The 57,049-nt window shown below is 71.6% G+C and carries 49 protein-coding genes, 1 tRNA gene, 1 other RNA gene and 2 pseudogenes (1 of these 53 cut by a window edge); 29 read left to right on the forward strand and 24 right to left on the reverse strand.

Annotated elements, in window-relative coordinates; genetic code table 11:
* The 3 genes from J0P97_RS14265 to J0P97_RS14275 form a co-directional block, all read left to right on the forward strand.
* Window positions 1-1,733 (forward strand): helicase HerA-like domain-containing protein (locus J0P97_RS14265; protein WP_215488460.1); only part of this gene is annotated, 1,733 nt, incomplete at its 5' end.
* Between the two features lie 159 nt (window positions 1,734-1,892).
* On the forward strand, window positions 1,893-3,584 hold the full coding sequence (locus J0P97_RS14270; protein WP_215488461.1) for an SDR family oxidoreductase: 1,692 nt from the start codon (window positions 1,893-1,895) through the stop codon (window positions 3,582-3,584).
* A 9-nt stretch (window positions 3,585-3,593) separates the two neighbouring features.
* Window positions 3,594-4,199 (forward strand): GNAT family N-acetyltransferase, encoded by a 606-nt coding sequence (locus J0P97_RS14275; protein WP_215488462.1) that lies wholly within the window; start codon window positions 3,594-3,596, stop codon window positions 4,197-4,199.
* Window positions 4,200-4,580: 381 nt separating this feature from the next.
* On the opposite strand, the gene cydC is transcribed toward J0P97_RS14275, so the two are convergent.
* From cydC to J0P97_RS14300, 5 genes are all read right to left on the reverse strand, one after another.
* Entirely contained in the window at window positions 4,581-6,269 is a 1,689-nt protein-coding gene (gene cydC / locus J0P97_RS14280) for a thiol reductant ABC exporter subunit CydC (protein ID WP_215488463.1), read from the reverse strand.
* On the reverse strand, window positions 6,266-8,041 hold the full coding sequence (gene cydD, locus J0P97_RS14285; RefSeq protein WP_215488464.1) for a thiol reductant ABC exporter subunit CydD: 1,776 nt from the start codon (window positions 8,039-8,041) through the stop codon (window positions 6,266-6,268). The genes cydC and cydD overlap by 4 nt, the downstream gene beginning before the upstream one ends.
* Before the next feature lie 99 nt (window positions 8,042-8,140).
* Window positions 8,141-9,172, reverse strand: a complete 1,032-nt coding sequence (cydB, locus tag J0P97_RS14290; RefSeq protein WP_215488465.1) for a cytochrome d ubiquinol oxidase subunit II — start codon at window positions 9,170-9,172, stop codon at window positions 8,141-8,143.
* An 8-nt stretch (window positions 9,173-9,180) separates the two neighbouring features.
* Window positions 9,181-10,626, reverse strand: coding sequence for a cytochrome ubiquinol oxidase subunit I (locus tag J0P97_RS14295; protein WP_215488466.1), 1,446 nt, complete (start codon window positions 10,624-10,626; stop codon window positions 9,181-9,183).
* Between the two features lie 148 nt (window positions 10,627-10,774).
* Window positions 10,775-11,398 (reverse strand): ArsR family transcriptional regulator, encoded by a 624-nt coding sequence (locus J0P97_RS14300; RefSeq protein WP_215488467.1) that lies wholly within the window; start codon window positions 11,396-11,398, stop codon window positions 10,775-10,777.
* Between the two features lie 126 nt (window positions 11,399-11,524).
* Between J0P97_RS14300 and J0P97_RS14305 the strand changes: the two genes are divergently transcribed.
* Entirely contained in the window at window positions 11,525-12,820 is a 1,296-nt protein-coding gene (locus J0P97_RS14305) for an alpha/beta hydrolase (RefSeq protein ID WP_215488468.1), read from the forward strand.
* Here the strand turns inward: J0P97_RS14305 and J0P97_RS14310 are convergent.
* From J0P97_RS14310 to J0P97_RS14325, 5 genes and pseudogenes are all read right to left on the reverse strand, one after another.
* Window positions 12,774-13,379, reverse strand: coding sequence for a P-loop NTPase family protein (locus tag J0P97_RS14310; RefSeq protein ID WP_215488469.1), 606 nt, complete (start codon window positions 13,377-13,379; stop codon window positions 12,774-12,776). The two genes, J0P97_RS14305 and J0P97_RS14310, sit on opposite strands and share 47 nt — an antisense overlap.
* A gap of 19 nt (window positions 13,380-13,398) precedes the next feature.
* A pseudogene (locus J0P97_RS16030) lies at window positions 13,399-13,506 on the reverse strand (LLM class flavin-dependent oxidoreductase); the annotation flags it as partial.
* Entirely contained in the window at window positions 13,503-14,042 is a 540-nt protein-coding gene (locus J0P97_RS16035) for a GNAT family N-acetyltransferase (protein ID WP_372449724.1), read from the reverse strand. The pseudogene J0P97_RS16030 and the gene J0P97_RS16035, both read right to left, overlap by 4 nt.
* Complete coding sequence (locus tag J0P97_RS14320; protein WP_215488471.1) at window positions 13,976-15,061, reverse strand: LLM class flavin-dependent oxidoreductase; 1,086 nt, start codon at window positions 15,059-15,061, stop codon at window positions 13,976-13,978. The genes J0P97_RS16035 and J0P97_RS14320 overlap by 67 nt, the downstream gene beginning before the upstream one ends.
* Before the next feature lie 56 nt (window positions 15,062-15,117).
* Complete coding sequence (locus J0P97_RS14325; RefSeq protein WP_215488472.1) at window positions 15,118-15,609, reverse strand: FBP domain-containing protein; 492 nt, start codon at window positions 15,607-15,609, stop codon at window positions 15,118-15,120.
* A gap of 271 nt (window positions 15,610-15,880) precedes the next feature.
* Between J0P97_RS14325 and J0P97_RS14330 the strand changes: the two genes are divergently transcribed.
* The 5 genes from J0P97_RS14330 (at window position 15,881) to J0P97_RS14350 (ending at window position 20,664) form a co-directional block, all read left to right on the forward strand.
* Complete coding sequence (locus J0P97_RS14330) at window positions 15,881-16,831, forward strand: aldo/keto reductase (protein ID WP_215488473.1); 951 nt, start codon at window positions 15,881-15,883, stop codon at window positions 16,829-16,831.
* Between the two features lie 59 nt (window positions 16,832-16,890).
* Window positions 16,891-17,691: a methyltransferase domain-containing protein gene (locus J0P97_RS14335; RefSeq protein ID WP_215488474.1), complete on the forward strand. Its 801-nt coding sequence runs from the start codon at window positions 16,891-16,893 to the stop codon at window positions 17,689-17,691.
* Window positions 17,692-17,787: 96 nt separating this feature from the next.
* Window positions 17,788-18,522, forward strand: a complete 735-nt coding sequence (locus tag J0P97_RS14340) for a sulfurtransferase (protein WP_215488475.1) — start codon at window positions 17,788-17,790, stop codon at window positions 18,520-18,522.
* 79 nt (window positions 18,523-18,601) lie between these two features.
* A complete protein-coding gene (locus tag J0P97_RS14345; protein WP_215488476.1) occupies window positions 18,602-19,561 on the forward strand; it encodes a squalene cyclase in 960 nt (319 codons plus the stop codon).
* Window positions 19,558-20,664, forward strand: a complete 1,107-nt coding sequence (locus J0P97_RS14350; protein WP_215488477.1) for a DNA glycosylase AlkZ-like family protein — start codon at window positions 19,558-19,560, stop codon at window positions 20,662-20,664. Before J0P97_RS14345 ends, J0P97_RS14350 begins: the two co-directional genes overlap by 4 nt.
* Window position 20,665: 1 nt before the next feature.
* On the opposite strand, the gene J0P97_RS14355 is transcribed toward J0P97_RS14350, so the two are convergent.
* Window positions 20,666-21,754, reverse strand: coding sequence for a zinc-binding metallopeptidase family protein (locus J0P97_RS14355; RefSeq protein WP_308163581.1), 1,089 nt, complete (start codon window positions 21,752-21,754; stop codon window positions 20,666-20,668).
* 124 nt (window positions 21,755-21,878) lie between these two features.
* Between J0P97_RS14355 and J0P97_RS14360 the strand changes: the two genes are divergently transcribed.
* The gene (locus J0P97_RS14360) at window positions 21,879-23,207 is read left to right on the forward strand and encodes an O-acetylhomoserine aminocarboxypropyltransferase/cysteine synthase family protein (RefSeq protein WP_215488478.1); all 1,329 of its coding nucleotides are present in this window, start codon (window positions 21,879-21,881) and stop codon (window positions 23,205-23,207) included.
* Window positions 23,204-24,520 carry an LLM class flavin-dependent oxidoreductase gene (locus tag J0P97_RS14365; RefSeq protein ID WP_215488479.1) on the forward strand — a complete coding sequence of 439 codons (1,317 nt, stop codon included), beginning with the start codon at window positions 23,204-23,206 and terminating at the stop codon, window positions 24,518-24,520. The genes J0P97_RS14360 and J0P97_RS14365 overlap by 4 nt, the downstream gene beginning before the upstream one ends.
* Before the next feature lie 253 nt (window positions 24,521-24,773).
* Here the strand turns inward: J0P97_RS14365 and J0P97_RS14370 are convergent, their stop codons facing one another.
* Genes J0P97_RS14370 through J0P97_RS14385 form a run of 4 tightly spaced genes read right to left on the reverse strand, consistent with a single transcriptional unit; the run spans window position 24,774 to window position 27,978 of the window.
* On the reverse strand, window positions 24,774-25,691 hold the full coding sequence (locus J0P97_RS14370) for an ABC transporter substrate-binding protein (protein ID WP_215488480.1): 918 nt from the start codon (window positions 25,689-25,691) through the stop codon (window positions 24,774-24,776).
* A 36-nt stretch (window positions 25,692-25,727) separates the two neighbouring features.
* Complete coding sequence (locus tag J0P97_RS14375; protein WP_215488481.1) at window positions 25,728-26,447, reverse strand: ABC transporter permease; 720 nt, start codon at window positions 26,445-26,447, stop codon at window positions 25,728-25,730.
* A complete protein-coding gene (locus tag J0P97_RS14380; protein ID WP_215488482.1) occupies window positions 26,444-27,136 on the reverse strand; it encodes an ABC transporter permease in 693 nt (230 codons plus the stop codon). Before J0P97_RS14380 ends, J0P97_RS14375 begins: the two co-directional genes overlap by 4 nt.
* Window positions 27,133-27,978 (reverse strand): ABC transporter ATP-binding protein, encoded by an 846-nt coding sequence (locus J0P97_RS14385; RefSeq protein ID WP_215488483.1) that lies wholly within the window; start codon window positions 27,976-27,978, stop codon window positions 27,133-27,135. The genes J0P97_RS14380 and J0P97_RS14385 overlap by 4 nt, the downstream gene beginning before the upstream one ends.
* A 96-nt stretch (window positions 27,979-28,074) precedes the next feature.
* Between J0P97_RS14385 and J0P97_RS14390 the strand changes: the two genes are divergently transcribed.
* The 3 genes from J0P97_RS14390 (at window position 28,075) to J0P97_RS14400 (ending at window position 32,072) form a co-directional block, all read left to right on the forward strand.
* The gene (locus J0P97_RS14390) at window positions 28,075-29,511 is read left to right on the forward strand and encodes a dihydrolipoyl dehydrogenase family protein (protein ID WP_215488484.1); all 1,437 of its coding nucleotides are present in this window, start codon (window positions 28,075-28,077) and stop codon (window positions 29,509-29,511) included.
* A 109-nt stretch (window positions 29,512-29,620) separates the two neighbouring features.
* Window positions 29,621-30,322, forward strand: a complete 702-nt coding sequence (locus tag J0P97_RS14395; RefSeq protein WP_215488485.1) for a PadR family transcriptional regulator — start codon at window positions 29,621-29,623, stop codon at window positions 30,320-30,322.
* Between the two features lie 4 nt (window positions 30,323-30,326).
* The gene (locus J0P97_RS14400) at window positions 30,327-32,072 is read left to right on the forward strand and encodes an ABC1 kinase family protein (RefSeq protein WP_215488486.1); all 1,746 of its coding nucleotides are present in this window, start codon (window positions 30,327-30,329) and stop codon (window positions 32,070-32,072) included.
* 66 nt (window positions 32,073-32,138) lie between these two features.
* Here the strand turns inward: J0P97_RS14400 and J0P97_RS14405 are convergent, their stop codons facing one another.
* Window positions 32,139-32,774, reverse strand: a complete 636-nt coding sequence (locus tag J0P97_RS14405; protein WP_215488487.1) for an NADPH-dependent F420 reductase — start codon at window positions 32,772-32,774, stop codon at window positions 32,139-32,141.
* Between the two features lie 103 nt (window positions 32,775-32,877).
* On the opposite strand from J0P97_RS14405, the gene J0P97_RS14410 reads away from it, so the two are divergent.
* Window positions 32,878-34,179 (forward strand): M18 family aminopeptidase, encoded by a 1,302-nt coding sequence (locus J0P97_RS14410; RefSeq protein ID WP_215488488.1) that lies wholly within the window; start codon window positions 32,878-32,880, stop codon window positions 34,177-34,179.
* A 34-nt stretch (window positions 34,180-34,213) separates the two neighbouring features.
* Here the strand turns inward: J0P97_RS14410 and msrA are convergent, their stop codons facing one another.
* Complete coding sequence (gene msrA, locus J0P97_RS14415) at window positions 34,214-34,750, reverse strand: peptide-methionine (S)-S-oxide reductase MsrA (protein WP_215488489.1); 537 nt, start codon at window positions 34,748-34,750, stop codon at window positions 34,214-34,216.
* Between the two features lie 257 nt (window positions 34,751-35,007).
* On the opposite strand from msrA, the gene J0P97_RS14420 reads away from it, so the two are divergent.
* Window positions 35,008-36,348 (forward strand): MFS transporter, encoded by a 1,341-nt coding sequence (locus tag J0P97_RS14420; protein WP_308163582.1) that lies wholly within the window; start codon window positions 35,008-35,010, stop codon window positions 36,346-36,348.
* 51 nt (window positions 36,349-36,399) lie between these two features.
* Here J0P97_RS14420 and J0P97_RS14425 read toward each other — a convergent pair whose 3' ends face one another.
* A complete protein-coding gene (locus J0P97_RS14425; RefSeq protein ID WP_215488490.1) occupies window positions 36,400-37,425 on the reverse strand; it encodes a lactonase family protein in 1,026 nt (341 codons plus the stop codon).
* A gap of 40 nt (window positions 37,426-37,465) precedes the next feature.
* Between J0P97_RS14425 and J0P97_RS14430 the strand changes: the two genes are divergently transcribed.
* The 4 genes from J0P97_RS14430 to J0P97_RS14445 are packed head-to-tail and all read left to right on the forward strand — an operon-like array spanning window position 37,466 to window position 40,392.
* Window positions 37,466-38,116, forward strand: a complete 651-nt coding sequence (locus J0P97_RS14430) for an NAD(P)H-binding protein (protein WP_215488491.1) — start codon at window positions 37,466-37,468, stop codon at window positions 38,114-38,116.
* A gap of 2 nt (window positions 38,117-38,118) precedes the next feature.
* A complete protein-coding gene (locus J0P97_RS14435; protein ID WP_215488492.1) occupies window positions 38,119-38,676 on the forward strand; it encodes an NYN domain-containing protein in 558 nt (185 codons plus the stop codon).
* Between the two features lie 10 nt (window positions 38,677-38,686).
* Window positions 38,687-39,565 carry a hypothetical protein gene (locus J0P97_RS14440; RefSeq protein ID WP_215488493.1) on the forward strand — a complete coding sequence of 293 codons (879 nt, stop codon included), beginning with the start codon at window positions 38,687-38,689 and terminating at the stop codon, window positions 39,563-39,565.
* Complete coding sequence (locus J0P97_RS14445; protein WP_215488494.1) at window positions 39,562-40,392, forward strand: SDR family NAD(P)-dependent oxidoreductase; 831 nt, start codon at window positions 39,562-39,564, stop codon at window positions 40,390-40,392. The genes J0P97_RS14440 and J0P97_RS14445 overlap by 4 nt, the downstream gene beginning before the upstream one ends.
* On the opposite strand, the gene J0P97_RS14450 is transcribed toward J0P97_RS14445, so the two are convergent.
* From J0P97_RS14450 to J0P97_RS14460, 3 genes are all read right to left on the reverse strand, one after another.
* Window positions 40,382-40,753 carry a nuclear transport factor 2 family protein gene (locus J0P97_RS14450; protein ID WP_215488495.1) on the reverse strand — a complete coding sequence of 124 codons (372 nt, stop codon included), beginning with the start codon at window positions 40,751-40,753 and terminating at the stop codon, window positions 40,382-40,384. The genes J0P97_RS14445 and J0P97_RS14450 overlap by 11 nt on opposite strands.
* Window positions 40,750-41,733: an ATP-grasp domain-containing protein gene (locus tag J0P97_RS14455; protein ID WP_215488496.1), complete on the reverse strand. Its 984-nt coding sequence runs from the start codon at window positions 41,731-41,733 to the stop codon at window positions 40,750-40,752. The genes J0P97_RS14450 and J0P97_RS14455 overlap by 4 nt, the downstream gene beginning before the upstream one ends.
* Window positions 41,734-41,817: 84 nt before the next feature.
* Complete coding sequence (locus J0P97_RS14460; RefSeq protein ID WP_308163583.1) at window positions 41,818-42,597, reverse strand: siderophore-interacting protein; 780 nt, start codon at window positions 42,595-42,597, stop codon at window positions 41,818-41,820.
* Window positions 42,598-42,657: 60 nt separating this feature from the next.
* Between J0P97_RS14460 and J0P97_RS14465 the strand changes: the two genes are divergently transcribed.
* From J0P97_RS14465 to J0P97_RS14480, 4 genes and pseudogenes are all read left to right on the forward strand, one after another.
* Window positions 42,658-43,344 carry an NUDIX hydrolase gene (locus tag J0P97_RS14465; RefSeq protein ID WP_215488497.1) on the forward strand — a complete coding sequence of 229 codons (687 nt, stop codon included), beginning with the start codon at window positions 42,658-42,660 and terminating at the stop codon, window positions 43,342-43,344.
* Between the two features lie 91 nt (window positions 43,345-43,435).
* A tRNA-Ser gene (locus J0P97_RS14470) sits at window positions 43,436-43,527 on the forward strand.
* A gap of 92 nt (window positions 43,528-43,619) precedes the next feature.
* A pseudogene (locus J0P97_RS14475) lies at window positions 43,620-44,129 on the forward strand (HNH endonuclease signature motif containing protein); the annotation flags it as partial.
* A gap of 226 nt (window positions 44,130-44,355) precedes the next feature.
* Entirely contained in the window at window positions 44,356-45,837 is a 1,482-nt protein-coding gene (locus J0P97_RS14480) for a dicarboxylate/amino acid:cation symporter (protein ID WP_215488498.1), read from the forward strand.
* Window positions 45,838-45,889: 52 nt separating this feature from the next.
* On the opposite strand, the gene J0P97_RS14485 is transcribed toward J0P97_RS14480, so the two are convergent.
* Genes J0P97_RS14485 through J0P97_RS14495 form a run of 3 tightly spaced genes read right to left on the reverse strand, consistent with a single transcriptional unit; the run spans window position 45,890 to window position 50,406 of the window.
* Window positions 45,890-48,187 (reverse strand): transglutaminaseTgpA domain-containing protein, encoded by a 2,298-nt coding sequence (locus tag J0P97_RS14485; RefSeq protein ID WP_282837276.1) that lies wholly within the window; start codon window positions 48,185-48,187, stop codon window positions 45,890-45,892.
* The gene (locus J0P97_RS14490; RefSeq protein ID WP_215488499.1) at window positions 48,174-49,418 is read right to left on the reverse strand and encodes a DUF58 domain-containing protein; all 1,245 of its coding nucleotides are present in this window, start codon (window positions 49,416-49,418) and stop codon (window positions 48,174-48,176) included. The genes J0P97_RS14485 and J0P97_RS14490 overlap by 14 nt, the downstream gene beginning before the upstream one ends.
* Before the next feature lie 7 nt (window positions 49,419-49,425).
* Window positions 49,426-50,406, reverse strand: coding sequence for an AAA family ATPase (locus J0P97_RS14495; RefSeq protein ID WP_215488500.1), 981 nt, complete (start codon window positions 50,404-50,406; stop codon window positions 49,426-49,428).
* A gap of 106 nt (window positions 50,407-50,512) precedes the next feature.
* Here J0P97_RS14495 and ffs point away from each other — a divergent pair.
* From ffs to J0P97_RS14520, 5 genes are all read left to right on the forward strand, one after another.
* Window positions 50,513-50,609: signal recognition particle sRNA small type (ffs, locus tag J0P97_RS14500), an RNA gene on the forward strand.
* A 404-nt stretch (window positions 50,610-51,013) separates the two neighbouring features.
* Window positions 51,014-53,170 (forward strand): phosphate acetyltransferase, encoded by a 2,157-nt coding sequence (gene pta / locus J0P97_RS14505; protein WP_215488501.1) that lies wholly within the window; start codon window positions 51,014-51,016, stop codon window positions 53,168-53,170.
* Complete coding sequence (locus J0P97_RS14510) at window positions 53,167-54,411, forward strand: acetate/propionate family kinase (RefSeq protein WP_215488502.1); 1,245 nt, start codon at window positions 53,167-53,169, stop codon at window positions 54,409-54,411. The genes pta and J0P97_RS14510 overlap by 4 nt, the downstream gene beginning before the upstream one ends.
* A gap of 45 nt (window positions 54,412-54,456) precedes the next feature.
* Entirely contained in the window at window positions 54,457-55,185 is a 729-nt protein-coding gene (locus J0P97_RS14515; protein ID WP_215488503.1) for an HAD family hydrolase, read from the forward strand.
* A 44-nt stretch (window positions 55,186-55,229) separates the two neighbouring features.
* Window positions 55,230-57,049: the 5' portion of a glycoside hydrolase family 65 protein gene (locus tag J0P97_RS14520; RefSeq protein WP_215488504.1), read on the forward strand. 733 nt of this gene lie beyond the right edge of the window; only the first 1,820 of its 2,553 coding nucleotides appear in the window; the start codon lies at window positions 55,230-55,232; the stop codon falls past the right edge of the window.

Consider the following 57,049-nt stretch of genomic DNA (forward strand, 5'->3'; position numbering starts at 1 on the left):
CTCCCGAGGCATCCGCCGCGCCCGAGGCACCCGAGGTGCCCGCCGCGCCCGAGCCGGCGCCCGCCGCGCCCGCCGCGCCCGAGGCGCCTGAGCCCTCCGCCGGCCCGCTCGACGCCGATCAGATCTCCGCGATCACCCAGGGGTACTCGTTCGAGGGGGGCACCCTGGACCTCGGCGCCCTCATGAACACCGACCCCGTCGTCGGCGCGCAGATCCGGATCCCGCTCGGGATGATGAACCGGCACGGGCTCGTCGCCGGCGCGACCGGCACCGGCAAGACCCGCACCCTGCAGGGGCTCGCGGAGCAGCTCGCGGCCAAGGGCGTCCCGGTCTTCGCGGCCGACATGAAGGGCGACCTGTCCGGAGTCGCCACTCCGGGGGAGCCCAGCGACAAGCTCCTCGCCCGGACGAAGGCGATCGGTCAGGACTGGAAGCCGGAGGCATCCGTCACCGAGTACTTCGCCCTCGGGGGGATCGGCAAGGGCGTGCCTGTGCGGGCGACGGTCTCCGGCTTCGGCCCGCTCCTGCTGAGCAAGGTCCTCGGGCTCAACGCGACGCAGGAATCGAGCCTCGGCCTCGTCTTCCACTACGCGGATGCCAACGGGCTCGCCCTCGTCGACCTGTCCGACCTCCGCGCCGTGCTCAGCTGGCTCACGAGCGACGAGGGCAAGGGCGAGCTCAAGGACCTCGGCGGACTGTCGGCGGCGACCGCCGGCGTCATCCTGCGCGAGCTCATCACCTTCGCCGACGACGGGGCGGACACGTTCTTCGGCGAGCCCGAGCTGGATGTGCGCGACTTCCTGCGGACCGCCCCCGACGGGCGCGGTGTCATCTCTCTGCTCGAGGTGCCGGGCGTCGCCGACAAGCCGGCTCTGTTCTCGACGTTCCTCATGTATCTGCTCGCCGAGCTCTACGAGATCCTCCCCGAGGTGGGCGACCTCGACAAGCCGAAGCTCGTCTTCTTCTTCGACGAGGCCCACCTGCTGTTCAAAGACGCCTCGAAGGACTTCCTGTCCTCGATCACGCAGACGGTCCGCCTCATCCGGTCGAAGGGCGTCGGCGTCTTCTTCGTCACCCAGACGCCGAAGGACGTGCCCGGAGACGTGCTCGCCCAGCTCGGATCGCGCATCCAGCACGCGCTGCGCGCGTTCACCCCCGACGATGCGAAGGCGCTCCGCGCGACCGTGGGCACCTACCCGAAGAGCGGCTACGACCTCGAGCGCGTGCTGCAGGAGCTCGGCACCGGCGAGGCCATCGTCACGGTGATGAGCGAGAAGGGCGCCCCGACGCCCGTCGCGTGGACGCGTTTGCGCGCTCCCCAGGGACTCATGTCGCCGACGCCCGACCCCGACATCGAGCGGGCCGTGCACGCGTCGCCCCTCCTCGCGAAGTACGGCACAGCGATCGACCCGGAATCTGCGCGGGAGATCCTCACGGCCAAGATGAACGCGGCCGCGGAGAAGGATGCCGCGGAACAGGCGGCGAAGGCGCAGGCCGCGGCGCAGAAGGAGCTCGACAAGCAGCAGGCCGCGGCGCAGAAGGCGCAGGCCGCGGCCGAGAAGGAACAGCAGCGGGAGTACGACCGGCTGATGAAGGCATCCGGCGGAGCATCGCGGACGCGCACGACGCGCAAGCCCGATCCCTCCCCGCTCGACCAGGTGCTGAACTCGAAGACGACCCAGACGATCCTGAACTCCGTCATCCGCGGGATGTTCGGCACGGGGAGGCGCTGAGACGCGCAGGCGCGGAAGCGCGGACGCGGCGCGCCGCTGCTGACGCCGAGCGTCGCTGTCGCTGTCGCTGTCACTGTCACCGAGCGTCGTGACCTACCGTCGCGGATGCCGGGGCGCAAGCCCGTCGCGTGGGCGGTGGCCCGGACGTAGCCTCGAGCCATGACCGAGTCGTCGACGCACGAGTTGTCCACGCCCACCGGGCGCGAAGAGGCCTTGCGCGCCGCTCCCCGGCCAGGCGGCGAGCCGCCGCTCGCGCTCGTCCTCGGGTCGACCGGCTATCTGGGCGGGCGGCTCGTCCCGCGCCTAATCGCCGCCGGCTACCGCGTGCGCGTGCTGGTGCGCGACCCCGCGCGGCTGGCCGCCTTCGAGTGGTCCGCGGGTGTCGAGTCGGTGACCGGTTCCGCCACCGACGTCGCAGCCCTCCAGAAGGCGTGCGCAGACGTCGACGTGCTCTACTACCTCATCCACTCCATGGGTCAGGGCGCCGGATTCGAGGACGCCGACCGCGAAGCCGCTCAGGCGGTCGCGCGGGCGGCAGCCGCGGCATCCGTCGGCCGCATCGTCTATCTCGGCGGGCTCCACCCCGAGGGCGTCGAGCTCAGCCCGCACCTGCGGTCGCGCGTCGAGGTCGGCGAGGTGTTCCTGCACAGCGGCGTCCCCACCCTCGAGCTGCAGGCGGGCGTCGTGATCGGGTCGGGTTCGGCATCGTTCGAGATGATCCGCCACCTCACCGAGGTGCTGCCGTACATGCCCGCACCGCGCTGGGTGCGCAACTTCATCCAGCCGATCGCCGTGCGCGACGTGCTCTACTACCTCCTGGCCGCAGCGCGCGTACCCGCGGACATCAATCGCGCCGTCGACATCGGCGGGCCGGACGTGCTGCGCTACGGCCAGATGATGAACGGATACGCCGTCGAGGCGGGGCTCCCGCAGCGCCCGATCGCTCCTCTGCCCGTCCTCACTCCCGGGCTCGCATCGCACTGGGTCAACGTGGTCACCCCCGTGCCACGGTCCATCGCCCGCCCGCTCATCGCCTCGCTGCAGCATGACTGCGTCATGGACGACCACGACATCGACACCCTCATCCCGCAGCCGGAGGGCGGCCTCACGCCGTACCGGCGCGCCGTCGCCCTCGCGCTCGGACGGGTCGAGGCCGATTCGGTCGAGACGAGCTGGCAGGATGCCGAGGTCAGCGGCGTCCCGTCGGACCCCCTGCCGTCGGACCCCGACTGGGCCGGCCGGACCGTCTACACCGACGTCCAGGTGGCGCCCACATCGGCACCCGTGTCGGATCTGTGGGCCGTCATCTCGGGGATCGGCGGGACGAACGGATGGTATTCGGCGCCTCTTCTCTGGGCGATCCGCGGCTGGATGGATCGGATCGTGGGCGGCGTCGGGCTGTCGCGCGGCCGGCGGAGCGCGTCGCGCGTCGCGGTCGGCGACGTCATCGACTTCTGGCGCGTGGAGAAGGTCGACCCCGGGCACCTCCTGCGCCTGCGCGCCGAGATGAAGGTACCCGGTCTCGCCTGGCTCGACCTCGCCTGTGAGCCGGACGGGAAGGGCGGCTCCGTCTATCGGCAGCGCGCGGTGTTCTTCCCCTCCGGGCTCCCGGGCCGGCTGTACTGGCTGGCCGTCCTGCCCTTCCACGGCTTCATCTTCAGCGGGATGGCGCAGCGGATCACGCAGGCCGCCGAAGCGGCCGCGCGCGAGGGAGGCGCGCCCGGTGCGGGGGAGTCCGGTGCTGGGATCGACGCGGCCGACCCTGCCGCGGAGTCGGCGGCGGCGGATTCGGCTGCCGCGGAGTCGGCGGACGCGGCATCGGCGGCCGCGGCACCTGCCGCGGCATCCTAAACTCGGCAGATGCCCGTGATCCGTCCCTTCCGCTCCGGCGACGAGCCCGCGCTGTCGGAGATCTGCCTGCGCACGGCGGATGCCGGGGCCGACGCCACGGGTGTCTTCGACGACGACGACCTGTGGGGCGAGGTGTTCGTGATCCCGTACGTGACGCGGCATCCGGACCTCGCCTTCGTCGTCGAGACCGACGACGGCCGCGTCGCGGGATACGTCGTGGGGACGGATGACACGCGGGCGTTCGAGGACTGGTTCGCGGGCGAGTGGTGGCCGCGGTTCGCGCAGCGGTGGCCCCGGCCGACGGCTCCCGAGGGGGAGCGCACGCGTCAGGACGGGACGGTGGCGTACGCGTACGGGCGTCGCGCCGGGGCGGAGCCTTTCGGCGACACCTACCCGGCGCATCTCCACATCGACCTGCTCCCCGAGCTGCAGGGCCAGGGCTTCGGTCGCCGCCTGATCGAGACCCTCGTCGACGCCCTCCGCGACCGGGGTGTGACGGGCCTGCACCTGGCCGCCGACGCGCGAAACGAGGGCGCCATCGCGTTCTACCCGCGCCTCGGTTTCGAACGGATCCCGTCCCACGAGGACGTCGTCGCCTTCGGGCGTACCATCTGACGCGGCCATGTCGCGGGGCCTCGGCTCCGGTGGGGCCGGCGGCGCCACGTGGGGCGTGGTGATCGGTTCCGCGGTCCGCGGTTCCGCGGTTCCGGGCTCTGTTCCGGCCATCCGGGGTTCCGAAAGCAGGGCGGATGCGCACCCCGGGCTCGCGGGGGCGGGGCTGAGGTCGATCGAGCCTGCCGACGGGACGCGGGACGCGGTCGACCGGGCCGATGCGCGGGCAGGCGGATCGCAACGGCCCGATGGCAGGTTCCGGCCATCCGGGGTTCCGAAAGCAGGGCGGATGCGCACCCGGGGCTCGCGGCGGCGGGGCTGAGGTCGATCGAGCCTGCCGACGGGACGCGGGGCGCGTCGCGCGGGCGCTCGAGGCCGCGCCGGTCAGCCGGAGATGCGGCCGTCGACGAGGTGCACGGTGCGGTCGACGAGGCCGGGTGGGACGGCGACATGGGAGATGAGGATGACGGCGCGGTCGGCGTCGACGGCGGAGAGCAGGTCGCGCAGGAGGGCGTCGGATGCCTCGGGGTCGACACCCGCCGTCGGCTCGTCCAGGACGAGCAGCGGGAAGCCGTGCAGGAGCGCGCGGGCCAGCGCGATGCGCTGCGCCTGCCCGCCGGAGACGAGTGCGCCGCGCTCGCCGACCCGCGCGGACAGCCCGCCCCGCTCGCGGAGCCAAGGGCCGAGACCGACGCGGGCGAGCACGGCTTCGAGCTCGGCATCGCTCGCCGTGTCACGCGCGAACAGAAGGTTCTGGCGGATGTCCTCGTCGAAGAGCATCGGATGCTGCTCGCACAGCCCGACCGTCCGACGCACATCGTCCGGATCGAGCATCACGACGTCCGTGCCTCCGATCGTGTACGTCCCCGCCGAAAGGTCCAGGAAGCGCACCAGGACGTGCGCGAGGGTCGTCTTGCCCGCTCCGCTCGATCCCTCGACGAGGACGCGCTCGCCCGGCGCCACGGTGAGGTCCACGTCGCGGAGAGCCTCCGGGGTGTCGTCGCTGGATGCCGGCCACCGCGCCGCCACCCGGCGCAGCACGATCCCGTCGCCCAACGGCGGGGCAGCGGCGGTGGTCGGCGACGGCGAGGGAGGGGAATCGGCGGGGATGCCGGCCGGGAGCTCGTCCGGGACGGCGGCGGCGATCCGCTCGGCGGCCGCCCGCACCTGGCGCCATGAGGCCGCGGCCGCGGGGACGGTGGCGAACACCTCGAACACCGCCATCGGCACGAGCACCGCGACGGCGAACGCCGGTCCCGTGAGCGATCCGTCCCCGACGGCGGGGGCGCAGGCGAGCACGGCGAGGAGCGACGCCGCGGCCGCGAGGAGCGAGACGAGGGCCGCAGTTCCGGCTTGGGCGCCGGCGCGGCGGGTGACGGCGCGCCGGAGGGCGGCGTCGGCAGCGGAGATCCGGCGGGCGCTGGCATCCTCGGCCCCGTACGCGGCGAGGACGTCGAGGCTCGCGAAATGGTCGAGGACCGCATCGGCGAGCCGTGCGCGCAGCGGGGCGACCTCGCGCTCGGCGCGCGATCCGGACGCCCATCCCCACGCGGTCGCGACGAGGGCGGCGACGGCGAGGCATCCGACGAGCGTCAGCGCCGCGGGCGGGGAGACGAACGCGACGAGGATCACCCCGCCGAGGGCGACGGCAGTCGAGGACGCGAGCGGCAGCACGACCCGCAGCGGCAGGTTCTGCAGCTCGTCGACGTCGTCCACGAGCGCGCCGAGCACCGACCCGCGCCGAGTGCGGGTGAGCCCGTCGGGGGCGAGCGGGATCAGCCGGCGCACGAGGTCGCTCCGGGTCACGGCCAGCTGTCTCAGGGCAGCGTCGTGGCTCGCGAGGCGCTCGGTGTAGCGGAACGCGGCGCGGCTGAGGGCGAAGGCCCGCACCCCGACGACCGCCGCGGAGAGGTACATGACCGCCGGCTGCTCGCTCGCGCGGACGATGAGCCACGCGCTGCAGGCGAGGAGGGCGACGGCGGATGCCTCGGAGAGGAACCCCGACGCGGCGCCCGGCCAGAACCGCCGGAGGGGCGGCATGGCTCGGCGCAGGATGTCCGTGGCGGTGGTCATACGGGCACCTCCGCATGACCGGCGATCGGACGCGCCGCGAGGCTGAGGATCCGGTCCGCGATCGCACGCGCGGAGCGGCGATGCGAGACGAGGAGCACGGTGGCCCCGGCATCCGCGACGCCGCGCAGATTCGTCCACAGCCGCGCCTCGGTCTCGGCGTCGAGGGCGGAGCTGGGCTCGTCGAGAGCGATGACCGGGGCGAGCCCGCGGAGGTGCCGGTAGAGGGCTCGCGCGACGGCGACTCGCTGCGCCTGGCCGCCGGAGAGGCCCGCGCCTTGGACGCCGAGCTCCTGCGCGGGGTCGAGTCCGTGGGCCTCGGCCAGGTCCAGTGCGCGCGCGATGAGGGCGGGGTCGCCCTCGCCCGCGGGGTCGCCGAGGGCGACGCCGGCGGCGATCGTGCCGGCGATGAGGCCGGGCTGCTGGCCGGCCCAGGCGAGCCAGTCCGATGCGCGGAGCCGCACCACCGGAATCCCGTCGAGGCTCGCCTCGCCCTCGAAGGAGGCGGCGCCGCGGAGAGCGGCCAGCAGGCTCGACTTGCCGGAGCCGCTCGGGCCCTCGATGAGGGTGACCGTGCCGGGCGCCGCCGTGAACGTCACCGACGGCAGCAGCAGGTCACCGCGGTGGACGCGGAGATCTCGAACCTCGAGCAGCCCGGTCGTCGGCGGGCCGACGGGAGGGTTTCGGCGTTCGGGAGGACCGATGAGGGCCGAACTGCCCTCCCGAGTGCCGATCTCCTCCCGAGCGCCGGTGGAGGCCGGAACGCCCGCGGCGTCCGCTTCGCCCGCGCGGGCGGATGCCGCGTCGAGCACCGCGAACACGTCGTCGGTCGCGGCGACGCCCTCGGCGGCGGCGTGGAACTGCACCCCGACCTGACGCAGCGGCAGGTAGGCCTCGGGCGCGAGGAGGAGGACGAACAGGCCGACCCCGAGCGTGAGGGAGCCGTCCAGGAGGCGGAAGCCGATCGACACCGCGACGATCGCGACCGAGATGGATGCCAGCAGCTCGAGCGCGAAGCCGGAGAGGAACGACACGCGCAGCACGCGCATGGTCTCGCCCCGGTAGGCATCCGTCACCTTCTCGATCGAGGCGGCGGCCCGGTGCTGGCGGCCGAACACCTTGAGGGTCGACAGGCCCTGGACCGTGTCGGCGAAGCGCGCGGCCAGTCGCCCGAGCGTCTGCCACTGCTTCTGCTGCACGGTGCGCGTCGCGAGCCCGATCAGCACCATGAAGAGGGGGATGAGGGGGAGCGTGAGGAGGACCGTGAGCCCCGATACCCAGTCCTGCCACCACATCACGGCGACGAGGACCGGTGTCGCGATGACGGTGAGGACGAGCTGCGGAAGGTAGCGGCCGAAGTACGCGTCGAGGGCCTCGAGCCCGCGCCCGGCCGTGACGGCGAGCTTCGCGGTGTTGCGTCCGGCGAGCCATCCGGGTCCGAGCCGTCCGACCGCACCCACGAGCCGCTCGCGCAGCTGGAGCTGCACCCGTGCCGACGCCCGCGCGGCGAGCGACTCGCGCGCCCAGAGGAGCACCGCCCGGAGCGCGGCGACGACCGCGAGGGCGACGAGCACGGTGGTGAGTTCCGCCCAGGAGGTTCCCCCGATGGCGCGGGTGATCGCCTGCGTCAGCAGCCATGCGAAGGCGACGACGACAGCGGTCTGCGCGACGCCCACGGCAGCGATCGCGACGAAGAACGCGCGCGAGGCGGATGCGTAGCGCACGAGACGCGGGTCGACCGGTCGTACGCGCGCGGATGCCGCGTCGGATGCCATGGTTCGATCCTGCCTTACGAAACCCGCGCCCCGCCCCCGCCGCCCAGCCCCGGCGAAGCGGTGCCCCGGTGGGGAGGGGAGGCGAGGAGGGGGATGGGGTCAGTGGGCGGAGGCCTCGGCCTTCTCGATCATCGTGCGGGTGATGCGCTTGCGGAACACCCAGTAGGTCCAGCCCTGGTAGGCGAGGACGAGCGGCAGGAAGACGAGGGCCGCCCAGCTCATGATCTCGAGGGTCATCTGCGTGGACGAGGCGTTCGCGATCGTGAGGCTGTTCGCCGGGTCGTTCGAGGCGGGCATGACGTACGGGAAGAGCGCGAGCCAGAGCGTCAGCACCGCGAACACGATCGTGACCGCGCCCGCGGCGAAGGCCTTGCCGTCGCGATCGACCCAGTTGAAGGCGATCGAGGCGAGAAGCGCGACGGCGGCGATCACGCCGCACGCGATCACGGCCGGAAGGAGCGGTGCCTCACGGCCCGCGGCGATGGCGATCGTCCAGACGACGCAGCCCGCAGCGAAGATCACCGTCGGGATCGCGAGCTTCTTGCCCAGCGCCTGCGCGTCGTGGTGGACCTGGCCGTCCGTCTTCAGCCCGACGAAGTACACGCCGTGGAGGAAGAAGAGGAGCAGCGTCGTGACGCCGACCCAGAGCCCGTAGGGGTTCAGCAGGGTGAACAGCGAGCCGGTGAAGTTCTTGTCCGCGTCGATCGGCACGCCCTGCACGATGTTGCCGACGGCGACGCCCCAGAGGAGCGCGGGGACGGCCGACCCGATCGTGATCATCCCGTCGAAGCGACGTTTCCACGCGATGTCGTCGCGCTGATGCCGGTACTCGAAGGAGACGCCGCGGACGATGAGGGCGAGGAGGATGAGCAGGAGCGGCAGGTAGAACCCGCTGAAGAGGGTCGCGTACCACTCGGGGAAGGCGGCGAACAGACACGCGCCGGCAACGATGACCCAGGTCTCGTTGAGGTCCCACACCGGGCCGATCGTATTGATCACCTGACGGCGGGAGACCTCGTCCTTGCCGAGGAACGGGAGCGACATGCCCACGCCGAAGTCGAAGCCGTCGAGGACGAAGTAGCCGACGAAGAGAACTCCGACGATGAAGAACCAGAGGGTTGCGAGGTCCATGTCAGCTCCTAGTACACCGTCGAAGGCGTCTCTTCGACCGAGAGGTCGGACGGGTCGGGGGCGCCGGGGTCGGGCAGGGGGGCAGGCCCTTCGCGCACGGTCTTGAAGATGAGGCCGAACTCCACGATCGCCAGCGAGAGGTACACGAGGGTGAAGGCGACGAGCGAGATGAGGACCGTCCAGCCGGGGACGTTCGGCGAGACGCCGTCCTGCGTGAGCATCAGCCCGAAGACGATCCACGGCTGACGGCCCATCTCGGTGAAGATCCAGCCGACGAGGATGCCGAACAGCGCCAGCGGCGCCTGCCAGATCGCGAGCTTCCACATCCACCCGGCAACGGGGCGCTTCGCGCTCTTTCGCGTGACCCAGAGGCCCGCGGCGGCGATCGCGGTGGCGAGGATGCCGAAGCCCATCATCCAGCGGAACGACCAGTACGTGACCCACAGGATCGGCGCGAAGTTGCCGTCCACCTGATCGGCGAACTGCGGGAACATCTGCGTCGCATACAGGTGGTTGAGGTCGTTGATGCCTTCGACGCAGCCGGTGAAGTCGTGCGTCGAGAGGAACGCGAGGGCGTAGGGGACCCGGAGCGACCAGATCTCACCCGTGCCGTCGGGGGTGCCGATCGAGAAGATCGAGAAGGAGGCATCCGCCCCGCAGGCGGAGTTGAAGAGCGCCTCGGCGGCGGCCATCTTCATCGGCTGGGTCTCGACCATGACGAGGCCGAGCTGGTCGCCGGAGAGGAAGACGGCGACGAAGCCGATGATCATGCCCCACAGTCCGAACTTCAGCGCCGGGCGCATGGTCTCGAGGTTGCGCCCGCGGGAGAGGTGCCATGCGGCCGCCGCGATCACGACGCCGGCGGAGAACATCAGTGCCGCCGAGATGGTGTGCGGGAACTGGGTGAGGGCGACCGGATTGGTGAGGACCGCCCCGAAGTCGGCCATTTCGGCGCGGTGTCCCGAGGCGGACATCTGGTAGCCCTTGGGGTTCTGCATGAACGCGTTCGCGGCGAGGATGAAGTACGCCGAGAGCCACGTGCCGACCACGGTGATCCAGATGGTCGCCAGGTGCACGCCCTTGGGGAGCTTGTTCCACCCGAAGATCCACAGGCCGATGAAGGTCGCCTCGAAGAAGAAGGCCATGAGGCCCTCGAAGGCCAGCGGGGCGCCGAACACGTCGCCGACGAAGCGGCTGTAGCTCGACCAGTTCATGCCGAACTGGAACTCCTGCACGATCCCGGTGACGATGCCCATCGCGAAGTTGATCAGGAAGATCTTCCCGAAGAACCGGGTGAGGTGCAGCCACGTGACGTTCCCCGTGCGGTACCAGATGGTCTGGAAGATCGCCACGAACAGGGACATGCCGAGGGTGAGGGGCACGAAGATGAAGTGGTAGAGCGTCGTCAGGCCGAACTGCCAGCGGGCGAGCAGCAGCGGATCCAGGAAATCCATCTCGGTCCTTCCTCATGGTCGGGAGGTCTGAGCCCCCGTCTTCCTTGTGACTGAAGGTACACAGGGAGTGCTCAGGTCTGTCAGGGGTGGGCCGTGAAAAAGCCCACGACCCGGGTGCGGGACTCGGGTGTGCGACCCGGAGCGCGGGTCAGGGCTTCTGCGCGGCGTGCAGCAACTGGACGATGCACTCGCGCGGGTCGCACGAGGAGCGCATCCCGTCGACCGACAATGGGCCCTCTGCGGAGCTCAGGACGCTCTGCATGATGCTCAGGTGCACGCTGCAGAGGACGTCGCGGTGGGATGCCTGGGACGAGGCGTGCGCGCAGGGGGTCAGTTCGACCGTGAGTTCGTCCTCGTCCACGAGGGGGTCGAAACCGGCATCCACGAGGTCCTCCACGAGAGCATCGATCTGGTGGAGCGCGGCCGTGTCGAGTTCGGGCGCGGAGCCGGGGATGACGCGGCGCATGAGGTCGCCGCGGTCGGCGGCGGCACGGGCCTTGCGCCGCTGCACGGGGCTGCAGGAGGTGACCCCGTCGGTCGCCGAGTAGAGGACGCGGGGGCGCCCGCGGGTCGTCCGATGCTCGGTCTCGGAGACGACGTAGCCGTCCTCCATGAGCCGCTGGAGGTGCTCGCGCACGGTATTGGGGTGCAGCCGTGTCGCGGAGACGAGCTCGGAGACGGTGCGGTGATCGCGATCCTGCACGAGATGGAGGATCTCGACGCGCGAGTAGCTGGAGATAGCGCTGTAGCCCGTGGGGCGACCTGTGGTCATACCACTATTATTCACGGCATCCTCGGAGAACACCAGCGTCGATGCCCGGGGGTTTCTTCCGGCCCGACGGAAAGCGCGTCCGGGGCATTCAGCGGGATCTCGGTGAGCGGGTCATAGAGTCGCCGCATGGATCTGACGCGGCTGCCGATCGCCGACGGCGCCGTGCCCGTGACGGTCTTCGTGCTCGCCGTCGCCCTCATCGTGGTGCTGGCCGTCCGTCGCTGGACGCCGCGCGCCCTGCTGTGGGCGGTGGGGGGTGCGATTCTGGGCGCCGTGCTCGGCTACGGCGCCTACCGCGTCGTGAACGTGACGAATGTCTTCGGCGACGCTGCTCCGACCTTCGTGTGGCACTGGGCCGCCGCGGCCTTCGCCGCCTCCGGGTTCGCGCTCGGCGGTCTGGTCGCTGCCCGCGCCTGGCGGAGGGTCGTCTCGATCGTCGCGGTCGTCGTGTTCCTCCTGGCGGGCGTGCTCGGGGCGAATATGCGATTCGGTCTCAATCCGACCCTCGGAAGCCTCTTCGGCATCACCTCCACGATCGACCTGCCCACGGACAGCGGCGACGCCACGGGGGCTCCGTCGACGCCGCTCTACGAGTCGTGGACGTCGCCGGCGGGGATGCCGGCGGTCGGTCAGCGCGGGAGCCAGACGATCCCCGCGACCGTCTCCGGCTTCGACGCCCGCCCGGCGGGCATCTACCTGCCGCCGGCGGCGCTCGTGAAGGACGCGCCCGCGCTGCCCCTCGTCGTGATGATGATGGGGCATCCGGGGGGACCCGACGGGACGGTCATCAGCGACGTGCTCGACACGTTCGCCGCGCAGCACGCGGGTCTCGCGCCGATCGTCGTCGTCGCCGATCAGCTGGGCGCCGCGGTCAACGACACCGCGTGCGCGGATTCGGACGCCTACGGCAAGGCCCGCACGTACGTCACCGTCGACGTCGTGAACTGGGCCATGAAGAATCTCCACGTCATCGACGACCCGGCCTACTGGACGATCGCGGGATATTCGAACGGAGGCGGCTGCGCGATCACCTTCGGGGCGCAGGATCCGCAGCTGTGGAAGAACATCTTGGACGTCTCGGGCGAGCCGTTCCCCGGCTCGGAGCAGCCGGCGAACATCACGAAGGTGATCTACGGCGGCAACGGGGCGGCGTTCGAGGCATCCAAACCGGTGAACATCCTCGCGGCCGCCGCACCCGGGAGCTACAGCGGGATGACGGCGGTCTTCACGGCGGGGTCGGCCGACCCCGAGTACATGGCATCCGCGGACACCGTGGCCGCCGCGGCGCGCAGCGCGGGGATGACGGTCGTGCGTGCCGACGTGCCGGGCGCCGGCCACACGGGCGATGCGCTCTCGGGAGGGCTCAGCGCGGGCTTCACGGTGCTTTTCCCGGTGCTGGGTCTGTCGGCTCCGGCCGGCTGAGCGCCGTCGCCGCCAGGGATCGGAGCCACTGCTCCGCCTCACGCACGGAGCCGAGGCGGACGATGTGGAGGTCGTCGTACCGGGCGGGGAGCAGCGGGATCCGCTCCGCATACGTCCGTCTCGTCGACCATGCCCAGCGCACGATGTGCTCGGGGTCGGTGAAGAAGGTGCGCAGCGGCGGCTCGACGTTCCCGTTCCAGAGCTCCTCGCGGCGGAGACGTCGCCGCAGGGTGCGGCGGATGACGCGGGGCAGCGTCACGCGGAGGAACGGGAGGTCGAGCCACACGAGAAGCTCCGCCCGCTCGGCGAGGAGCGGCCGCGCGTCGGAGTACTGCCATTCGGTGATCCACGCGTCGCCCGCCACGAGCCCGCGGACGTCGGACAGGAACTCCGCGCGCGGCTCCCACCCGCTGCCGTGATAGAGCGCGTCGATCTCCGTGTGCGGCACGCCGAGAAGGTCACCGAGGCGGCCGGCGAAGGTCGTCTTGCCGACGCCGGAGACGCCCGCGACGAGGATCCGTCGCGGGCGTCCCGGAAGGGGGTCCTGCGCGCCGAGCATGACGCGGAGTCTACGGGGGCTAGCCTTGCGTGTTCGGCTTCCATCCGAGTGCGGGGGCGACGTGCGTCGCGAACTCCTCGACGATGTGCAGGTTGAAGGCGACGCCCAGCTGGTTTGGGAGGATTAGGCGAGCTCAAGACATAGGAGTCCCTCGCGGTCGTCCCATGGCACGGCCGAGACGAATCCGAGCTTCTTATACAGCTGGATCGCCGGTTCTCGCCATTCCCACACTGAAAGCCGAACGGGACGGTCGATGCCCCGGAGAGCCTCGCCGATCAGGGCTGATCCGACACCGCGACCTCGTGCCGCAGGTGTCGTCCAGAACCGCTTGATCTCCGAAGCTCCTGAAGCGGAAGCTCCGACTACGACTAGCCCGCAGTCCTCTCCCTCTGCATTTGCCACGATCACGCGCAGCCCGTTCAACGACTCGGCGGGGTGGGCCACCTCTTGCCGATACCGTTCGGGCAGCGGATCGGTGGGTGGCACAAGACCGTGCTCCGCTTTCTCGGTCTCGGTCTGCCGGAGGTAGTCGTCAAGGAGCGACGAGACAGAAGCGCTGTCTTCCGGGAAGGACGCCTGTCGAAGCACGATCGTGCTCAGAGGGCGCTCCCCGTCTCGTTGAGGGAGTATCCCTCGACGGGGCCTTGCGCGTTCGGCTTCCATCCGAGTGCGGGGGCGACGTGCGTCGCGAACTCCTCGACGATGTGCAGGTTGAAGGCGACGCCCAGCTGGCTGGGGATGGTGAGCATGAGCGTGTCGGCGTTCATGACCGCGGCATCCTGCTGCAGCTGCTCGACGAGCACGTCGGGCGATGCCGCGTACGTCTTGCCGAAGGTCGAGCGGAAGCCGTCGATGTAGCCGATGCCGTCGCCCTCCTGGCTGTGTCCGAAGTAGAGCTCGTCCTCGGCGGTCGTGATCGGGAAGACCGAGCGGCTCACCGAGACGCGCGGGGTGCCGGGGTGTCCGGCCTCGGCCCACGCGGTGCGGAAGCGATCGATCTGCTCGGCCTGCAGGATGTCGAAGGGGCGTCCGTCCGCCTCCGTGACGAGCGTCGAGGACATGAGGTTCAGCCCCATGCGCCCTGCCCACTCCGCGGTGTCGCGAGAGCCTGCCCCCCACCAGATCCGGTCTCGGAGTCCGGGCGACTGCGGTTCGATGCGCTGGAGCCCGCCACCCGAGCCGGCAGGGCCGCCGCCGAACGGCGAGTTCGGGTCGCGCTCCGCGATCCCTTCGCCGCCGATCGCACGCCAGAACTGGTCGAAGTGCTCGCGCGCGAGATCGGCGCCGCGCGGGTCCGCCGCGGTGTAGCCGAACTTCTCGTACCCGCGGACGACCGTCTCGGGTGACCCTCGGCTCACGCCCAGCGCGAGGCGTCCGTCGGAGATGAGGTCGACGGCGGCCGCCTCCTCCGCGAGGTAGAGCGGGTTCTCGTAGCGCATGTCGATGACGCCGGTGCCCATCTCGATGCGCTGCGTCTTCGCCGCGATCGCAGCCAGCAGAGGCATCGGCGACGCCTGCTGCCGCGCGAAATGGTGCACGCGGAAGAAGATGCCGTTCGCGCCGAGCTCATCCATGCCCTGGGCGAGGTCGATCGCCTGGTGCAGCGAGTCTCCGGCGGTGAGCTCGCGACCCCCGCCGAGCGGGCCGTAGTGTCCGAACGAGAGTGTTCCGAAGCGTTGCATGATGGCTCCAACCGTACGCCGGGCGGGTCTATTCCGCTGAATGGATACCGCCCGGCTCAGAGGCCGTCGCGGACGGCGCGCACGAACCCCTCGACGCTCTCGCGCATCGCGATGATGCGGCCCGCGCGCGCGGCCTCCCGGTCGAACCCGGTGTAGGCGAGCGGCGGGAGCTTCCGCGCGTTCTCGTTGCACTGGAATCGATCGCACGCGAGGGTGCCGACCGTGTCGCCGCGCCGGCCGGCATCCCCGACCCGCTTCGCGGTGAACAGGAGCACGTCGTTCGGGAGGTGCACGTCGGCGCACCAGGCGCACTGGGCGCGCGTGCGCGGCTTCGATTCGGCCTGCCGGAGGAGGAGCCCCGTCGGGACCCCGTCGAGCTCGGCGACGACATAGCCGACGAGGGCGAGCTTGCGATCACGGGCCCCGTAGAAGTCGCGCGCGTCCCACGGGGTGTCGGCGAGATCCGACGGGAGAGTGAGGTTCTTGCGCTCGGACTGGGTGACGTTGATGAGGGAGGCGCGGATCTGCGCCTCGGTGAGGGCGTGCATGGCGATGACTTTCATGAGGATCGATGCGGGTGCCGGGCGTGGCCGTCGGCATCCTGAGAAGGGTTCGTCGAAGCGGCGCCGCGCGTGGGAGCACGGGGCGCCGGATCGGGATCATCTCTCGTCGGCGAGGAAACCGCCGACGACCTCCCTCTGGCCGCACGGGCCGCTCATGATCTGCACCCGTCCAGCGTACGCGCGTCTCGACTGCGCGTCTCGGCCCCGCCCGACCTGCGGAGGAATACCGCGCGGTTCGGCGTGCTTGGATCGGAGTATGACCCGCATCGGAACCAGCGACATCGACGTCTTCCCGCTCGCCCTCGGCGGCAACGTGTTCGGGTGGACGGCGGACCGCGACACGTCCTTCGAGATCCTCGATGCCTTCCACGCGGGCGGCGGCGACTTCATCGACACCGCCGACTCCTACAGCGCGTGGGTCCCCGGGCACGAGGGTGGCGAGAGCGAGCGCATCATCGGCGAATGGCTCGCACGACGGCGCCCGGACGGCGTCACCGTCGCCACCAAGGTCAGCCAGCACCCGGCCCACAAGGGACTCTCCGCGGCCAACGTCCGCGGCGCGGCCGAAGCCTCCCTCGAGCGGCTCGGCGTCGAGGCGATCGACCTCTACTACGCGCACTTCGACGACACCGAGACGCCCCTCGAGGAGACGGTCGCCGCCTTCGGTCAGCTCGTCTCCGACGGGCTCGTGCGGTACACGGCCGTGTCGAACTACTCGGCGGAGCGCGTCCGCGAATGGGTGCGGATCGCCCGCGAGCTCGGCGTCGCCGAGCCGGTCGCCGTCCAGCCGCACTACAACCTCGTCCACCGCGAGACCGAGGACGACATCGTCCCGGCGGCCGAGGAGCTCGGGCTCTCGCTCGTCCCGTACTTCGCTCTCGCGAAGGGCTTCCTCACCGGAAAGTACCGGTCGACCGATGCCGCGGGGCACACCTCTCCCCGTGCCGAGGGTGCCGCGACTTACGCGACGCCGCAGGGGCTGCAGATCCTCGACGTGCTTCAGCGCGTCGGTGACGCGCACGGGGTGTCGATGGCATCCGCAGCGCTCGCCTGGCTGCGCGCGAAGCCGACGGTCGCCGCCCCGATCGCCTCGGCCTCGAAGGTCGACCAGGTCGCCGACCTCCTCGCCGGGGCGACGACCGACCTCACCCCGCAGGAGGTGGCCGACCTCGACGAGGTCTCCGAGTGGACCCCGATGGACATGTGACCACCGGCCGATCCCCGAGCGTGTCGCGGGGGCTCTGACGCACGCGCGATGATGGCTTCATGCCCGACGCGTACACCCACGGCCACCACGAGAGCGTCCTGCGCTCGCACCGCTGGCGCACGGCGGAGAACTCCGCCGCGTACCTCCTCCCGGCTCTCGCGCCCGGCGTCTCGATCCTCGACGTGGGTGCCGGACCGGGGACGATCACGCTCGACCTCGCGGCGCGCGTCGCCCCGGGCGTCGTCCGAGGGGTGGATGCCTCCGCAGCGGTCGTCGCGCAGGCCGAGGCCGACCGCGCGGCGGCGGGGATGGCGAACGTCGTCTACGCCGTCGACGACGCCTACGCCCTCGACACCCCCGACGCGTCCTGGGACGTCGTCCACGCGCACCAGGTGCTGCAGCACCTCGCGCGCCCCGTCGACGCGCTGCGGGAGTTCCGCCGTGTCGTCACGCCCGGCGGCGTCGTCGCCGCGCGGGACGTCGACTACGAGGGTGTGATCTGGTGGCCGCGCCTGCCCGGCCTCGACGAGTGGATCCGCGTCTATCTCGCCGCCCACCGGGCCACGAGCGGTGAGCCCGCGGCGGGGCGCGAGCTCAAGGCCTGGGCGCGTGCGGCGGGCTTCCGCGATGTGCGCTCGACGGCATCCGTCTGGCTCTACGAGAGCCCCGCCGAGCGCGCGTGGTGGGGTGGGATGTGGGCGGACCGCGTGCTCCAGTCCGCGTTCGCCGAGACGGTGGAGCGCGAGGGGATCGCCGACCGTGCGGCCCTCGAGCGCATCAGCGCCGCCTGGCGGGAGTGGGCGGCGGACGAGGATGCCTGGATCCTCCTGCCCCACGGCGAGATCCTCGCGCGCGACTGACCGCGACGGACGGCGACGGCGCGCGATGGAGCGCGACCGTGCAGACGCTGCCCGCGCTCGCGGGGGACCGACCCGGGTGCCGCGTAGGCTGGCTCGGTGCGCCCGGTCCTGAACGTCTCCGCCTACCTGTTCACGCGGCTCGCGGATGCCGCGCAGCTGCGCCCCCTCCTCCGGGAGCGCGCCGTCGCGGCGGGGATCGTGGGCACCGTGATCCTCGCCGAGGAGGGGATCAACCTCTTCCTCGCGGGCGCTCCCGACGCCGTTCGAGGCTTTCTCGCGGAGCTCCGTCGCGATGCGCGTCTCGCTGATCTCGCCGCGACGGAGAGCTGGTCCGACGACGTCCCGTTCCGGAAGATGCTCGTGAAGCTCAAGCGCGAGATCATCCGCATGGACCTCCCGACGATCCGACCCGAGGCGGGTCGCGCGCCCGCGGTGGACCCGGCGACCCTCCGGCGCTGGCTCGATGCGGGCCATGACGACGACGGCCGCGAGGTCGTGCTCCTGGACACGCGCAACGCCTTCGAGGTCGACGAGGGCGGCTTCGAGGGTGCGCTGGACTGGCGGATCGACCGGTTCACGCAGTTCCCGGCGGCGGCGGCAGCGCACCGCGACGAGCTCGCCGGGAAGACCGTCGTGAGCTACTGCACCGGAGGCATCCGCTGCGAGAAGGCGGCGCTGCACCTGCGCGCCGAGGGCATCGACGCCCGGCAGCTGGACGGCGGCATCCTGGCCTGGTTCGCGGCGCAGGGGAGCGCCCACTACCGTGGCGCGTGCTTCGTGTTCGACGAGCGCGGCGGCGTCGACAGCACGCTCGCGCCCACGGCGATCTGACGGGGACCTGACGGGCCGATCCGCGCCCTGGCGGGCGGAGTCGGGGTGCCTGTCGGTGGCGGGGCGTAGCCTCGAGCGCATGACCGACGACGCCGTCCTGGAGTGGCTGCTGGATTCCGATCCGATGCTCCGCTGGCAGGTGCAGCGCGACCTGGCCGGCGAGCCGGAGCGGGTCTGGGCCGCCACACGCGCCGAGATCGCGGAGCGCGGCGAGGGCGCCGCGCTGCTGAGCCACCAGGATCCCGACGGGCAGTGGGCGGGTGGGGCGTTCTTCCCCGCCACGATGACAGAGCATCCCACCCCGGATGACCAGCCCTTCACCGCGACGACCTGGACCCTGACCACCCTGCGCGAGGGCGGGCTGGATGCCGGGGCACTCGCGGGCACGGCCGAGAAGCTCCGCGAGAACGCGCGCTGGGAGTACGACGACCTGCCCTATTGGGACGGCGAGGTGGACGTGTGCATCAACGCGATGACGCTCGCCAGCGGCGCGTGGCTCGGGGCGGATGTCTCGGACCTCGCCGCATGGTTCCCCGCGCACCTGCTCGCCGACGGCGGGTGGAACTGCGAGTGGGTGGAGGGGTCGGAGCGCTCGTCGTTCCACTCCACCATCAACGCCGCGCGCGGCATCCTCGCCTACGAGCGTCTGACCGGTGATGCGAGCCTGCGCGCAGCGCGGCACAGCGGCGAGCAGTACCTTCTCGAGCGTCGTCTGCGCTATCGCGCGTCCACCGGCGAACCGGTCGGGCCATGGGCCGATCTCATCGTGTGGCCGTACCGCGCGCCGTTCTCGCTGCTCAAGGCGGTCGACCACGTGACCGACGCCGCCGTCCACGACGGCGTCGCCCCCGACGAGCGCGCCGGCGAGGCCGTCGAGCGTCTCCGCGCGGCGCGGGGCGCCGACGGTCGGTGGCGCCAGGGCGCGCGCCTCGGCGGAGCGACATGGGTGCGCCACGACGTGGACCCCGGCGAGCCGTCGAAGTGGGTGACGTTCTTCGCGCAGCGCGCGCTCGAACGCTGGGACGGGGCGCGCCGATGAGCGCCGTCGCCCTCAGTCGCGGCGACGCGCGCCGCCTCGCCGTCCGGGCTCAGCTGCTCGATGCCGCACGACCGGGCGACATCGTCGAGGTCGCGGAGCAGATCGGCGCGATCAAGATCGATCCGACCGCGACGATCTCGCCCTCCGAGCAGACCATCCCCTGGAGCCGCATCGGGTGGGCGTACGAGGCCGGGCAGCTGCGCAAGGCCGTCGAGGATGACCGCGCGCTGTTCGAGTACGACGGGCACTTCCACGCGGCATCCCGCATGCCCGCCCTCGTCGCCCGCATGCGCGGTCGGGTGTTCCGGGCGCGAGCCGCCGAATGGATGGCGGCGAACGAGCACTTCCGCGCGGACGTGCTCGCCCGGCTCCGCGCCGAAGGGCCGCTCCCGGCCGCCGGGATCCCCGACACGAGCCAGGTCGCGCACACGAACGAGTCCGGCTGGTACGGGTCGAATCAGGTGCCGCGCATGCTGGAGCTGCTCTCCTCTCTCGGCGAGGTGGGCATCGTGCGGCGGGAGGGGCGCCAGCGCGTCTGGGACCTCGGCGAGCGTGTGTACCGCGGCATCCCCGAACGGGAGTACGACGCGGCGGGTGCCGAGCTCGAGGGCCTCCGACTGCAGGCGGCCGGGATCGCCCGGCAGAAGAGCCCCTGGACGCCCGTCGGCATGGCGGGCGAGGCCGCAACCGTCGAGGGGTCGGCCTGGAAGTGGCGGGTCGATCCGGAGGCGCTCGCGAGTCTCGAGGACGACCCGGGCGGGCGAGTGGCGATCCTCAACCCCTACGACGGGTTCCTCTTCGATCGGCCGCGGCTGAAGGAGCTGTTCGGCTTCGACTTCGTCCTCGAGCAGTTCAAGCCGAAGGCGCAGCGCGTCTACGGGTACTTCGCCCATCCGATCCTCGTCGGCGACCGCTTCGTGGGACTCCTCGACGCCCAGCTGGACAAGAAGAAGGAGAATCTCGTCGTCACCGCCGTGCACGAGCTCGGCCCGCTCGAGGCCGTCGACCCACTCGATCCCGAGGAGCGCGAGATGGTGGATGCCGAGATCCGTGATCTCGCGGAGTGGCTCGGCGTCCCGCTCGTGGTCGCCGGCGAGCGGTGAGTCAGGCGCGCTCCGGGTCGCGCGGGGCGAGGGCGAGAGCCACCTGTTCGTCGCTGGTGAGCGGGGCGCGGGTGATGAGCTCGTGGACGAAGCCGAGCTTGCGCTGCACCGGCGTCGTGATCGTGAACGGATAGAGGTCGCCGAGGCCCATCGACCGGTTGACCCGGTTGAAGCCCTGCGACATCGCCGCCCAGTCCGCCAGGACCCGCCCGATCGGCTCATCGTGGTAGGTGCCCCGCGGCACGACGTCCGTATCGCGGAGGGTCGAGGCGCCCGCATCCAACCGCATGCCGATGGCCGCCGCGGTCTGGAGCGTTCCCACGATGTGCAGATAGTGCGCGAAGCTCTCGGCGAAGTCCTCCCACGGGTGCATCGTCGCGTACTCGGAGATGAACGACTTCTGCCAGCCGTCCGGCGCGCCGGTCTTGTAGTGGCGCGCCAGCGCGTCGCGGTAGCTCTCCCGCTCGTCGCCGAAGAGGTCGCGGCACCGCGCCCAGGTGTCGTCGTCGGTGATGAGCACGTTCTGGTAGTAGTGCCCGATCTCGTGGCGCAGGTGACCGAGGATCGTGCGGTAGGGCTCGCCGAGGCGGACTCGGAGCGCCTCCCGGACGTCATCGAGGCTCTCCGCGAGGTCGATCGTGATGATGCCGTTCGCGTGTCCGATGAGGACCTTCCGCCCGTCGGAGCGGCTGGAGAGGAGGTCGAACCCGAGACCGCCGTCTGTCGCGTACCACGGCCGGAGGGGCAGGCCGAGGTCGCCGATCTGGAGCATGAGGCGCCGCTTGGCCTCCTCGACCTTCGCGAGCTTCTCGAGCGCGATCGTGTCGTCCGACGCCGGACGGGTGCGCGTGAGGCGGCACGAGATGCAGCGGCCGGCGGGGGCATCGTCGCGGACGAGCCAGTTGCACCCCCACTCCCGCTCGGAGCACGTGTACCAGGTCGTCCCGTCGTCGCTCGCGCGGTCGCCGCGCAGCGCGATGAACGCGCGAGAGATGACCTGCAGGCCCATCTCGGTGCCGCAGTCGGGGCAGGCGAGCGTGTCGAGGGTGACGAAGCGGCGACACGACGGGCAACGCGGTGTGGTGCTCACGTGATCACCGTAGCCGCCGCCGTCCCGTGTCACACGGCGACATGGGATTGGGTCGGCGGCGCGGTCGGGCGCGACGATGGGGCGCACGCTCGCCCGCTCGGGCGCGAGCGGGAAGGGACCGACGGTGGGCCGGCGAGGATTCACGACACGACAGGTGCACGAGCGCGCACCCGGCGCCACTCCGACGGCGCGCGCGACGCCGATCTACCTCACCGCGGGCTTCGAGTTCGACGACTACGACGACGCGGCCGCGCCCTTCGGGCGCGGCGAAGGGTTCGCCTACACGCGCGTCGGAAACCCCACGATCGAGGCGGCCGAACACACCCTCGCCGCCCTCGAGGGAGGCTCCCAGGCCCTCCTCCTCGCCAGCGGCCAAGCCGCCACGACCGTCGCCCTCCTCGCCCTCGTCGAAGCGGGCGGGCACATCGTCTCGTCCACGCACATCTACGAGGGGACCCGGGGCCTGCTCCGCGACAACATCGCGCGCCTCGGCGTGCAGGCGACGTTCGTCGACGCGATCGACGACGTGGATGCCTGGGAGGAAGCGATCCGTCCCGAGACCCGCGCGCTGTTCGCCGAGTCGATCTCCAATGCGACCAACCGGCTCCTCGACATCCCCGCAGTCGCTGCGGTCGCCCGGCGTCACGGCATCCCGCTCGTCATCGACAACACGTTCGCCACGCCCTACCTGCTCCGCCCCATCGAGCTCGGCGCGGACATCGTCGTGCACTCCGCGAGCAAGTTCCTCGCGGGCCACGGGAGCGTGCTCGGCGGCGCCATCGTGGACAGCGGCCGCTTCGACGCCGCGCGGTCGGGAGCCCTCTTCCCGCACCTCGTCGCGCCCGGGCGCGGGCCGGGCGGGGCTCCCGCGCCGAGCATCGCCGAGCGCGCGGGGGGCGATGCCCGCATCGCCTACGCGCGCGAGAGCGTCGCGCTGCGGTTCGGGCCGACGCCCTCGCCGCTCAACGCCTTCCTCATCGCACAGGGCATCGAGACCCTGAGTCTGCGCGTCGAGCGGCAGAGCGCGAACGCGCTGGCCGTCGCGCAGTGGCTGAAGACCCGGCCCGAGGTCGCGTCGGTCGACTACGTCGGCCTCGACTCGCACCCCGACCACGCGCTCGCCCTGAGGGATCTGCCTGACGGGTTCGGCTCCGTGTTCACCTTCACCCTCCACGGCGGCGCGCAGGCCGCGCGCCGGTTCGTCGAGGCACTCGGGGTGTTCACGCACATGACCCACCTCGGCGACGTGCGCTCGCTGATCCTGCACCCCGCCTCCACGTCGCACGCACTTCTCACGGAGCAGGAGCGCGCCGCGCTCGGCGTCGCGCCGGGAACGCTGCGCGTCTCGATCGGCATCGAGGATGCCGCGGATCTCATCGCCGATCTCGACGGGGCCGCGGCAGCGGTCGGAGCCCGAGTGGGCGCGGGCGACGAGCTGGTGATCGTGGCGTGAGCCGGCCGCAGCACTTCGGCTGGTTCCTCGCGCGCGGGTTCGGCCCGCACGGATGGGGTCATCCGTATCTGGACTGGGACTACGACTGGACCCGGCCCGAGCTCTACCAGCAGTCGGCGCGCGAACTCGAGCAGGCCGGCTTCGATTTCGTGCTCATCGAGGACGCGCCCTCCCTCGGGTCGCCCGAGACGATCGACCTGCGCGTCCGGCACGCGTTCGGCGGCCCGAAGCACGACCCGCTGCTCCTCGCGCCGTACCTCTTCCAGGCGACGCGCCACCTCGGGGTGATCCCGACGGTGAACCCCGCGGCATACCTGCCGTACACGGCGGCGCGCCAGTTCTCGACCCTCCAGCATCTGAGCGCCGGTCGACTCGGGCTCAACGTCGTGACGGACACGGGGAGCGCGCGGCACTTCGGAGATGCGCCGCCCCTCGGCCACGACGCCGCCTACGACCGCGCCGAGGAGTGGCTCGCGGGGGTGCGCGACCTGTGGCGCTCGTGGGGAGAGGGCGCACTCGTCCGCGACGCGGCCTCCGGCGTCTACGCCGACGGCTCGCGCCTCGAGGCCGTCCGCCACAGGGGGGAGCATTTCGCCTTCGACGGGCCGCTCAATGCGATCCCGCTCGACCGCGGCCAGCCCGTCATCGCATCGCCGGGCGGGTCGGGGCGCGGGCTCGCGTTCGCCGGCGCGAACTCCGACATCCAGCTCGCGCTCGCCCCGCTGACCGAGAAGAGCGTGCGCGAGTACCGCGCGCGCATCCACGCCGCTGCCGTCGAGCGCGGCCGCGCGCCGGGCGACATCCGCATCATGTTCGCCATCCAGCCGGTGATCGTGTCCTCGGCTGAGGAGGCGGACCGGCTCGTCGCGGCCTCCGCGCATCCCGCGGACGACGTGCTCCGCCAGATCGCGCAGAAACAGTCCAGCGACCTCGAGACCGACCTCACGACCCTCGACCTCGACGCACCGCTGCCGGCGGCCCTGTTCGCCGAGCACGTCTCGCAGGGATCGCTCCGGCGTCTCACCGGTGATCGCGACGTCGCCACGACTCCGCTCCGCGCCCACCTCACGGCGCTCGCGCGGCTCGGGCGCATCGCGGATCGCAGCGGCTTCGTCGGCACGGCGGAGGAGTTCGCCGACCTCGTCGAGGAACTCGGCGAGTGGGGCAACGACGGGGTGCTCCTCTGGGGCGACCTGCACCCGGTCACCGTTCACCGCACGCTCGACGAACTCGTCCCGATCCTCCGGCGACGCGGCATCCTGCGCCGCGAGTACACCGGGCAGGGCCTGCACGCCGACCTCCGCGCCTTCTGACCTCCCCGCTCCCGCGGTGCCCGCCGCCGCGGTCGTCGCCGTCGCCCGCCGAGTGTCCAGAACACGCGGTGCGCCCTGGGTGTGGCTCCGCGTGTTTTGGACACTCGGCAGGAGAGGCGGGGGAGGCCGTGGAGGCGGGGGAGACGGGGCGGGCGGCGAAGGAGGGGGCGGTCGGGCGCCCCGCGGGGGAACCGCCGCGCAACGCGACAGGCCCCGGCATCCGCGAGGGATGCCGGGGCCTGTGCGTGTCGGATTACTGGATGCCGTTGTCGGCGAGCCAGGACTTCGCGAGGTCCCCGGGCGACTTCTGGTCGACCTTGGACGCGACGTTCAGCGCGATGAGGCCGTCGGGGGTCAGTGCGGCGCTGACCTTGTTGATCACCGCGGCCGCGTCCTCGGGGAACGACGAGGACACCAGCGGCACGACGTGGGATGCCAGGAACAGCCCCTTCGGGTCTTCCAGCGTGACGAGGTCCTTCGTCTTGATGCTCGGGTCGGCGCTGTACACGTCGGCGAGCTGGACGTTGCCCGCGACGAGCTCGTCCACGGTCGTGTCGGCCGTCGCGGAGAACGTGACGTCGACGCCGTACTTGTCCTTCAGGCCGCTGGGGCCGTAGGGGCGCTGTTCGAGCTCGGGGGCCCCGCCGAGGACGAGGGGGGTGATCCCCGCGAGGTCGGCGATGCTCTTCAGATTGTGCTCCTTGGCGAAGGCGGCCGTGACGTTGTAGGAATCCTGGTCGGTCGCCGGCGACTGGTCGAGGACCGACAAGCCCTCGGGCAGTGCCTTCTCGAGCGCCGCGTACACGTCGTCGGTCGTGGTGGCCGTCGTCGTCTTGTCGAAGTACTGCAGCAGGTTGCCCGTGTATTCGGGGGTGATCTGCACGGTGCCGTCCTGCAGCGACGGGATGATCGCGTCGCGCTGGCCGATGTTGAACTTCTTCTCGACGGTGAAGCCGGCGCCCTCGAGCGCCTGGGCGTAGATCTCGGCGATGATCTCGTTCGAGTAGTAGGCCTGCGAACCGACCGTGATCGTGTCGGAGGATCCGCCCGCCGCAGAACCGCTGCTGGCGGGCTCGTCGAGCGAACCGCTCGAACCGCACGCGGTGAGCGCGAGGGCCGTGATCGTGAGTGCGCTCGCCGCCAGGGCGAGGCGCGAGGTGAAGCGTGACATGAGTCGTGCCTTTCTATGGATGCTGTGTGGTGCGGGTCAGGAGGGGGCCGGAGCGGTCTGCGCCGACCGGGGACGCCGGACGGAGGCGGGCGCGCGTACGCCGCGCGGCACGATGACCCGCTGCAGCAGGGCGAACAGCCCGTCGAGGGCGAGGGCGAGGGCCACGACGAGGATCGAGGCGCCGAGGATCTGCGCCGTGTCGCGGACCTGGATGCCCTGGAGGATGTAGAACCCCAGCCCGCCGAGGCCGACGTACGTGGCGATCGTGACCGTGGCGACCACCTGGAGCGTCGCCGCGCGGATGCCGCCGATGAGGAGAGGAAGGCCCAGGGGGACCTCGACCTTCCACAGCACCTGCCAGGGCGTCATCCCGACGGCGCGCGCCGCAGAGATCACCGAGCGGTCGATCGCTTCGAACCCGGCATAGGCCCCGGCCAGGATCGACGGGATCGCGAGGATGACGAACGCGAAGACCGCGGCCTGGCTCTTGAAGGCGACGCCCACGAGGAGGTACAGCAGGACGACGAGACCGAGCGTGGGGATCGCGCGCGCCGCTCCCGACAGTGCCACCGCGAATTCGCGACCTCGTCCGGTGTGTCCGATCGCCCACCCGGCCGGAATGGCGATGATCGCGGCGATGAGGACCGCTCCGAAGGTGAAGGCGAGGTGCTGCCCGATCGCGACGGGGAGGGGCAGGGAGCCGGTGAGGCGGTCGGGGGAGAAGATCCAGGCGATCGCGTCGGCGAAGAGGTTCATGAGGCCCCCTCCGCGGCGAAGCGCTGCAGCGCGCGGCGGTCGGCGCGGGCGTTCTCGCGCCGCGGCAGCCACGGCATCAGGATGCGCCCGGCGATGACGAGCAGGAGGTCGATGATCAGGGCGATCGCGACGACGAGGATGACGCCGGTGAGCACCTCGGGGATGATGCGGCGCTGCAGGCCGTTCGTGAAGAGGTATCCGAGGTTCTCGACCCCGATCAGGATGCCGACGGTGGCCAGGGCGATCGTCGAGGTCGCCGTCACGCGAAGGCCCGCGAGCAGGACCGGGCCTGCCAGCGGGAGGTCGACCGTCCAGAATCGCCGCCACGGCCCGTAGCCGACGGCGACGGCTGCCTCGCGCGTGACGGGGTCGACCGAATCGAGGCCGTCCGTGACCGAACGCGTCATGATCGCGACGCCGTAGATCGTGAGCGCGGTGATGAGGTTCGTCTCCGACAGATAGGGGATGCCGAACACCGACCACAGGAGCGCGAACAGGCCGAGCGAGGGGATCGTGTAGAGCAGACCGATCGTCGTCAGGACCGTGCCGCGCAGCGCCGAGAACCGCCAGGCGAGACGCCCGAGCGGGATGGCGATGACGAAGGAGAGCATGATCGCGATCCCGCTCTGGCGCAGGTGATCGAGCGTGAGCCCCCAGATGAGGTCGAGGTTGTCCAGGACCCAGGTCACGGAGCGCTCCCCGCGGCCGGTCGCGCGTCATCCACCAGCACGCCCTGCGTGCGCCCGGAGGCGTCGACGAGGACGGTGCCCCGGGCGGTGCGCTTGGCGCGCAGGGCGCGCTCGCCGCGGTCGAGGCCGATGAACTCGGCCACGAAATCGCTGGCCGGGTTCTCGATGATCTCGTCGGGGGTGCCGACCTGAGCGATCTGCGCGCCCTTCTGCAGGATGACGACCTGGTCGCCCAGGAGGAAGGCCTCCTCGATGTCGTGCGTCACGAACACGACCGTCTTGTCGAGATCGCGCTGGAGGCGGCGCGTCTCGGTCTGCAGCTCCTTGCGCACGATCGGATCGACCGCGCCGAAGGGCTCGTCCATGAGGAGGATGTTGGGGTCGGCGGCCAGACCTCGGGCGACCCCGACGCGCTGCTGCTGACCGCCCGAGAGCTGACGGGGGTACCGGTCGGCGAGCGCGCGGTCGAGGCCGACGACGTCGAGGAGCTCGAGCGCGCGGGCGCGGGCCTGCTTCTTGGGGACGCCGTTCAGGACGGGCACGGTCGCGACGTTGTCGACGACGCTGAAGTGGGGGAGCAGCCCCGCGTTCTGCAGGACGTAGCCGATGCCGCGGCGGAGCTTCACCGGGTCGCGGCCCCGGATCGGCTCATCGTCGATGAAGATGTCGCCGCTGGTCGGCTCGATGAGCCGGTTGATCATGCGCAGGAGCGTGGTCTTGCCGCAGCCGGACGATCCGACGAAGACCGTCGTCTTGTGCGCGGGCAGCACCAGGCTGAAATCGTCCACCGCGACGGTGCCGTCGGGGAATCTCTTCGTGACGGAACGGAACTCGATGGCCATGCATCCTCCGGATCGGGTTTGGTCCACACAACCACACACTCCCGACATTCCCGAAGGGGGTGGCATGCGGCGTCACAGTCGGGTAGAGGTGGGGGCATGGATGCCGAGGAGTACGACCTCATCGTGATCGGAGCAGGGCCCGTCGGAGAGAACGTCGCCGACCGTGCGGTGCAGGACGGTCTTTCGGCCGTCATCGTCGAGGCGGAGCTCGTCGGGGGCGAGTGCTCCTATTGGGCGTGCATGCCCTCGAAGACTCTGCTGCGTCCGACCTCGGCGCTCCGCGCGGCTCGGGCCGTCCCCGGGGCGGCGCCCGCGGTGCGCGGGGGCGTCGACGTCGGGGCCACGCTGGCCTCGCGCGATCGGATGGTGCATGAGTGGTCGGATGCCTCGCAGGTCGACTGGCTCGCGGGTGCGGGCATCGACCTCGTGCGCGGCCACGGGCGCCTGGAGGGCGAGCGGACGGTGCGTGTCGCGTTGCCGGACGGCGGCGAGAAAGTGCTGCGCGCGCGCGTCGCCGTCGCCGTGTGCACGGGCTCCGCCGCGCTCCTGCCGCCCGTGCCGGGGCTGGCCGAGGCATCCCCCTGGACCAGTCGCGAGGCGACGAGCGTGCAGGACGTGCCGGCGAGCCTCGTGATCCTGGGGGGCGGGGTGGTCGCGTGCGAGATGGCGACGGCGTTCGCCTCTTTCGGCACGGCCGTGACACTGCTCGTCCGCTCCCGCCTCCTGGCAGAGACGGAGCCGTTCGCGCAGGACGCCGTCCTCGCCGGGCTCCGTCGCGCGGGGGTCGAGGTCCGCTTGGGCGTGGAAGCGGCATCCGTCTCGCGTGATGACCTCGGCGTGCACGTCGAACTCGGAGCGGGCGAGCGGGAGGTGCGGGAGGAGATCGTCGCGGATGAGATCCTCGTCGCGACCGGGAGGGTACCGCGGACACAGGACCTCGGCCTCGAGACGATCGGCCTCGAGCCGGGGTCATGGCTCGAGGTCGACGACACGCTGCGCGTCCGCGGGCACGACTGGCTCTACGCCGTCGGCGATGTGAACCACCGCGCGCTGCTGACGCATCAGGGCAAGTATCAGGCGCGGGCCGCGGGCGACGTGATCGCCGTCCGTGCCCGCGGCGGCGAGGTCGACGATGCGCCCTGGGGCGCGCACGTCGCGACGGCCGACCACCGCGCCGTGCCCCAGGTCGTGTTCACGGAGCCGCAGATCGCCGCGGTCGGCCTCACCCAGGCGGGCGCCGAGAAGGCGGGGATCACGGTGCGCGTCCTCGACGTCGATCTCTCCGCGATCGCGGGGGCGGCGACCCACGCCGACGGCTATGCCGGGACCGCGCGGGCGGTCGTCGATGTCGACCGGGGTCTCATCGTCGGGGCCACGCTCGTCGGCGACGACGTCGCGGAGATGCTCCAGGCGGCCACGATCGCCGTGGTGGGGGAGGTGCCCCTCACGCGGCTGTGGCACGCGGTGCCCGCCTACCCGACGATCAGCGAGCTGTGGCTGCGCTGGTTGGAGCAGTACGGCCGCCCTGCCTGAGGTGGCGGGCCCGGCGTTCGGGGAGGGCCTCTTCACGGCGAACTCACGGTATCGTCGAGATCGCCAACGATATATCGTTGAGTATCGTTCACAGGTGATGGAGGTTCCCATGAGCAACTCATACGGCAACGGCTTCCCGGGTTTCGGGGGTCAGGGCTTCGGCTTCGGCGGCGGCGACGGCAAGGGCGGCTTCGGCGGTCAGGGCTTCGGCGGCCAGGGCCTGGGCGACATCGTCGACGCCCTCGGCCAGTTCGGGCAGCGCTTCGAGAAGGCCTTCGGCGAGAAGTTCGAGCAGAAGGCCGGCTCGCGGATGGGCCGTGGCGACGTCCGCGCGGCGATCCTGGCGCTCCTGGCCGAGCGCCCCATGCACGGCTATCAGCTCATCCAGCAGATCGAGGAGCGCTCGGGCGGTGCGTGGAAGCCGAGCCCCGGCTCGGTGTACCCGACGCTGCAGCTCCTCACCGACGAGGGCGCGGTCGAGGTCGAGGAGGACGGTGGTCGCAAGACCTACTCGCTGACCGAGGCGGGTCGCGCCGAGGCAGACGAGAAGCCGGCTCCCTGGAGCCACGGCGGGGGCGACAACGGCGGCGAAGGCGCGGCATCCGGCTCCCCGTCGGGCCCGGCCGGAGCCGCCCGAAGCGGCGCGCACGGCTTCGGTGGGGGCATGGCTCCGCTCGCGAAGGCGGGCTCCACGCTCGCCCAGGCGGCCATGCAGGTCGGCCGGACGGGCACGCCCGAACAGGTCGATCAGGCGGTTGCAATCCTCGACGAGGCGCGTCGCAAGCTCTACGCGATCCTCGCTGAGGGCTGATCGGATGCCGCAGGCCGCGCACGCGACCGACGAAGAAGCGGGCGCGCACGCGCCCGCTTCTTCGCGCAGCTCGCGCGCCCGATACAACCGCATCCTCCGCTTCGCGACGGGGGTGATGATCCAGGCCTGGTGGTTCGAGATCGTGCTGCCCCGCGTGGGGCTGCGCTCCCTCGGGGAGCGGTCGCGCACCCGACGCCTCACGCGGATGGCGGCGCGGTTCCGGGTGCTGGCGGTGGAACTCGGCGGACTCATGATCAAAGTCGGCCAGTTCCTCTCGGCGCGCCTCGACGTCCTGCCCCCCGAGATCACGGTCGAGCTCGAGCAGTTGCAGGACGAGGTGCCGGCGGTCGCGTTCGCGGAGATCCGCGCGCTCGCCGAGGCGGAGCTCGGGACGACCCTCGGGCGGGCGTACGACTGGTTCGATGAGACGCCCGTCGCCGCGGCTTCCCTCGGCCAGGCGCACCGCGCCCGGCTCTCGGACGAGGACGAGCAGATCGCGGGATTCCGCGATGTCGTGGTCAAAGTGCAGCGCCCGGGCATCGACAGGATCGTCGCGACCGACCTCGCCGCGCTCCGCACGATCGGCGCACGGCTGAGTCGCATCGGGTTCGTCGCCGACCGGGTCGACGCGCCCGCCCTCGTCGAGGAGTTCGCCACGACGAGCCTCGAGGAGATCGACTACCTGCACGAGGGCGTGAACGCCGAGCGCTTCGCGGCGACCTTCGCGAGGGGCGACCGCGTGGACGCGCCCACCGTCGTCTGGGAACGGACGACGCGACGCGTGCTCACCCTCTCGGATGTCACCGCGATCAAACTGGGCGACGTCGACGCTCTGCGAGCCGCGGGCATCGATCCGGCCGAGGTCGCTCAGGCGTTCGCCGGCGCGATGTTCGACCAGCTGTTCGGCGCCGGGTTCTTCCATGCGGACCCGCACCCGGGCAACGTCTTCGTCACTCCGCATGCCCCCGACGGGAGCGGCCGCACGTGGTCGCTCACCTTCATCGATTTCGGCATGATGGGGCAGGTGCCCGAGGGGCTCCGCGACGGACTGCGGCGGATCGTCATCGCGGTCGCCGCGCGTGACGGGCGGGGACTCGTCGACGGCATCGAGCGCATCGGCGTGCTCCTTCCCGGCGCCGACACGACTGAGCTCGAGCGTGCGCTCACCGCGCTGTTCGCCCGGTTCGGAGGCATCGCCTTCGGTGATCTGCAGAACGTCGACCCGCGCGAGTTCCGCACGTTCGCGGACGACTTCGGCGAGGCGATGCGGAGCCTGCCCGTCCAGCTGCCGGAGAACTTCCTCCTCATCACCCGCGCCGTCTCCCTCACCTCGGGGGTGTGCAGTGCGCTCGACCCGTCCTTCAACGTGTGGGAGGCGATCGACCCCTACGCGCAGCAGCTCCTGCGGGAGGAGAGCCGCAACGCGGTGACGGATGTCGCGAAGGGCATGTTCGGGTACGCCCGGACGGTGATGGGGCTCCCGCCGAAGCTCGACGGGGTCGCCGATCGGATCGATCGGGGATCCCTCTCGGTCGCCACGCCGGAGATCGACCGCCGGTTCGATGCGATCGAGGCGCTCGTGCGCCGGACGATCTCCGCCGTCGTGTTCGCCGCGCTGCTCGTGGGCGGCGTGCTCCTTCTCCCCGCCGTCCCGGGACTCGCCATCAGCCTGATGATCGTGAGCGTCGTCCCGCTCGCGTTCGTGATCGCGCCGCGCCGCGGGAGCGGACGTCGCCGCCGGCGACCCTGACCACGGCGAGGAGTCCGCGCGCGGGACGGTCAGCGCGTGCTCCGGCAGCGACGCCGGCGGCGGCGCTCAGCGCGTCGCGCGGGCGAGGTTCTGGCGGAGCTCGTCCGCATCCTGGCGGATGACGTACGCGGGCCGGTCCCGCTCGACGCGCCAGCTCTCATCGACGTTGCCGATGTCGACGGTGTCGAAGCCGAAGGCGTCGTAGAGCTCGGTCGCGAACGCCGCGGCCTCCGCGTGGTCGCTCGCGATCGCGAGCGCGCGGCGGCCGGAGGTTCCGGCGGGGGAGCCGGTGGTGAGGATGTCGGCGGCGACGATGTGGTTGAACGCCTTGACGACCCGGGAGTCCGCCAGGTGGTCCTGCACGAGACGCGTCGTCGTCGTGCGGCCCTCGTCGAGGGCGGGGATGCGCCCGTCGCGCTCCCAGTAGTAGTTGTTCGTGTCGAGCACGATCTTGCCGGCGAGGGGCTCGGCGGGAACATCGCCGAGCGCCCGCAGGGGCACCGTCACGACCGCCCAGTCGGCGGCCGCCGCCGCCTCTGCCGCTGTCGCCGCCCGCACCCGCGACCCCAGTCGCGCGACGAGGTCGGCGAGGGTCTCGGGTCCGCGCGAGTTCGCGATCACGACGTCGTAGCCGCGCTCGGCGAGGCCTTCCGCGAGAGCGCTGCCGATGTGTCCTGCTCCGATGATGCCTACGGTTGTCATGCCGTCGGCAACGCGGGCGATTCGGCGATCATTCCCCCGGAGGCGACAGACTCGGCTCGCCGCTGCCGCCCGCCGAGGGCAGCCGGCGAACTACCCTGGACGGATGCCGCAGACCGCCGTCGTCCCTGCCCGTGCCGACGTCCTGGCTCACGCCGAGGACCTCGCCGACTTCGTCGCCGCCTCCCCGTCGAGCTTCCACGCCGCGGCGGAGGTCGCCCGGCGGCTGCAGACGGCGGGCTTCGCCCCATTGGAGGAGACGGCGCCGTGGCGCACCGAGCCGGGCGCCCGCCAGCTCGTCGTCCGGGACGGCGCGGTCATCGCCTGGATCGTGCCGGAGGGCGCGGGGGCGGACACGGCCTTCCACATCTTCGGAGCGCACAGCGACTCTCCCGCCTTCGCCCTCAAGCCCCGACCCACGACCGGGCGCGCCGGCTGGCTGCAGGCGGGCGTCGAGGTCTACGGCGGACCCTTGCTGAACTCCTGGCTCGACCGCGAGCTGCGCCTCGCGGGCCGGCTGGTCCTCGACGACGGCACCCGGGTGCTCGCCGCCACGGGCGCGCTGCTGCGCCTGCCGCAGCTCGCGATCCATCTCGATCGGGAGGCGAACGACCGGCTCACCCTCGACCGGCAGCGGCACACGCAGCCCGTGTGGGGCCTCGGCGACGCGGCATCCGCCGATCTGCTCGCCGAGGTCGCCGGCACCGCCGACGTGGATGCCGCCCGCATCCGCGGCTACGACCTCGTCACCGCCGACGCGGCGCGCGGGGCGGTGTTCGGGAAGGACGACGCGTTCTTCGCCTCGGGGCGGCTCGACGACCTGGCATCCGTCCACGCCGGCGTCACCGCCCTTGCCGCGGCGGGCACGGATGCCGGTCACATCTCGATGCTCGCCGTGTTCGACCACGAGGAGATCGGCTCGGCCACCCGCTCGGGGGCCGCGGGCCCGTTCCTGCAGGACGTCGTGGAGCGCATCCAGCTCGCTCTCGGCGCGGAGCGCGAGGAGCAGCTGCGTGCGCTCGCCGCATCGTGGTGCGTGTCGAGCGACGTGGGCCATTCGGTGCACCCGAACTACGTCGAGAAGCACGACCCCGTCGTCCAGCCGCTGCTCGGATCCGGTCCGATCCTGAAGATCAACGCCAACCAGCGCTACGCGACGGATGCCGCGGGCGCCGCCGCCTGGCACGGCTGGTGCGAGGCCGCCGGGGTCACGAGCCAGGAGTTCGTCTCGAACAACGCGGTGCCGTGCGGGTCGACGATCGGACCGATCACGGCGACGCGACTCGGCATCCGGACGGTCGACGTCGGCATCCCGATCCTGTCGATGCACTCCGCGCGCGAACTCGCCGGAACGGCCGACCTCCACGCCCTGACCCGGGCCGCCGGCGCGTTCTTCGCCGCCGCCTGACCGCGCTCCGGCGACCTCGCCGGCGGAGGACGGGTCACACCTCGGCGCGCTTCGGGAGCACCCAACCGGCGCGGGGGAAGTGGCACGTGTACCCGTTCGGGATCCGCAGCAGGTAGTCCTGGTGCTCGGGCTCGGCCTCCCAGAAGGGAGCGGCGGGCTCGATCGTCGTCACGGCGGCGCCGGGCCAGAGGCCTGAGGTGTCCACATCGGCGATCGTCTCGCGGGCGACGCGCTCCTGCTCGGGGTCCAGGGGGAAGATCGCCGAGCGGTAGCTCGAGCCGATGTCGTTGCCCTGACGGTTCAGGGTCGACGGATCGTGGATCTGGAAGAAGAACGCGAGGATGTCGCGGTAGGTGGTCGCGGCGGGGTCGTAGACGATCTCGACCGCCTCGGCGTGGCCGGGGTGGTTCCGGTAGGTGGCGTGCTCGTTGCGGCCGCCGGTGTACCCGACCCGCGTGTCGAGGACCCCGGGCTGGCGCCGGATGAGATCCTCCATCCCCCAGAAGCATCCGCCGGCGAGGACCGCCGTCTCGGTGCCGGGCGTGCGGGTGATGCTGCCGTCGTCGGTCATGATGTCTCCTTCGGTCGTGCGCGTTCTTCGCGCGCGTCACACGGGACAACGCACGCACATCCGATTCTGGTCCCTCGTCCGCCTCAGAGGTTGCTGGGAGCCGCTCCTCGCGGATGCCCCCGCGGTAGAATGAGGTGTCCGCAGTTCCCGTCGGCTGTATGCCGCAGGGACCGCGAAGTGCATCTACCAGCTCGACCGATGACGGTCGGCCCGAGAAACGGCGGCACGTGAAAACGAGCCGACTCTCGGAGGAACGCGTGGAACGCACGGAAGATCGAACCCTGATCCAGCACATGGGATGGGCCTACTGGCCGATCGCCTTCATCGCCCGACTGCCATTCGCGATGATGACGGTGGGCGTGCTCATGCTCGTCGTCGCCGCGACCGGGTCCGTCGGGCTCGGCGGCCTGACCTCCGCCGCCGTCGGCATCGGCGTCGTGGTCGCCGGCCCCGTCATCGGCGATCTCGTCGACCGGCACGGCCAGCGCCGCATCCTCGTGCCCGTGGGCCTTCTGAACGGCGTGCTGCTCGCGCTGTTCCCCGTGATCGTCACGAGCGGGATGCCGGAGGGGGTGGTCCTGGCCGCCGCGCTCGCGATCGGGCTCACCGCCCCGCAAGCCGCTGCGATGAGTCGCAGCCGGCTGCTCACCGTCATCGGCGCTCGCCTGAAGCCCGAGCGCCGCGCGGCGGCCACGAGCCGCGTGATGTCGTACGAGTCCGCGGCAGACGAGACGGCCTTCGTCATCGGTCCGTTCCTCGTCGGGATCCTGGCTGCGCTCATCGCGCCCTGGGCGCCGATCGCGATCGCCGCCGCGTTGAGCCTCGGCTTCGTGACGGCGTTCGCCCTGCATCCGACCGCGCGCGTGCAGATCACGGGAGACGCCGATGCCGTCCGCGCTCCGATGCGCGCCGTCTTCTCCGGGCGCATCCTCGTGCTGGTGGCCGCGACGTTCGGCGTCGGGATGTTCTTCGGCACGACCCTGACCTCGCTCACGGCCTTCGCGCAGAGCCGCGGCGACGAGGCGCAGGCCGGCCTCCTGTACGGCCTCATGGGGATCGGGTCGGCCGTCCTCGCGCTCGGCGTCGCGCTCCTCCCGACGCGTTTCGCCCTCCGCCGGCGCTGGATCCTGTTCTCCGCCGTCATGACCGTGTCGGCGCTCGCCTACGCGACGCTCGCGCACGGGGGCCAGGATCACGTCGTCCTGTGGCTTCTGCTCATGGGGCTCGGCGTCGGCCCGACCCTGGTGACGCTGTTCTCGCTCGCCGGCCACCGTGCCCCCGTCGGGCGCGCGGCGACCACCATGACCCTCCTCGGCTCGGCGCTGACCCTCGCCCAGGCCCTCGGATCGGCGTTCACGGGGTGGCTCGCGGAGGAGGTCTCGCTCGCGGCGGCCCTCACGCTCCCCGCCGTCGCGGCCGCGCTCGTTCTCGTCTTCGCGATGGTCAACGTCTTGGTGGAGCGCGCCGCCCGTGCTGCAGGCGTGCCCGCTGCGGGCGGGCTCGCGGCCGGCGTGCCGAGCGCTCACGCGTCGTCCGGGCCGGATGCCGAGGCATCCGAGTCTCGGACGCTTCAGACGTCCGACTCGGTGCGACAGTGAGATCCGGTCGCCTCGGGGCGCCGGAACTCTCCCGCTGAGACGCGGCGCCCGTCAGACGAAGCGCACCCAGTTCGCGCCGCGGCCGGTCTCGACGCGCTCGATCAGGTCGAGGCGGTCGCCGGAGATCGCGAAGAGCGAGACCGTCGTGGACTTCTCGCCCGCCGCGATGAGGAAGCGGCCGTCGGCGCTGACCGCGAAGCCGCGCGGCTGCGTCTCGGTCGCGACGAAGGCCTCGGCATCCGACACCTCGCCGGTCGTGGACACGGCCAGCGCGGCGAGGGTCGACGTGGTGCGCTCGGATGCCCAGAGACGGTCACCGGCCAGATGGAGGTCCGCACCCCAGATGAAGTGGTGGGCGAGCGGATCCTCCCCGAAGATGCTCGGGCCGAGGCCGGCCTCCGGATCGACGGCGAGGGCCGAGCCGACGAACTCGAGCGATCCCGCCTCGAGGTCGCGACGGTAGTGCAGCACCTGGCCCGAGAACTCGGTCAGCACATACACGGAGGTTCGCGCGTCGTCGATCACCAGGTGGCGCGGACCGCTTCCGGCGGGCGCGGCGACCGTCGGCGGATCGAGCGGGGTCAGCGTGAGGTCGTCGCCGATCGAGTACTGCGCGATGAGATCGGCGCCGAGGGAGACGAGGTAGGCGAACCTGCCGTCCGGTGACGGGAGCACCGAGTGCAGGTTCGGGTACGCGACGCGCGAGACGGGCTCGGCCACGGCCCCGTCCGCGACGCGGCAGCTGATGCCGTACCCTCCGCCGTAGCTGACGCCGAGCAGCCCGTCGCCCCCGGGCGTGAGGGCCAGGTAGTTCATCCCGCCATCGGGGAGGTCGAGCCGGGAGAGCGGGGCGAGGATGCCGGTGCCCCGGTCGAGCGCAAGGGTGACGATGCCGGCAGGTTCGCCCTTCACACCCGCGTAGACGAGATCCTGCGCCGCGTCCACGGCGAAGGTGGAGCAGCCGGTGAGTCCTTCGGTGACGGCGAGGCGCTCGAGGGTCGCGCCGTCGAAGCGGAAGGACGAGATCGAGCCGTCGCCGGCGTTGGCCACGAGGACGAGGGAGGTCTGGTCGGTCACCTCTCCAGCGTAGGCTCGGGGGCGACGGAAGGAGCCACCCATGGCCCGCATCCTGCTCATCGGCGGACACGGCAAGATCGCCCTGCTGCTCGAACCGCTGCTCGCTGCGGCCGGGCACCACGTCACCGCGGTGATCCGCTCCGAGGCGCAGTCCGGCGATGTCGAGGCCGCCGGTGCGACGCCGCTCGTCCTCGACATCGAGAGCCTCGACCTCGACCAGCTCACGAATGTCGTCGCAGGCAACGACGTCGTCATCTGGTCAGCCGGTGCCGGAGGCGGCGACGAGGCGCGCACGTACGCCGTCGACCGGGATACCGCCATCCGCTCGATGGACGCCGCTGCTCTGGCCGGGGTCTCCCGGTATCTGATGGTCTCCTACTTCGGCGCGGGGCCGGACCACGGGGTCGACCCTGCCGACTCCTTCTACGCGTACGCCGAGGCGAAGTCCGCGGCCGACGCGCACCTGCGCGCGAGCAGCCTGGACGCGACGATCCTCGCCCCGTCCGCGCTCACGCTGGACGAGCCGACCGGCCGGATCGACGTCGCCGCCGAGGAATCCACGTCGGTGTCCCGCGCGGATGTGGCGGCCGTCGTGGCTGCCGCCGTCGCGGATCCGTCGACGATCGGGCGCACGATCCGCTTCAACTCCGGCTCGACGCCGATCGCGGACGCCGTCCGCGCGGACGGCTGACCGTGGCCGGCACGGAGCCCACGACCTGGGTCCTCGTCGACGGGGAGAACATCGACGCGACGCTCGGGGGATCGATCCTCGGTCGTCGGCCGCATCCGGAAGAGCGCCCGCGCTGGGATCGCGTCCTCGCGTACCTCGCCGGCCGGTGGAATCAGCAGGCGCGGGGGCTCTTCTTCCTGAACGCCTCCACGAACCTGCCGATGCCGTTCATCCAGGCGCTCCTCGCCCTCGGCTACCAGCCCGTCCCCCTCTCGGGCGACGCGGACGAGAAGGTCGTCGACATCGCGATCCAGCGGACGCTCCAGGCGCTCCGCGAGCGCGCGGGCGACGTGGTGCTCGTGAGCCACGACGGCGACTTCGTCGAAGACGTCGGCGCGCTCCTGGACGGCCGCCGGATCGGCGTCATGGGGTTCGCGGAGTTCCGCAACGCCGCGTTCGGCGAGCTCCCCGGAGTCGAGTTCTTCGACCTCGAGTACGACGTGGATGCCTTCGACGCCCAGCTGCCACGGGTGCGGATCATCCCGATCGACGAGTTCGACCCCGACCGCTTCCTGCGCTGAGCGGGCCGGCATGCGTGCGGACGAGTCCACGTCGCTGCAGCGGACCTACCGGTACCTGCGGATCGCGATCGCCGGGTCGGTCGTGGTCGTGTTCGTCGCGATCGCCACGACGCTTCCGCGCGTGGGCCTGCTGCCCTCGATCAGCCACTACTCCTACACCCCCGCGAACACGGTCTTCGTCGGCGCCCTCATCGCCGTCGCCGTGGCGCTGTTCGCCCTCTCCGGCCGCGGCGCGGAGCGGGTGCTGCTGGATGCCGCCGCCATCGTCGTGCCGCTCATCGCGATCGTGCCGACGAGGATCTCGCCCGGCTCCGTGCCGGGCCAGGACGCGCCGTGCCCGGGCGGGGCGGGGTCCTGCGTCCCGGCGGGATACGACGCGGCGGTGGACAGCGGCATCCTGACGTATCTGGTCGTGGGCGTCGCCGTGCTCGCCCTCGCGATCGCGCTCGTCCTCGCCGGCGAGGTCGATCGGCGGGCCGCCACGATCTCGATCGTGATCGCCGTCCCCGTGCTCCTCGTCGTCGCGCTGACCTGGGGCTTCGCGCGGGCGGTGTTCCTCGACGGGGCGCATCTGGTCGCGGCGGTGCTGTTCTTCTCGTTGATCGCCGCGGTCGCGGTGCGGGCCGCCGTGGCGCCGGACGGGCCGGGCGCACCGCGTGCGCTGGGCCGCGCGTACATCGGGATCGCCGTCCTGCTGGGCGTCGTCGTCCTCGGGATGCCGCTGTACGGCCCCATGCATGTCGGACCGGTCTACGGTGTCTTCGTGGGCGAGGCGCTCGCGCTCGTGCTGTTCGCCGTGTTCTGGATCCTCCAGTCGGTGCAGTACTGGCGCTCGGATGACCCGGCGATCATCGCCCCGCGACGGGCGGAAGCGGAGGAGGAGCGATGACCAGGACGATCGTGATCACGGGGGCGAGCGACGGGATCGGGGCGGCCGCCGCGCGACAGCTGCACGCGGCGGGCGAGACGGTCGTCGTCGTCGGCCGGAACTCCGACAAGACCCGCGCGGTCGCGGACAGCATCGGCGCCCCCTGGCATCTCGCGGACTTCTCCGACCTCGCCGAGGTCCGCGCGCTCGCAGACGTCCTGCGGGAGCGCTACCCGCGGATCGACGTGCTCGCGAACAACGCCGGGGGGATCTTCGGCGATCGCGCGGTCACCGGCGACGGGTTCGAGCTCACCTTCCAGGTGAACCATCTCGCCGGCTTCCTTCTGACGAACCTCCTCCGCGACCGCCTCATCGAGAGCCGGGCCTCGGTGATCCAGACCTCCAGCGTCGCGGCTCGCGCCTTCTCCCGCTTCGACATCGACGACCTCCAGGCCGAGCGCCGCTACTCGCCGAGCACCGCCTACGGGAATGCCAAGCTCGCCAACATCCTGTTCACCAAGGAGCTCGCCCGCCGGTTCGGCGACCAGGGCGTGTCCGCCGTCGGGTTCCACCCCGGTGCGATCGCCAGCGGATTCGCGGGCGCGTCGAACGGGCTCTGGCATTGGATGTACACGAATCCGCTCGCGAGCCGCCTGCTGACCTCCACCGAGGTCGGCGGCTCGCGACTCGGATGGCTCGCCCTCGGCACGCCCGGCATCGATTGGCGATCAGGCGGCTACTACGCCCAGAACCGTCCCGCGCGCAGCACGCGCCTCGCGGACGACCCGATCCTCGCGCGGAGGCTGTGGGAGCAGAGTGCGGCGATGGTCGGACTGCCTACGAGCTGACCGAGACCTCGGTCTCTTCGGGGACCTTCAGATACCACTCGACGAACCGCTCCGCACGCCCGTCGTCGGCCAGGTGCACCTCCCAGAGGTTCACGTACGACGCATAGCCGGGGTAGTCGACGGTGCCGCGGACGATCCCGATCCGCGCGTCCTCGACGAGCACCGCGAGGTCGGCGACCGCCTCGGTCCGCTCGGGTTCCTGCCACGCCGTGATGATGGCGTCGATGCCGCGCACCGGATCGCGCTCGTAGGGGTGGAAGAAGTACTCCGCGTCATCGGTGAAGATCGCGCGCACGTCGGAGGCATCCTTCGTCCGCCAGGCGCGCAGATAGCCGTCCAGCCAGTCGCTCGTTCTCGTCATGATCCCGGTATAGCGGTGCCCACCGACACGGGCCGGTCCGGATCGTCGCCGGCGGCGCGCAGGATCGCCTCGGCGACGACGGCGATCGCCTCGGGTGCGACGTGGAGGTTCAGGGACGGCTCGATCAGCTCTACCTCCAGGACGCACGGTCCGAACGCCGTGGAGGTGACGACGTCGACGCGCGCGTACAGCGGCGCCGAGCCGTCCGTCAGGGCTCGGACAGCCCGGAGGGCGTCCTGCGCGAGCGCGTGCTCGGCCGGGGTCGCGTCGACGACGACCGGGTTCTCGACGTACACGCCGCCCCGCAGTCCGCCGCCCTCCGCGAGCAGCGCGCCCTTCGCGATGGCGTGCGTGAAGACGCCGTCAACGAGGTACAGCGCCCTCTCGTGACCGTCCGTCAGCTCGCCGATCTCCGGCTGGATCATCGCCACGCCTCCGGCCTCGACGATCCGCGTCGCCAGAGCGAGGGCACGGGGGTCGGATGCCGCGAACAGACCCGTATCGCGGGCCGCGGCCGAGACGGCCGGCTTCACGACGACGCGTGCACCCGATCCGGTGCCGCGGTCCGTGGCCTGACCGTCGCCGGTGTCGTGCGTCGCGAGCGCGGTGGCCGCGGCATCCGCCGACGCGGCGTAGACGGTCGGGACCACCCGGACGCCCGCACCCTCCAGTTCCGCGAGGTAGCGCTTGTCGAGGTTCCAGCGCACGGTCTCCGGCGCGTTGAGGACGCGCGTCGCGCTGCCGGCGCGGTCGAGCCAGGTGCGGAACTCGTCGAGCCGGTCGGGATAGTCCCAGGGGGAGCGCAGGATGAGGAGGTCGAACGCGGCGAGGTCGATCCGCTCGTCGTGCCAGACGACGGCTGCCGCCTCCGCGCCCCGCTGCCGGAGCGCATGGAGAAGCAGGGGTGTGTCGGGATCGGGGTCGTCGGGGGCGTAGGCATCGGTCACGACGATGCCGATGCGGGGCGCGCGAGCTGTCACGAGCGCCAGCGTAGCGACCCGGTCAGACGCCCCCGCCGACATCCCGAAGCGGAGGCCGGAGCCGGCGGCCGGCTGCGCGGGGTGTCAGAGGATCTGGCCGATGGGCTCGCGCTTCTCGGCCTGGAAGCGGTCCTCCGTGCGTCCGCGCGCCCAGTACCCCGAGAGCGAGACGTGCGCCCGGTCGAGCCCCCGCTCGTCGAAGAGCACACGCCGGACCGCCTTCATCGACTCCCGCTCGCCGTGCGCGAAGACCTGGACGGTCCCGGCCGGCCAGTCGAGCTGGCGGAGCACGGTCGCGAGCGCATCGACCTCGTGGGCGGGGTCGACGATCCACTCGACGTCGACGCCGTTCGGCGCCTCCGGGAGCGGAACGATCGCCCGGTCGTCGTCGACCTGCACGATCGCTCGGCCCCTGGCATCCGGGGGCAGAGCCTCGAGCGCGGCGGCGATCGCGGGGAGCGCCGACAGGTCGCCCACCAGGAGGTGCGCGTCGGCCCCGGTGTCGGGGGAGTAGCCGCCGCCGGGTCCCATGAGGCTGAGGCGGTCACCGGGGCGCGCTCCTGCGGCCCAGGGGCCGGCCAGCCCCTCGTCGCCGTGGACGACGAAGTCGATCGCGAGGGTTCCCGCCGCGGCGTCGACCCGACGCACGGTGTACGTGCGGGTCACCGGCAGGGATTCGGGCTCGCGCGTGGTGAAGCGGAGCTTGACGTACTTGTCCGTCTCGGGGCGGTCCTCGAACTGCGCGAAGCCGGGGCCTCCGAAGATGACGCGCACGAGGTGGGGGGACAGCCGCTCGGTGGCGACCACCTCCAGCTCGATCGTCGGTCGGGGGGCGCGTGCGGAGGTGCGGGAGGAGATGGCCACTCCTCCACGGTAGCCGCCGCGGACGGTGCCGGGCGCGCCCGGGCGGCATAGCCTGAAGGGGTGACCGATCCCTCCCTCGCCACGGCGCAGGCCCAGCTGCGCGCCCTCGTGGGCGGCGACCTGAGCTGGCCCCTGCCGCGGGAGCCGCAGGGCCCGGATGCGCCGGTCCGGGCGGCGGCCGTTCTCATCCTCTTCGGAGTGCTGGACGGTCTGCCGAGCGAACGGGTCGCTCAGGATGCCGCCGTCTCGCGTGACCTCGATGTCCTGCTGCTCGCGCGGGCGACGACCCTGCGCGCTCACCCGGGCCAGGTCGCGTTCCCCGGCGGGCGGGTCGACCCGGACGATGACGGGGCGGTCGCCGCGGCGCTGCGGGAAGCGCGCGAGGAGACCGGGATCGACACCGCCGGGGTGGAGGTTCTCGGCACGCTGCCGGCGGCCCCGCTGGAGTTCTCCGGGCACCTCGTGACACCCGTCCTCGGATGGTGGCGTCAGCCGTCGCCCGTGCGGGTCGTCGACGAGGCGGAGTCCTCCGCCGTCTTCCGCACGCCCGTCGCAGAGCTCCTCGACCCCGTGCGCCGGGGCGTGACGGTCGTCCGACGCGGCGGACGGGAGTGGCGGGGGCCGGCGTTCGAGGTCGATCACCACCTGGTGTGGGGGTTCACCGCACTCCTGCTGGACGCGCTGTTCGACCGGCTGGGCTGGACGGAGCCGTGGGATCGCGGGCGGGAGATCGACCTGCCGCTGTGATCGGGGTGCCCGCGCGGTGTCCGCCCCGGGCGCGCCCGTCGGTCGTGGCCGCTCGCAGGAGCGGTGCGCGCGGGCTGGTAGGATCGTCGACGGAAGTGTGTCCGAGCGGCCTAAGGAGCATGGCTGGAATCCATGTAGGCGGGGTAACTCGCCTCGCAGGTTCAAATCCTGTCACTTCCGCCACAGATGAGCCTCACCCCTCCGGGTGGGGCTCATCGTCGTTGCGCCAGACGAGCCACACGGCGCGCTCGGCGGCGCCGGGGGCGGCCATAGGCGGCGGCATCCGCGCTCACGTGCTGGTCATCGTCCCCGCGCTCACCCTGCTCGGCGCCGACGACGGCCCCGCCGACCTCGTCGGCCGTTCGCCGATCGACGCCGACACGGCGCGGGCTCTCGCGGGCGACGCGCACATGTGAGCTCGGGTGCTGACGGAGCCCGTCGAGGGCACGGTGCTCGCCGTCGACCGGTATCGCGCGCCCTGGCCGCAGCGCCGGTACCTGCGGGCCCGCGACCAGCACTGCCGCTTCCCCGGATGCCGGCGGGCCGCGATCCGGTGCGAGATCGACCACACGATCGATGCTGCGCGGGGCGGGCCGACGGCGCTCGGCAACCTCGCGCACCTGTGCCGGCGGCACCACAGCATGAAGCAGTTCACCCGCTGGCGGGTCCGGCAGCTCGCGCGCGGAGCACTGGAATGGACCCCGCCCACCGGCCGCGTCTCCCGCGAGGACGCGCCCGCTCCACCCGTGCACTTCCTCCCCGAGGTGTCCCGGCCTCCGTTCTGACAGGGCCCGCCCGCCTGCGGGCACGCCGCCTCCCCGCGCGCACGCCGCCCGCCGGCTTCCGCCACGGTGATCGATCGGATCGGGAATGCGACGGCGGGGTGCCCCGTTGTCATCCGGCGTCACGTCGGCGCCCGGCATCCGCCCGCCGACGTAGCGTCGAAAGGACGGTCGCACCCCCCGCGACCGTCGTACCGCACCGGCACCCGCCGTTCCAGGAGACAGATCCATGAGTTCCACACCCACGCCCGCACCCGGAGCGCCCACGGCGGCGTCGCCCGCGAACGTGAAGAAGGACCGGCCCAAGAAGCCGTTCTATCGCTCGTTCGGCTTCCAGATCACGATCGCCCTCATCGCCGGCATTCTGCTCGGCATCCTCGCCCTGAACCTTGGGCCGGACGGCGAAGGAAACCCCAACGGCCTCACGGCGACGCTCTCGACCATCGGCAACGCGTACGTGACGCTCTTGAAGGTCGCGGTCATCCCGCTGATCTTCCTCGCGATCGTCGCAAGCATCACGCAGCTGCGGAACGTCACGAACGCCGCACGCCTCGCGGGTCAGACGCTTCTGTGGTTCGGCATCACGGCGCTCATCGCCGTGACGATCGGCATCGTCCTCGGCGTGACGATCCAGCCGGGCAATCGCGTCGCCCACGACCAGCTCACGACCGCCGACCCCTACGCGGTCGGCACCTGGTGGAACTTCCTCAAGGGGATCATCCCGCAGAACTTCCTCGGCCTGAGCGTCTCGACCTCGGTGGATGCCACGACCGGCGCCGCGACCTCATCCGTCGGCTTCAACGTCCTGCAGGTGATCGTCATCTCGATCGCGGTCGGCGTCGCCGCGCTGAAGCTGGGCAGGCGCGCCGAGCCGTTCGTCGTCTTCACGCAGTCGACCCTGAAGATCGTGCAGCGTGTGCTCTGGTGGATCATCCGCATCGCCCCGATCGGCACCCTCGGTCTCATCGCGTCGGCGGTCGTCCAGTACGGCACCGACAAGCTGCTGACGCTCGTCTGGTTCGTCGTCGCGGTCTACGCGGGCCTGGTCCTCGTGCTCTTCGTCGTCTACCCGATCCTGGTGCGCTCGCACGGCCTGTCGATCCGGCAGTACTTCTCCGGCGTGTGGCCGGCCGTGCAGCTCGGCTTCGTGTCGCGCTCCTCGATCGGGACCCTGCCCCTCACCCAGCGGGTCACCGAGCGCAATCTCGGTGTGCCGCGCGAGTACGCCTCGTTCGCCGTTCCGCTGGGCGCGACCACCAAGATGGACGGCTGCGCCGCGATCTACCCCGCGATCGCCGCGATCTTCGTCGCGCAGTTCTTCGGCGTCCCGCTCGACTTCGTGTCGTACCTCCTCATCGCCCTCGTCTCGGTCGTCGGCTCCGCCGCGACGGCGGGAACGACCGGCGCGACGGTCATGCTGACCCTCACCCTGTCGACGCTCGGCCTCCCGCTCGAGGGCGTCGGGCTGCTCCTCGCGATCGACCCCATCCTCGACATGGGCCGCACGGCGGTCAACGTCGCCGGGCAGGCCCTCGTCCCGACGATCGTGGCGAAGCGCGAAGGCATCCTCGACCGCGAGCTGTACGACGCCCCGCGCGACGGCGAGCCGTTCTCGGACGATTCCGACGATGAGACGGATGCCGAGGACGTGGCCGCTCCCTCAGATGCTGTGGATGACGGCATCCGGACGGAGTCGACCGTCCGGGCCTGATCGACCGACCCGCCGCGAGGCCTTGCCTCCGACGCCCTGGTCCGAGCCCCGCTCAGGCCAGGGCGTCGCGGTCTGCGAAGGCCGACCCCGGGCGGATGACGAGGGACCGCGGCAGCAGGTTCGCCCGCAGCCGCTCGAACGAGCTGTGCGAGGCGAGGAGCCCCGCGCGGGCCGCGTCGGCGTGCGCGATATGCGGCGACGCCGACGCCGCACGCGGCCGGTCGCCGCCGCCCGGATCCGCTCCCGCTGGAGCGTAGCTCGCCCGCTCGATCGCGCGGACGAGCGCGGCGACATCCTCCTGCGGGGCACCCGCCGAGACGAGACGCGCTCCGAACGCCCGCGGCGACTGCGCGCCGGGCACGGCGAGACCCAGGTCGATCGCGCTCTCCTGCACGAGTGCCCATGCCGCCCCGATGGTGCCGCGCCGACGCAGGATGCCGCGCCGTGCGGCTCCGGTGAGGGCCGGCGCCGCACCGATCGCCAGGGCGATGAGCAGGATCGTGAGTGCCGGACGCAGGTCGGGCGCGGAGTCCGACCCGCCGGCGGTGGCGCCGGTGGCCTCGTCGCGGAGCTCGTCGGGGCGAGCACCGGCCGAAGCGGTCGAGGTCGGGGTCGGGGCGGGCGCGGTCTCCTCCGCTCCGGCACCCCCCGACGGGGAGGCGTCGCTGACGAAGCGCGTCGCCGTGCCGAGACTCTTCGTCGGCTCGAAGGGCACCCATCCGATCCCCTCGAAGTACACCTCCGGCCACGCGTGCAGCTGGCCGGTGGTCACCTGCGCGACGCGCTGACCGTCGACGGTATCTCCCGTGTAGGCGCCGGGAAGGAACCCCACGACGATCCGCGAGGGCATCCCGAGCGACCGCGCCATCAGCGCGAACGACCCGGCGTAATGGATGCAGTACCCCTCCTTCTTCTCGAGGAAGGACGCGACGGCGGCGACGCCGGTGTCGTCGAATCCGTCGTCGACGGGAGCGGTGAGCGAATACGTGAAATCGGGGCCGCGGAACCAGCTCTGCAGCGCCTCCAGCCGGTCGTAGTCGGTCGCCGCCCCCGCAGTGACCTCGCGCGCGGTGCTGCCGATGATCGCGGGGGTGTCCGCGGGCAGTGAGTAGACGTCGACCTGGTCCTCGGTGACCCGCGCCGCGCTCGCGCGGATCTGCTCGAGGGTCGGCTGCGGAGCGTTCGAGACGACGTCGTAGCTCTGGCCCTGAGCCGAGATCTGCGGGCTCAGGATGGTGCGGCTGTACGGCACCGACCGCCAGGAGCCCTCGAGACCCTCGATCCCGACCGCGGGGTAGGGGATCGGGAGATACGCCGACGACAGCTGCGTGACGTCGACATGCGTGCGGGACTCCGTCAACGCCACGCCATCCGACACGACCACCGGTTCCAGCGGAGCGTCGGCGAGGGAGACCGAGCGCGTGCGATCGGGCATCCACACCGCCCCGTCGAAGATCGACAGCGTCGTCACCCGGAGGTTCGGCAGCTGCGCGGCGTCGCTGCGCATCGTCAGCACCGGGGTGTCGCCGGGCTGGCGCAGGTCCGCGCCGAGGTCGAGCGAAGGGTCGATGCGTGCCGAGACACCCGCCCCGACACCGCCGACGGTCGGCGCCGGAAGAGCGGGCGCGATCACGAGAGCGCCGACGATCGCGACGGCGCCGATCACGGTCGCGACGGCCGCGACTCCGCTCGAGCGCGCCGCCATCACGGGAGCCTCGCGGGTGCGGTTCTCGGCGCGGATCAGCGCGAGGATCGCGATGGCGAGGACGATGAAGGCTCCGACATCGACCGGCGCCGGTACGACGATGGAGGGGATCAGCCAGACGATGACGAGCGCGATGGCGGCCAGCAGCGGCATCCGCGCCGTCATCACGACGTGGTCGAGTCCGACGGTGAGGAGGCCGAGCGCCGCGACGAGCACGAACGACATCGCGGGGGTGGCCGCGATCGGCGCGAAGCCGACGGCGATCTCATCGCTCGCCGCCCGGATCGCCGCGGATGCCTGGGTGACGACCTCTCCGGTCGGGATGAAGCCCCAGAGCGCCGCGTCCGAGAAGAACGCGCCGGTGACGGCCAGCACCCACAGGGCGAGCTCCGCGGCGGTCACCCCGATCGCCGGCAGCCCGCGCCGACGCAGCCCGAACGCCGCGGCGAGGATCAGGGCGGACAGCACCGCACCGCCCGGGATCCACGAGCCCTTGTCGATGACGCGCAGGAGCGGCGGGAGGGTCGCGAGCAGCGACAGCCAAAGCATGAGGGTGAGGCGCAGCTCGCCGCGCGGGCGCCGCGCGCGGTCGGTCTCCCGAGCCCACATGCGTCCCCGAGCGGCCGCGCTCTCAGGAGAAGACACGATGCGCCCCCCGCTGCACGGCGTCCGCCCAGGCGCCCTCCAGCTCGTCTTCGGTCGCGATCCGCCCGACGCGCCAGCCGGAGGCAGCCGCCTCGGCGAGCGCCCCGGGCGTCGGCGTCACGGCGAGGAGCACCGGCAGCGAGCTGTGGTGCGCGAGCGGTGCGAGCGCGGCTGCGTCCGGAGGGGTGAGCACGCCGCCGATCACGACGAGCGGTCCCACCGTCTCGCCGCTCAGGACCGCGGCGAGGGTCTCCGGCATCCCGTCGCGCCGCGCCGTGATCGGAGCGAGATCGATCGCGAGACGCTCGATCCCCGCGGCGTCGCCGCCGTCGATCGGATCGGAGAGGGCCGCGCCGTCGAAGTCGACGACCCGCACGAGGTAGCCCTCCTGGACGAGCCGCGCGGCGATCGACACGCACGCGCAGACCGCCGTCTCGAATCCGCGGTCGCCGCCCGGTGCGCGCGTGGCCTCCACGTTCCACCGTCCGGACGCGCGGTCGAGCACCACGATCGCGGTGGGCGTGCTCTCCTGCTCCTCCTGGCGCACCATGAGCTGGTCGCGGTGCGCGCTCGCACGCCAGTGGATGCGGCGCATCGAATCACCCGGCGCGTAGTGCCGCGGGACGAGGTTGTCCGACCCCTGGCCGATCTGGTCGGTCGTCGCGTGCATCGTCCCGCCGACGTCGCCCGCCTGATCCGCGAGCGGCGCGAGGGTCAGGACGGCGGGGGTGACGGTCAGCGGCAGGGGGCGGCCGATCGCGTGACGCCGCCGCGCGAACCCGAAGGGGTCGGTCGAGCTCACCGAGATCGGGCCGATGTTGCGGATGCCGCGCCGCTGCGGCGTGACCGAGTAGTGCAGGTCGACGCCGCGCTGCCCCGTCCTCATCCCCGATCCGGTCTGGGGGAACACCCCCTCGGGGACCCCCGTCACGCCGTCGGGCAGACGGTCGCGCCAGCGCCCCTGGGCGGTGGGGAGGGGTGAGCGGATCTCGACGCGCAGGTGGACGTCGAGATCCCGACCGACCGTCCCGACGTCCGGGTCGAAGAACCGCTCGACGCGCTCGGTGCGTCGCACGAGATACAGCGTCGCGACGCTGCCGGCCACGGCCACCGTCAGCAGAGCGCTGATGTACAGCAGCTCCGTGATCTGAAAGGCGTGCGCTGCGACGAACGCCGTGAAGGCGAGGACGGCGGCGCCGGTTCCCCGGGCGGTCAGCGGGAAGCGAGACACGGTGTCCTCAGCGGGTGGCGAGCGGCACGCGCACCGACCCCACGATGGCGCGCAGCGACGTGGAGACGGTGTCGGCGCCTCCGCGCCCTCGGGCCGTCGCGGCGCCGCGGACGGCGATCAGGCGGTGAGCGAAGACGGGTTCGACGAGCGTCGCGACATCGTCGGGGATCACGAATTCGCGCCCGTCCAGGGCCGCCCACACCTTCGCCGCGCGGATCAGCTGCAGGGTCGCGCGGGGGCTCGCTCCGAGCCGCAGGTCGGGGTGCTCCCGGGTCGCGCGCGAGAGGGCGACCGTGTACTCCTCGACGGCGGGGGAGACGTGCACCTGTCGCGCCCACGCGATCAGCGCGCGGACACCCGCCGCGTCGAGGACGGGAGACACGGAATCGAGGGGGTTCACCGTGTCGCGCTGGCGGAGCATGAGGGCCTCGCTCGCGGCATCCGGGTAGCCCATCGAGACCCGCATCATGAAGCGATCGCGCTGCGCCTCGGGGAGGGCGTAGGTGCCCTCCATCTCCAGCGGGTTCTGCGTCGCGACGACGAGGAACGGGTGCTCGAGCAGGCGCGACTGCCCGTCCACGGTGACCTGACGCTCTTCCATCGCCTCGAGCAGCGCGGACTGGGTCTTGGGGGAGGAGCGGTTGATCTCGTCCGCGATGACGATCTGCGCGAAGATCGCGCCCGGCTTGAATTCGAACTCCCGCTCGACCGGGTTGTAGACGCTGACGCCTGTGACATCGCCGGGGAGGAGGTCCGGCGTGAACTGGATGCGGCGGACGCTGGCGTCCACCGACGCCGCCAGGGCGCGCGCCAGCATCGTCTTGCCGACGCCGGGAACGTCCTCGATCAGGAGATGGCCCTCTGCGAGAAGGCAGACGAGCGCCGCGCGCACGGCGGCCGGCTTGCCGTCGATGACGCGGGAGACGGATGCCACGACAGCGTCGGTGGCGCGCGCGAACTCGTCGGAGGTGATCGGGGCGGGGGTCATGGGCGGCCTGCCTCCCGGGGTTCGGGTCGAAGCGTCATCGCGGACGCACGTGGGTCGATGCTAACCCGGGGCGGCACGGGGGAGGCCCGACGTCGGGTAAACTCCAAGAAGCTCTCCGCGAGGCGGCACCCAGGCCAACTCCCCCAGGACGGAAACGTAGCAAGGGTAACCAGGCTCTGCCGGGTTCGCGGAGAGTCTTATTCTTCCCCGGTCCCCCGGGATTCCGCGCCGCGCATCGGTCCCCGCGCTCCGCCGCCCTTCGCGCCCCCGCCGTCACCGCTGCCCCGCGCCCCCGCCGGCCCGCGCCCCCGCCGTTACCGCTGCCCCGCGCCCCCACCGGCCCCCGGGTTTGTCGAGGGGTCTCCCCAATCCCCTCATCCCCCTCGGACGCTCACGTCCGGCTGACCACATACCACCCCCGTGACGCCCGCTCGTCACCGCGCTTTGCTCCCCTGGGGGGCTGCCGGCCGTGCCCGGGGAACCGTCTTGCCCGGGCCCGGACGGGCGGCGGCGCACAGCGGCGCACGGCGGCGCACGGCGGCGCGCGGGGGCGTTTTCTCCGGGGGCTCCCTGGTGGGGCTCCGAGCCGCCCCCGTAGGCTGGCGGTGTGGCGCAGAGCATCTACATCACCTCGACCGAAGGTCTCTCCGGCAAGTCCACGATCGTCCTCGGTGTCCTCGATGCGCTCAGTCGCACGACACCGCGCGTCGGCGTCTTCCGAGCGATCGCGCGCTCGGCGCTCGAGCGCGACTACGTGCTCGAAATGCTCCTGCACAACATCGGCGTCGAACTCGACTACGAGGAATCGGTCGGTGTCACCTACGACGAGGTGCGCGACGACGCGGATGCCGCTCTGTCCAAGATCGTCGAGCGGTTCAAAGCGGTCGAGGCCAAGTGCGACGCCGTCGTCATCGTCGGATCCGACTTCACGGATGTCGGCTCCACGAGCGAGCTCGGCTACAACGCGCGCATCGCGGCCAACCTCGGCACGCCCGTCCTCCTCGTCCTGAACGGACGCGCGAGCGAGGGCGACCGCCTGGGCTTTAGCATCCCGCGAACCCCGGACGAGCTCGCGCGCCTCGTGATGCCGGCGCTCACCGACCTCACGCAGCATCGCGCGGAACTCTTCGCGGTCATCACCAACCGCGCTGACCCCGATCACCTCGATGAGATCAACGACGCGATCCGCGCCGTCGTCGCCGACGCCCCCGCGGCCGACGGCATCCGCGAAGCGCCGGTGGGGGTCTGGGCGATCCCCGAGGACGTCTACCTGGTCGCCCCCGCCGTCCGCGACCTCATGCCGAAGATCGACGGGCGGCTTCTCCGCGGCGACGACGATCTGCTCACGCGAGAGGTGCTCGACGTCGTGATCGCGGGGATGTCGCTCGACAACATCCTGCCCCGCCTCACCGAGGGCGCGATCGTGATCGTTCCCGCCGACCGCACCGAGGTGCTCCTAGGCCTCCTGCTCGCGAACTCCTCGGGAACCTTCCCCTCGATCGCCGGCATCATCCTCAACGGGCCCTTCCCGCTCCCGGCCGCCGTGCAGGAGCTGATGGTCGGCCTCGACTCGTCCCTTCCCATCGTGCTGACCGACCTCGACACCTACGACACCGCCGTCCGCGTGATGAGCAGCCGCGGCCGGCTCGCGGCCGGGTCGCAGCGGCGGTTCGACACGGCCGTCGCCCTCTTCGAACAGAACGTCGACACCGAGGAGCTCACGCGCGCGCTGGGTCTTGCGCATTCCGCCGTCGTCACCCCGCTCATGTTCGAGTACCAGCTGCTGGAGACCGCCCGCACCACGCGCAAGCGCATCGTCCTGCCCGAGGGGAGCGATGACCGCGTGCTCAAGGCGGCGGCGACCGTGCTGGCGCGCGGGATCGCCGACCTCACGATCCTCGGCGAGGATGCCGAGGTGCGCGGCCGCGCCGTCGAACTCGGCCTCGACCTCTCCGCCGCCCAGGTCCTGAGCCCCTTCGACCCGGCGACCGTCGACCTGTTCGCGACGGAGTACGCCCGGCTGCGAGCCCACAAGGGCGTCACGTACGAGAAGGCGGCGGACATCGTCACCGACGTGTCGTACTTCGGCACGATGATGGTCCACCTCGGCCTCGCCGACGGGATGGTCTCGGGGGCGGCGCACACGACCGCGCACACGATCCGACCCGCGTTCGAGATCATCAAGACGCGCTCGGGGGTCTCGGTCGTCTCGAGCGTCTTCCTCATGGCGCTCGCCGACCGCGTCCTCGTCTATGGCGACTGCGCCGTGATCCCCGACCCGACCGCCGAGCAGCTCGCTGACATCGCCGTCTCGTCGGCGGCGACAGCGCGCGAGTTCGGCATCGATCCGCGGGTCGCGATGCTCTCCTACTCGACCGGCGAGTCCGGCTCGGGAGCCGATGTCGAGAAGGTGCGCTCTGCGACGGCGCTCGTGCGCGAGCGCACGCCGGACCTTCTCGTCGAAGGGCCGATCCAGTACGACGCGGCGGCCGACGCCGCCGTGGCGAAGGCGAAGATGCCCGATTCGCAGGTCGCGGGGCGGGCGACCGTGTTCGTCTTCCCCGACCTGAACACCGGCAACAACACCTACAAGGCGGTCCAGCGTTCCGCGGGCGCCGTGGCGATGGGGCCCGTCCTCCAGGGCCTCAACAAGCCGATCAACGACCTGTCCCGCGGGGCCCTGGTCGACGACATCGTCAACACGATCGCGATCACCGCGATCCAGGCGCAGGCCGAGCCTGCAGGAACGGATGCGTCCGCATGACCGTCGTCCTCGTGATCAACAGCGGATCCTCCTCGTTCAAGTACCAGCTCATCGACGTCGAGACGGAGGAAGCGCTGGCCTCGGGTCTCGTCGAGCGGATCGGCGACCCCTCGACAGGCTCGGGGACCGGCGCAGGGCCGGGGACCGGCGCAGGCTCGGGCACCGGCGTTGCGACACACGAGGCGGGAGGGGAGAAGTGGACGCGCGAGCTGCCGATCCCGGACCACACGGCGGGCTTCGCCGTGATGCTGGCGGCCTTCGCCGAGCACGGCCCGTCCCTCGAGGCGCAGCCGCCCGTCGCCGTCGGTCACCGTGTCGTCCAGGGCGGCGCTCGATTCTTCGAGCCCACGCTGATCACGCCGCTGGTCGAGATCAACATCGACGAGCTGTCGTTCCTCGCCCCGCTCCACAACCCCGGCGCCCTCCAGGGGATCAAGGCGGCCCGTGCCGCCTTCCCCGACGTCCCGCACGTCGCCGTGTTCGACACCGCATTCCACCAGACCATGCCGCCGGCGGCATACACCTATGCGATCGACAAGGATGTCGCGGAACGCCACCGCATCCGGCGGTACGGCTTCCACGGCACGAGCCACAAATTCGTCAGCGAGGAGGCGGCGCGGTTCCTCGGTCGACCGCTGGGCGAGCTGAAGCAGATCGTGCTCCATCTGGGCAACGGGGCCTCCGCGACAGCGATCGACGGCGGACAATCGGTGGACACCTCGATGGGCCTCACCCCGCTCCAGGGCCTGGTGATGGGCACCCGCTCCGGCGATGTGGACCCGTCGCTCGCGCTGGTGCTCGGACAGCGCGAGGGATGGACGCCGATGCAGATCGACGCCTTCCTCAACAAGCAGTCCGGGATGCTGGGGCTCACGGGTGCCGCGGACATGCGCGACATCGAGGCGCGCCGCGCGTCCGGTGACGCCGACGCGGCCCTCGCGTTCGAGGTGTACATCCACCGCCTGCGCGCCTACATCGGCGCCTATCTGGCGCAGCTCGACGGGGTCGACGTCATCTCGTTCACGGCGGGGGTGGGGGAGAACTCCGCCCTGGTGCGCGCGTCCTCCCTCGCGACGCTCGGATTCGCGGGCGTGAAGGTCGATGCCGCCCGCAACGAGGTGCGCTCCCGCGAGATCCGCGTGATCTCGACCGACGACTCGCCCGTGACGGTCCTCGTCGTCCCGACCAACGAAGAGCTCGAGATCGCCCGGCAGACCCTCGATGTCGCCCGCGCAGTCTGAGGCATTCGACACACGCCGGACACACCCCGCCACTACGCTGGCACAGTGACAAACGAGCTTCCCGATCTCGCGTCGTACGACGGCGTCCTGTTCGACCTCGACGGCGTGCTCACGCCGACCGCCGAGGTGCACATGCACGCCTGGCAGACCATGTTCACCGAGCTGTTCACGGCCTGGCAGATCACGCCGCCGTACACGGATGAGGATTACTTCCTCCACCTCGACGGCAAGCAGCGCTATGACGGCGTGGCGAGTCTGCTGCGCTCCCGTGACGTCGAGATCCCTTGGGGCGACCCGAGCGATCCGCCCACCGCCGACACGGTCTGCGGGATCGGCAACCGCAAGAACGAGGTCTTCGCGGCCGTCCTGCGCAGCGAGGGCATCGCCCCCTACCCGGGCTCGCTCGCGCTCATCGAGCAGCTCCGCGCGGCGGGCACGCCGATCGGGGTCGTCTCCAGCTCGAAGAACGCCGAAGAGGTGCTCGCCGCCGCCGGCATCCGCGGTTTCTTCCCCGTCGTCATGGACGGCGTGGTCGCCGAGCGGCAGAAGCTCCGCTCGAAGCCGGCCCCCGACATGTTCGCCGAAGGCGCGCGCATGCTGGGCGTCGACCCGGCCCGCAGCGCCGCCGTCGAGGATGCGCACTCCGGAGTCGCGTCCGCGGCTGCGGCGGGCTTCGTCCTCGTCGTGGGCGTCGACCGGGGTGCGGGCGCGCAGGCGCTCCTCGACCTCGGCGCGACGCTCGTCGTCGACGACCTCGCGGCGTTCGTCGCGTGATGCACGCACCACTCGGATCAGGCCCCACCGAAGGGATGGACAGGATGGATCGCGACCGCTTCCCCGTCGACGAATGGCGTCTCGTCGAGAAGAGATTCTCGCTCGATGACATCGGCGTCACCGAGACGATCTTCGCGCTCGGCAACGGCTACCTGGGTCTGCGCGGCAACCACCCCGAGGGTCGCCACGCGCAGGAGCACGGCACCTTCATCAACGGGCTGCACGAGATCTTCCCGATCCGTCACGCCGAGCAGGCCTACGGCTTCGCCGAGGTCGGTCAGACGATCGTGAACGCGCCGGATGCCAAGGTGATGCGCGTCTACGTCGACGACGAGCCGCTCTCCTTCGACGTCGCCGACGTCCGCGAGTACGAGCGCGCGCTCGACATGCGCACCGGCGTCCTGACCCGCCGGGTGCGCTGGGTCACGCCGAGCGGCAAGGACGTGCTCATCGAGTTCGACCGGATGGTGTCCTTCGAGGAGAAGCACCTCGCGATCATGCGTCTCACGGTGACGGTGCTCAACTCCGACGCTCCCGTCACGGTCAGCTGCCAGCTGATCAACCGTCAGGACGGCGAGGACGTCTACGGCGGTCGTGCGCCGGGCCGTGCCGGAAAGGCCGCGTTCGACCCGCGCAAAGCGGAGAAGATCTCCGAGCGGGTTCTCCAGCCGCAGGAGTACTGGCAGGACGGGAACCGCTCCGCGCTCTCGTACCGGGTCAGCGAGTCCGGCATGACGGTGTCCCTGGTGGCGGACCACCTCATCGACACCGAGAACGAGTACTCGGCGCGCACCTCGATCGAACCCGACATCGCGAAGAACGTCTTCCGCATCCAGGCGAAGGCGGGTGTGCCCGTCACGGTGACGAAGCTCGTGAGCTACCACACGTCCCGCGGGGTGCCTGCGCGCGAGCTGGTGGATCGCGGGCGTCGCACGCTCGACCGGGTCGAGGCCGAGGGCGTGCAGACGCAGTACGACCGGCAGGCGGAGTGGATGGCCGCGTTCTGGAAGCGCTCCGACGTCGTCGTCGGCGGCCACCCCGACCTGCAGCAGGCGACCCGCTGGTGCCTCTTCCAGCTCGCACAGGCGGCCGCCCGCGCCGACGGCCAGGGCGTCCCGGCCAAGGGCGTGTCGGGCTCCGGCTACAGCGGGCACTACTTCTGGGACACCGAGATCTACGTCCTGCCGTTCCTCATCTACTCCACGCCCCAGTGGGCGCGCAACGCCCTGCGGATGCGCTACGTCATGCTCCCCGACGCCCGCAAGCGCGCCGGGCAGCTCAACGAGGCCGGAGCCCTGTTCCCCTGGCGGACGATCAACGGCGAAGAGGCATCCGCCTACTACGCCGCCGGCACCGCGCAGTACCACATCAACGCCGACGTCAGCTTCGCCCTCGGCAAGTACATCCGGGCGACGGGAGACGACCAGTTCCTCTACCGCGAGGGCGTCGACATCGCGGTGGAGACGGCGCGACTGTGGGCGACGCTGGGGTTCTGGCGGTTCAACGAGGCCGGCGATCCGGAGGTGTTCCACATCCACGGCGTCACCGGCCCGGACGAGTACACGACCGTCGTCAACGACAACCTGTTCACCAACGTCATGGCCCGCTACAACCTGCGGTTCGCCGCCCGCGTCGTCACCGAGATGGCCGCGCAGGCGCCGGAGGAGTACGCGCTCATGGTCGACCGCCTCGGGCTGGGCGTGGACGAGGCCGCGGGGTGGGATGCCGCGGCGGAGGCCATGCACATCCCCTACAGCGAGGGCCTGGGCATCCATCCGCAGGACGCCGTGTTCCTCGAGCGCGAGGTGTGGGACCTGGAGTCCACGCCGCCCGATCAGCGTCCGCTGCTCCTGCACTTCCACCC

Origin of the sequence: Microbacterium flavum, assembly GCF_018717645.1 — a bacterium.
Classification (GTDB): domain Bacteria; phylum Actinomycetota; class Actinomycetes; order Actinomycetales; family Microbacteriaceae; genus Microbacterium; species Microbacterium flavum.

Bases quoted from the DNA above. Each gene is read 5' to 3' on its own strand.
- cydB (WP_215488465.1), bottom strand. From the start codon at position 9,172: ATGGACCTCGCAACCCTCTGGTTCTTCATCGTCGGAGTTCTCTTCGTC.
- J0P97_RS14295 (WP_215488466.1), bottom strand. From the start codon at position 10,626: ATGGATTTCCTGGATCCGCTGCTGCTCGCCCGCTGGCAGTTCGGCCTG.
- J0P97_RS14335 (WP_215488474.1), top strand. From the start codon at position 16,891: ATGCCCGACGCGTACACCCACGGCCACCACGAGAGCGTCCTGCGCTCG.
- J0P97_RS14385 (WP_215488483.1), bottom strand. From the start codon at position 27,978: ATGGCCATCGAGTTCCGTTCCGTCACGAAGAGATTCCCCGACGGCACC.
- J0P97_RS14345 (WP_215488476.1), top strand. From the start codon at position 18,602: ATGACCGACGACGCCGTCCTGGAGTGGCTGCTGGATTCCGATCCGATG.
- J0P97_RS14400 (WP_215488486.1), top strand. From the start codon at position 30,327: ATGCCGCAGGCCGCGCACGCGACCGACGAAGAAGCGGGCGCGCACGCG.
- J0P97_RS14510 (WP_215488502.1), top strand. From the start codon at position 53,167: ATGACCGTCGTCCTCGTGATCAACAGCGGATCCTCCTCGTTCAAGTAC.
- J0P97_RS14480 (WP_215488498.1), top strand. From the start codon at position 44,356: ATGAGTTCCACACCCACGCCCGCACCCGGAGCGCCCACGGCGGCGTCG.
- J0P97_RS14445 (WP_215488494.1), top strand. From the start codon at position 39,562: ATGACCAGGACGATCGTGATCACGGGGGCGAGCGACGGGATCGGGGCG.
- J0P97_RS14375 (WP_215488481.1), bottom strand. From the start codon at position 26,447: ATGAACCTCTTCGCCGACGCGATCGCCTGGATCTTCTCCCCCGACCGC.
- J0P97_RS14495 (WP_215488500.1), bottom strand. From the start codon at position 50,406: ATGACCCCCGCCCCGATCACCTCCGACGAGTTCGCGCGCGCCACCGAC.
- J0P97_RS14430 (WP_215488491.1), top strand. From the start codon at position 37,466: ATGGCCCGCATCCTGCTCATCGGCGGACACGGCAAGATCGCCCTGCTG.
- J0P97_RS14405 (WP_215488487.1), bottom strand. From the start codon at position 32,774: ATGACAACCGTAGGCATCATCGGAGCAGGACACATCGGCAGCGCTCTC.
- msrA (WP_215488489.1), bottom strand. From the start codon at position 34,750: ATGACCGACGACGGCAGCATCACCCGCACGCCCGGCACCGAGACGGCG.
- J0P97_RS14350 (WP_215488477.1), top strand. From the start codon at position 19,558: ATGAGCGCCGTCGCCCTCAGTCGCGGCGACGCGCGCCGCCTCGCCGTC.
- J0P97_RS14300 (WP_215488467.1), bottom strand. From the start codon at position 11,398: ATGACCACAGGTCGCCCCACGGGCTACAGCGCTATCTCCAGCTACTCG.
- J0P97_RS14275 (WP_215488462.1), top strand. From the start codon at position 3,594: ATGCCCGTGATCCGTCCCTTCCGCTCCGGCGACGAGCCCGCGCTGTCG.
- J0P97_RS16035 (WP_372449724.1), bottom strand. From the start codon at position 14,042: ATGGAAGCCGAACGCGCAAGGCCCCGTCGAGGGATACTCCCTCAACGA.
- cydD (WP_215488464.1), bottom strand. From the start codon at position 8,041: ATGGCATCCGACGCGGCATCCGCGCGCGTACGACCGGTCGACCCGCGT.
- cydC (WP_215488463.1), bottom strand. From the start codon at position 6,269: ATGACCACCGCCACGGACATCCTGCGCCGAGCCATGCCGCCCCTCCGG.
- J0P97_RS14330 (WP_215488473.1), top strand. From the start codon at position 15,881: ATGACCCGCATCGGAACCAGCGACATCGACGTCTTCCCGCTCGCCCTC.
- J0P97_RS14270 (WP_215488461.1), top strand. From the start codon at position 1,893: ATGACCGAGTCGTCGACGCACGAGTTGTCCACGCCCACCGGGCGCGAA.
- J0P97_RS14450 (WP_215488495.1), bottom strand. From the start codon at position 40,753: ATGACGAGAACGAGCGACTGGCTGGACGGCTATCTGCGCGCCTGGCGG.
- J0P97_RS14395 (WP_215488485.1), top strand. From the start codon at position 29,621: ATGAGCAACTCATACGGCAACGGCTTCCCGGGTTTCGGGGGTCAGGGC.
- J0P97_RS14310 (WP_215488469.1), bottom strand. From the start codon at position 13,379: ATGCTCGGCGCGCAGGACCCCCTTCCGGGACGCCCGCGACGGATCCTC.
- J0P97_RS14440 (WP_215488493.1), top strand. From the start codon at position 38,687: ATGCGTGCGGACGAGTCCACGTCGCTGCAGCGGACCTACCGGTACCTG.
- J0P97_RS14410 (WP_215488488.1), top strand. From the start codon at position 32,878: ATGCCGCAGACCGCCGTCGTCCCTGCCCGTGCCGACGTCCTGGCTCAC.
- J0P97_RS14305 (WP_215488468.1), top strand. From the start codon at position 11,525: ATGGATCTGACGCGGCTGCCGATCGCCGACGGCGCCGTGCCCGTGACG.
- J0P97_RS14370 (WP_215488480.1), bottom strand. From the start codon at position 25,691: ATGTCACGCTTCACCTCGCGCCTCGCCCTGGCGGCGAGCGCACTCACG.
- J0P97_RS14325 (WP_215488472.1), bottom strand. From the start codon at position 15,609: ATGCACGCCCTCACCGAGGCGCAGATCCGCGCCTCCCTCATCAACGTC.
- J0P97_RS14320 (WP_215488471.1), bottom strand. From the start codon at position 15,061: ATGCAACGCTTCGGAACACTCTCGTTCGGACACTACGGCCCGCTCGGC.
- J0P97_RS14390 (WP_215488484.1), top strand. From the start codon at position 28,075: ATGGATGCCGAGGAGTACGACCTCATCGTGATCGGAGCAGGGCCCGTC.